Annotated in this window: 39 protein-coding genes and 1 rRNA gene (1 of these 40 cut by a window edge); 29 read left to right on the top strand and 11 right to left on the bottom strand. The window is 60.0% G+C overall.

All coding sequences use genetic code 11. The features are described from left to right. The first annotated feature begins 223 nt into the window (after positions 1-223). The 7 genes from rrf (at position 224) to CAF80_RS05545 (ending at position 12,196) form a co-directional block, all read left to right on the top strand. Positions 224-339: ribosomal RNA gene (gene rrf / locus CAF80_RS05575) — 5S ribosomal RNA — on the top strand. A 154-nt stretch (positions 340-493) separates the two neighbouring features. Beyond that, positions 494-3,946, top strand: coding sequence for an exodeoxyribonuclease V subunit gamma (recC, locus tag CAF80_RS05570; protein WP_085666956.1), 3,453 nt, complete (start codon positions 494-496; stop codon positions 3,944-3,946). Next, a complete protein-coding gene (gene recB, locus CAF80_RS05565; protein WP_085666955.1) occupies positions 3,943-7,632 on the top strand; it encodes an exodeoxyribonuclease V subunit beta in 3,690 nt (1,229 codons plus the stop codon). The genes recC and recB overlap by 4 nt, the downstream gene beginning before the upstream one ends. Further along, positions 7,629-9,737 (top strand): exodeoxyribonuclease V subunit alpha, encoded by a 2,109-nt coding sequence (gene recD, locus CAF80_RS05560; protein WP_085666954.1) that lies wholly within the window; start codon positions 7,629-7,631, stop codon positions 9,735-9,737. The genes recB and recD overlap by 4 nt, the downstream gene beginning before the upstream one ends. 118 nt (positions 9,738-9,855) lie before the next feature. Continuing rightward, positions 9,856-10,431, top strand: coding sequence for a YfiR family protein (locus CAF80_RS05555; protein WP_039772939.1), 576 nt, complete (start codon positions 9,856-9,858; stop codon positions 10,429-10,431). Further along, positions 10,428-11,696 carry a diguanylate cyclase domain-containing protein gene (locus tag CAF80_RS05550; protein WP_085666953.1) on the top strand — a complete coding sequence of 423 codons (1,269 nt, stop codon included), beginning with the start codon at positions 10,428-10,430 and terminating at the stop codon, positions 11,694-11,696. Before CAF80_RS05555 ends, CAF80_RS05550 begins: the two co-directional genes overlap by 4 nt. After that, complete coding sequence (locus tag CAF80_RS05545) at positions 11,696-12,196, top strand: OmpA family protein (RefSeq protein ID WP_170844893.1); 501 nt, start codon at positions 11,696-11,698, stop codon at positions 12,194-12,196. Before CAF80_RS05550 ends, CAF80_RS05545 begins: the two co-directional genes overlap by 1 nt. On the opposite strand, the gene CAF80_RS05540 is transcribed toward CAF80_RS05545, so the two are convergent. Next, positions 12,193-13,140 (bottom strand): LysR family transcriptional regulator, encoded by a 948-nt coding sequence (locus CAF80_RS05540; RefSeq protein ID WP_085666952.1) that lies wholly within the window; start codon positions 13,138-13,140, stop codon positions 12,193-12,195. The genes CAF80_RS05545 and CAF80_RS05540 overlap by 4 nt on opposite strands. Positions 13,141-13,289: 149 nt before the next feature. On the opposite strand from CAF80_RS05540, the gene CAF80_RS05535 reads away from it, so the two are divergent. Together CAF80_RS05535 and mmsB are read left to right on the top strand one after the other, a co-directional pair. Next, a complete protein-coding gene (locus CAF80_RS05535) occupies positions 13,290-14,816 on the top strand; it encodes a CoA-acylating methylmalonate-semialdehyde dehydrogenase (protein WP_039772936.1) in 1,527 nt (508 codons plus the stop codon). Between the two features lie 9 nt (positions 14,817-14,825). Continuing rightward, positions 14,826-15,713: a 3-hydroxyisobutyrate dehydrogenase gene (mmsB, locus tag CAF80_RS05530; protein ID WP_039772935.1), complete on the top strand. Its 888-nt coding sequence runs from the start codon at positions 14,826-14,828 to the stop codon at positions 15,711-15,713. 94 nt (positions 15,714-15,807) lie between these two features. Here mmsB and CAF80_RS05525 read toward each other — a convergent pair whose 3' ends face one another. Further along, a complete protein-coding gene (locus CAF80_RS05525; RefSeq protein WP_007953863.1) occupies positions 15,808-16,152 on the bottom strand; it encodes a cupin domain-containing protein in 345 nt (114 codons plus the stop codon). A 640-nt stretch (positions 16,153-16,792) separates the two neighbouring features. Between CAF80_RS05525 and CAF80_RS05520 the strand changes: the two genes are divergently transcribed. From CAF80_RS05520 to rfbA, 5 genes are read left to right on the top strand one after another with little or no spacing between them, the layout of a single operon-like run. After that, positions 16,793-17,692 carry a DapH/DapD/GlmU-related protein gene (locus tag CAF80_RS05520; RefSeq protein WP_235375929.1) on the top strand — a complete coding sequence of 300 codons (900 nt, stop codon included), beginning with the start codon at positions 16,793-16,795 and terminating at the stop codon, positions 17,690-17,692. Beyond that, complete coding sequence (locus CAF80_RS05515; RefSeq protein WP_085666951.1) at positions 17,689-18,939, top strand: hypothetical protein; 1,251 nt, start codon at positions 17,689-17,691, stop codon at positions 18,937-18,939. The genes CAF80_RS05520 and CAF80_RS05515 overlap by 4 nt, the downstream gene beginning before the upstream one ends. Positions 18,940-18,961: 22 nt before the next feature. After that, positions 18,962-21,139 carry a prenyltransferase/squalene oxidase repeat-containing protein gene (locus tag CAF80_RS05510; RefSeq protein ID WP_085666950.1) on the top strand — a complete coding sequence of 726 codons (2,178 nt, stop codon included), beginning with the start codon at positions 18,962-18,964 and terminating at the stop codon, positions 21,137-21,139. Between the two features lie 54 nt (positions 21,140-21,193). Further along, entirely contained in the window at positions 21,194-22,276 is a 1,083-nt protein-coding gene (gene rfbB, locus CAF80_RS05505; RefSeq protein ID WP_085666949.1) for a dTDP-glucose 4,6-dehydratase, read from the top strand. A 42-nt stretch (positions 22,277-22,318) separates the two neighbouring features. Beyond that, positions 22,319-23,242 carry a glucose-1-phosphate thymidylyltransferase RfbA gene (rfbA, locus tag CAF80_RS05500; RefSeq protein WP_011332341.1) on the top strand — a complete coding sequence of 308 codons (924 nt, stop codon included), beginning with the start codon at positions 22,319-22,321 and terminating at the stop codon, positions 23,240-23,242. A 36-nt stretch (positions 23,243-23,278) separates the two neighbouring features. On the opposite strand, the gene CAF80_RS05495 is transcribed toward rfbA, so the two are convergent. Then, positions 23,279-24,415 carry an LLM class flavin-dependent oxidoreductase gene (locus tag CAF80_RS05495; RefSeq protein ID WP_085666948.1) on the bottom strand — a complete coding sequence of 379 codons (1,137 nt, stop codon included), beginning with the start codon at positions 24,413-24,415 and terminating at the stop codon, positions 23,279-23,281. A 125-nt stretch (positions 24,416-24,540) separates the two neighbouring features. Between CAF80_RS05495 and CAF80_RS05490 the strand changes: the two genes are divergently transcribed. The 7 genes from CAF80_RS05490 (at position 24,541) to CAF80_RS05460 (ending at position 33,733) form a co-directional block, all read left to right on the top strand. Further along, positions 24,541-25,446, top strand: a complete 906-nt coding sequence (locus CAF80_RS05490; RefSeq protein ID WP_256578099.1) for an NAD(P)-dependent oxidoreductase — start codon at positions 24,541-24,543, stop codon at positions 25,444-25,446. Positions 25,447-25,676: 230 nt separating this feature from the next. Then, the gene (locus CAF80_RS05485; protein WP_085666946.1) at positions 25,677-26,834 is read left to right on the top strand and encodes an oxidoreductase; all 1,158 of its coding nucleotides are present in this window, start codon (positions 25,677-25,679) and stop codon (positions 26,832-26,834) included. Positions 26,835-26,969: 135 nt separating this feature from the next. Beyond that, positions 26,970-28,070 (top strand): efflux RND transporter periplasmic adaptor subunit, encoded by a 1,101-nt coding sequence (locus tag CAF80_RS05480; RefSeq protein WP_085666945.1) that lies wholly within the window; start codon positions 26,970-26,972, stop codon positions 28,068-28,070. Then, entirely contained in the window at positions 28,067-31,144 is a 3,078-nt protein-coding gene (locus CAF80_RS05475) for a MexW/MexI family multidrug efflux RND transporter permease subunit (RefSeq protein ID WP_085666944.1), read from the top strand. The genes CAF80_RS05480 and CAF80_RS05475 overlap by 4 nt, the downstream gene beginning before the upstream one ends. Positions 31,145-31,153: 9 nt before the next feature. Further along, a complete protein-coding gene (locus CAF80_RS05470; protein ID WP_085666943.1) occupies positions 31,154-32,605 on the top strand; it encodes an efflux transporter outer membrane subunit in 1,452 nt (483 codons plus the stop codon). A 130-nt stretch (positions 32,606-32,735) separates the two neighbouring features. After that, positions 32,736-33,101, top strand: a complete 366-nt coding sequence (locus tag CAF80_RS05465) for a helix-turn-helix transcriptional regulator (RefSeq protein WP_074691998.1) — start codon at positions 32,736-32,738, stop codon at positions 33,099-33,101. A 74-nt stretch (positions 33,102-33,175) separates the two neighbouring features. Next, positions 33,176-33,733 (top strand): chorismate lyase, encoded by a 558-nt coding sequence (locus tag CAF80_RS05460; RefSeq protein ID WP_074691995.1) that lies wholly within the window; start codon positions 33,176-33,178, stop codon positions 33,731-33,733. 52 nt (positions 33,734-33,785) lie between these two features. Here CAF80_RS05460 and CAF80_RS05455 read toward each other — a convergent pair whose 3' ends face one another. The 3 genes from CAF80_RS05455 to CAF80_RS05445 all read right to left on the bottom strand — a co-directional run bounded on the left by CAF80_RS05455 (position 33,786) and on the right by CAF80_RS05445 (position 35,683). After that, positions 33,786-34,061: a LysR family transcriptional regulator gene (locus CAF80_RS05455; RefSeq protein ID WP_074691992.1), complete on the bottom strand. Its 276-nt coding sequence runs from the start codon at positions 34,059-34,061 to the stop codon at positions 33,786-33,788. A gap of 59 nt (positions 34,062-34,120) precedes the next feature. After that, positions 34,121-34,630 carry a flavin reductase gene (locus CAF80_RS05450; RefSeq protein WP_007953834.1) on the bottom strand — a complete coding sequence of 170 codons (510 nt, stop codon included), beginning with the start codon at positions 34,628-34,630 and terminating at the stop codon, positions 34,121-34,123. A 171-nt stretch (positions 34,631-34,801) separates the two neighbouring features. Then, positions 34,802-35,683, bottom strand: coding sequence for a LysR family transcriptional regulator (locus tag CAF80_RS05445; RefSeq protein WP_085666942.1), 882 nt, complete (start codon positions 35,681-35,683; stop codon positions 34,802-34,804). Between the two features lie 141 nt (positions 35,684-35,824). Here CAF80_RS05445 and CAF80_RS05440 point away from each other — a divergent pair, with 141 nt between their 5' ends. Then, positions 35,825-36,589: a sulfite exporter TauE/SafE family protein gene (locus CAF80_RS05440; protein ID WP_085666966.1), complete on the top strand. Its 765-nt coding sequence runs from the start codon at positions 35,825-35,827 to the stop codon at positions 36,587-36,589. Here the strand turns inward: CAF80_RS05440 and CAF80_RS05435 are convergent. Further along, on the bottom strand, positions 36,579-36,893 hold the full coding sequence (locus CAF80_RS05435) for a putative quinol monooxygenase (RefSeq protein WP_085666941.1): 315 nt from the start codon (positions 36,891-36,893) through the stop codon (positions 36,579-36,581). The genes CAF80_RS05440 and CAF80_RS05435 overlap by 11 nt on opposite strands. 204 nt (positions 36,894-37,097) lie before the next feature. Here CAF80_RS05435 and CAF80_RS05430 point away from each other — a divergent pair, with 204 nt between their 5' ends. From CAF80_RS05430 to CAF80_RS05400, 7 genes are all read left to right on the top strand, one after another. Continuing rightward, complete coding sequence (locus CAF80_RS05430) at positions 37,098-37,688, top strand: NAD(P)H-dependent oxidoreductase (protein WP_039772912.1); 591 nt, start codon at positions 37,098-37,100, stop codon at positions 37,686-37,688. Between the two features lie 60 nt (positions 37,689-37,748). Next, complete coding sequence (locus CAF80_RS05425; RefSeq protein WP_074691984.1) at positions 37,749-38,660, top strand: LysR family transcriptional regulator; 912 nt, start codon at positions 37,749-37,751, stop codon at positions 38,658-38,660. A gap of 103 nt (positions 38,661-38,763) precedes the next feature. Further along, entirely contained in the window at positions 38,764-39,657 is an 894-nt protein-coding gene (locus CAF80_RS05420; protein ID WP_074691981.1) for an NAD-dependent epimerase/dehydratase family protein, read from the top strand. Between the two features lie 249 nt (positions 39,658-39,906). Continuing rightward, positions 39,907-41,256, top strand: coding sequence for a GntP family permease (locus CAF80_RS05415; protein WP_064384140.1), 1,350 nt, complete (start codon positions 39,907-39,909; stop codon positions 41,254-41,256). Positions 41,257-41,271: 15 nt separating this feature from the next. Beyond that, positions 41,272-42,132: a MurR/RpiR family transcriptional regulator gene (locus CAF80_RS05410; RefSeq protein ID WP_039769047.1), complete on the top strand. Its 861-nt coding sequence runs from the start codon at positions 41,272-41,274 to the stop codon at positions 42,130-42,132. Between the two features lies 1 nt (position 42,133). Next, on the top strand, positions 42,134-43,591 hold the full coding sequence (locus CAF80_RS05405; protein WP_074691978.1) for an amidohydrolase family protein: 1,458 nt from the start codon (positions 42,134-42,136) through the stop codon (positions 43,589-43,591). Between the two features lie 117 nt (positions 43,592-43,708). Further along, positions 43,709-44,077, top strand: a complete 369-nt coding sequence (locus tag CAF80_RS05400) for a glyoxalase superfamily protein (RefSeq protein WP_039769049.1) — start codon at positions 43,709-43,711, stop codon at positions 44,075-44,077. On the opposite strand, the gene CAF80_RS05395 is transcribed toward CAF80_RS05400, so the two are convergent. The 4 genes from CAF80_RS05395 to CAF80_RS05380 all read right to left on the bottom strand — a co-directional run. Then, the gene (locus CAF80_RS05395; RefSeq protein WP_074691975.1) at positions 44,074-45,102 is read right to left on the bottom strand and encodes an AraC family transcriptional regulator; all 1,029 of its coding nucleotides are present in this window, start codon (positions 45,100-45,102) and stop codon (positions 44,074-44,076) included. The genes CAF80_RS05400 and CAF80_RS05395 overlap by 4 nt on opposite strands. A 237-nt stretch (positions 45,103-45,339) precedes the next feature. Next, positions 45,340-48,162 (bottom strand): RHS repeat domain-containing protein, encoded by a 2,823-nt coding sequence (locus CAF80_RS05390; protein ID WP_074691972.1) that lies wholly within the window; start codon positions 48,160-48,162, stop codon positions 45,340-45,342. Continuing rightward, complete coding sequence (locus tag CAF80_RS05385; RefSeq protein WP_074691970.1) at positions 48,159-52,688, bottom strand: SpvB/TcaC N-terminal domain-containing protein; 4,530 nt, start codon at positions 52,686-52,688, stop codon at positions 48,159-48,161. The genes CAF80_RS05390 and CAF80_RS05385 overlap by 4 nt, the downstream gene beginning before the upstream one ends. Then, positions 52,685-53,264, bottom strand: the final stretch of a protein-coding gene (locus CAF80_RS05380; RefSeq protein WP_085666940.1) for a neuraminidase-like domain-containing protein. Its footprint extends 3,269 nt past the window's final position; 580 of the gene's 3,849 nt are visible here — the last part of the coding sequence; its start codon lies beyond the right edge, outside the window — the gene reads right to left on this strand; its stop codon occupies positions 52,685-52,687. The genes CAF80_RS05385 and CAF80_RS05380 overlap by 4 nt, the downstream gene beginning before the upstream one ends.

Raw genomic sequence — 53,264 nt, 5'->3', positions numbered from 1 at the left:
GTTGGGTGTGTAAGCGCTGTGAGGCGTTGAGCTAACCAATACTAATTGCCCGTGAGGCTTGACCATATAACACCCAAGCAATCTGTAGACTCGAAAGAGCATCAGATTGCGGTGTGTGAAGACGCAATGAACCGAAAGTTCGACGCTCACAAAACACCGACAGCTGTCACATACCCAATTTGCTGAAGCGAGACCATCCGGTCACGAGTCAGTACCCGAATTTCTTGACGACCATAGAGCGTTGGAACCACCTGATCCCATCCCGAACTCAGAAGTGAAACGATGCATCGCCGATGGTAGTGTGGGGTTTCCCCATGTGAGAGTAGGTCATCGTCAAGATTAAATTCCGAAACCCCAATTGCGAAAGCAGTTGGGGTTTTGTTTTGCCTGCAGGAAAGTTCGTACAGCATTGTCGGACGCCTTGCGGCTGTCCTCGCCGGCCGACAATGCTAAGGTTCAGCCCTAGCTTTTGTACTTTTCCAAGGAAGCCTTCATGCCGGACACCCAGTCCCTCAACGCTGCATTCATGGTCGTTCAGAGCAATAGCCTGGATGAACTGCGCAGCCTTGTGATCAGCATCATGCGGCGTTATCCACTGGCTCCCTTGGAGAACGAAATTGCACTCGTACAGAGCAACGGCATCGCTCAATGGCTCAAGCTGGCACTGGCTGAGGATCCTGAAGCAGACGACTTGGGCGGCTGTGGTATCGCCGCCGCAATTGATGTGCAACTGCCGGGCAGTTTCATGTGGCAGCTTTACCGGATGGTGTTGGGCCGAGAGGAAATTCCGGCAAAGTCGCTGCTCGACAAGGCACCGTTGACATGGCGTCTGATGCGCCTGTTGCCACAGGTTATCAACCTTCCGCATTTCGAACCGCTGCAACGCTTCCTCACCCATGACACCGATCTGCGCAAGCGTTACCAGTTGTCCGAACGCTTGGCTGACCTCTTTGACCAATATCAGGTTTACCGCGCTGATTGGCTTGAGGATTGGGCAGAGGGGCATCATCAGCTACGCAATGTGAGGGGTGAAGCGAAGCCGCTTCCTCCGACCAGTTGCTGGCAGGCAGAGTTGTGGCGCGCCCTGCTGGACGACGTGGGCGAGCAAGGCATGGCCCAAAGTCGGGCAGGCGTGCACCAGCGATTCATGGAACGCATCAACAGTCTTGAAAGCGCACCGAGCGGACTTCCCCGGCGAGTAATCGTTTTTGGAATTTCCTCGTTGCCCGCACAAGTACTGGAAGCGTTGGCCGGGCTTTCCCGTTTCAGCCAGGTTTTGTTGTGCGTCCATAACCCCTGTCGTTATCACTGGGCCGATATCGTTGCCGACAAGGATCTACTACGTCATCAGTACAAGCGACAAGCCCGCAAAAACGGCATGCCTGTGGTGCTGGACTCGGAATCACTCCACCAACATGCTCACCCGCTCCTCGCTGCATGGGGTAAGCAAGGTCGTGATTACATCAACCTTCTCGACAGCTACGACGAGCCGGACAGCTATCGCGCAGCATTTCGTAACGGGCGTATCGATCTGTTCAGCGAAACCCAGCCGGAGAACATGCTCAATCAGTTACAGGACGATATTCTGGAACTGCGGCCACTCAGCGAGACTCGAGCGCGCTGGCCGGCAGTCGATCTGACTCAAGACGATTCGATCCGCTTTCACATAGCTCATAGCGCCCAGCGCGAAGTGGAGATTCTCCACGACCAACTCCTGGCCCGTTTCAGTGCCAACCCTCAATTACGCCCTCGCGATGTGATCGTGATGGTGCCTGACATCGATAGTTATGCGCCGCATATCCGCGCCGTATTTGGCCAACTGGATCGTCAGGATCCACGCTTCATTCCTTTCACCATGGCCGATCAGGGGCAGCGCGGACGGGATCCATTACTGATCGCTGTCGAGCATCTGCTCAAGCTGCCGGACAGTCGTTTCCCCGTCAGTGAAATTCTCGACCTGCTCGACGTTCCTGCGTTACGCGCCAGGTTTGGTGTGCAGGAGCGAGACTTGCCGACCCTGCATCGCTGGATCGAGGGGGCCGGGGTGCGTTGGGGCATCGATGCCGGGCAACGTGTCGAGCTGGGATTGCCCGACGAGCTGGAGCAAAACAGTTGGCGCTTTGGCTTGCGCCGGATGCTGCTCGGTTATGCCGTCGGCAGTTCCGGCGCCTGTGGGGATATCGAGCCGTACGACGAAATCGGTGGTCTCGATGCCGCGCTGATCGGCCCGTTGGTAGCATTGCTGGATGCACTGGAACTCTCGCATCAGCAACTGATGAAGCCCGCGCAGCCACAGGAATGGGGGTATCGGCTTCAGGCGTTGATGCAGCTTTTTTTCAAACCCGAAGACGAGCATGACGACTACCTGCTGGCTCAACTCGAGGAGTTGCGCGAAACCTGGCTGGAAACCTGCGAAGCCGTCGATCTGCTGGACGAGCTGCCACTGACCGTCGTCCGTGAGGCCTGGCTGGCAGGGCTGGATCAGGGGCGTCTGTCGCAGCGCTTTCTGGCCGGAGCCGTTAACTTTTGCACGCTGATGCCGATGCGCGCGATTCCGTTCAGACTGGTTTGTCTGTTGGGCATGAACGATGGCGATTATCCACGCGCTCAACCACCGTTGGACTTCGATCTCATGGGCAGCGACTACCGGCCGGGAGATCGTTCCCGTCGTGAGGATGATCGTTATCTTCTGCTAGAGGCACTCTTGTCCGCTCGTCATCAGCTCTACATCAGTTGGGTCGGTCGCAGCATTCGCGATAACAGTGAGCGGCCAGCCTCTGTGTTGATCGGCCAGTTACGCGATCATCTCGCCAATGGGTGGCGATCGGCCGACGACAACGAGGACCTCCTGATTGCCATGACTCAGGAGCATCCGTTGCAGCCATTCAGTTCGCGCTACTTCCATGAGGAAGACAAGCTTTTCAGCTACGCCAGCGAATGGCAGGTGCTGCATCAACCTCACGAACAGAACGACGTCGCCACAATGCTTGCCCCCCATGTCCAGGAAGAACCGTTGAGTCTGGAACTGCTGCAGGACTTCCTGCGCAGTCCGGTCCGACACTTTTTCACTCAGCGACTCAAGGTTTACTTCGAAGCGGCGCAGGTACCTCAGGCTGACGAGGAACCCTTTGTACTGGATGCGTTGCAGCGATACATGCTCAGCGACAGCTTGCTCGGGGCAGCCTTGAGACACCCGGACAATGTTGATCAGGCGCTCGAGTCTCAAGCCCGACGCCTGCAGAACAGCGGACTGCTGCCCATGGCCGGGTTCGGTGAATGCCTTCAACGAGAGCTGATCGAGCCTTTGCCAGACTTGTTGCAACGATATCAACAGCTGTTGGCGTTATGGCCAACACCGCTAACCAACGCGCTACCGATCAATTTTGAATGGCAGGAACTGCGCCTTGAAGGATGGCTGGGCGGTTTGCACAGGCGCGCCGATGGCGGCGTACTGTCGGTCACGACAATCCCCAACAGCATAGGCTCGATCAAGAGCCGCAAATGGCATCGCCTGACCAAGCCCTGGGTCAGCCACCTTGTCGCCTGTGCCAGTGGACTCTCCCTCACGACCGCACTGGTGGCCAGTGATGACACGCTCCTTCTTGAACCTCTGGAACAGACTCGAGCGGGGCGAATTCTCGAGGATCTGCTGCTCGCCTGGCAGACGGGAATGCGCCAGCCACTTCCTGTCGCGGTAAAAACGGCTTTTGCATGGCTGGCCCAGACCGATCCGGTCAAGGCTGAAGCGGCTGCCCGTAAGACCTATGAGGGTGATGGTCAGAACAACGAAGGCGAGCGTCGCGAAAGCCCGGCTCTTGCCCGACAGTTCCCCGACTACGATGCACTGCAGGCGGATGAAACCTTCTCCGGTTGGTGTGATGCGATTTATCGCCCGTTGCTCGAGGCACCTTGGCGCTCATGGGCCCACGAGGAGGCAGGCGCATGAGTAACCAGCCACCACTCGCCCTGGCATTCCCGTTAAAGGGCAGCCAACTGATCGAAGCCAGCGCGGGCACTGGCAAGACATTTACCATTTCAGCGTTGTATCTGCGGTTGATCCTCGGTCACGGAGGCGAGGTAAACGGTTTCGGTCGTGAGCTGTTGCCCCCGCAGATTCTAGTGGTGACCTTTACCGACGCGGCGACCAAAGAGCTGCGCGAGCGCATACGCACACGTCTGGCCGAGGCCGCCCGTTTCTTTCGTGACGAGACGCCTGCCCCTGATGCGCTGATCGATGAACTGCGTGAAGAGTTCGATCCGCAACAATGGCCCGGTTGCGCCAACCGCCTGGACATCGCTGCGCAATGGATGGACGAAGCCGCGGTTTCGACTATCCACAGTTGGTGTCAGCGAATGCTGCGCGAGCATGCGTTCGACAGCGGCAGTCTGTTCACCCAGACCCTGGAAACTGATCACAGCGACTTGCTCGGCGAAGTGCTGCGCGATTATTGGCGGCTGTTCTGCTATCCGATGCAGGGCGATGCATTGAGCTGGGTTCGCAGTCACTGGGGAGGTCCGGCGGCCTTGTTGCCGCGTGTGCGTGGGCTGTTTGGCACCGAGCGCGAAGGGAACTCAGACCAGACGCCATCCGAACTGATCGAAGAATGCCTGCAGGAACGCCGTGCGGCATTGGTGGAGTTGAAGGGACCATGGCGGCAGTGGTCCGATGAGTTGCTCGCTATCTGCCATCAGGGTATCGCCAACAAAACGGTGGATGGGCGCAAGATGCAGGCCCGCTATTTCGAACCCTGGTTTGAAAAGCTCAAGGCCTGGGCTGAGGACGAGACGCTCGAACAATTGGATATCGGCACCGGGTTCGCCCGGCTCACACCGGAGGGCATGGCTGAAGCCTGGAAAGGCGAGCCGCCGAGTCACCCGGGCCTGGATGCCATGCCTGTGCTCAAGTCTAGTCTCGACAATTTGCCGACGCCCGATGCGGCCGTGCTGCAGCATGCTGCCAAATGGGTTGGTGCTCGCTTTGAAGATGAGAAGCGCCGTCGAGCCGAAATGGGTTTCGACGACATGCTGCTGCGTCTGGATGCGGCCTTGCAGTCCGACGGCGGGGAGCGTCTCGCCACGCTCATTCGCGAGCAGTTCCCCGTAGCTTTGATCGATGAATTCCAGGACACGGATCCGGTGCAGTACCGGATTTTCGAAAGCATCTATCGCATTGAAGAGAATAACCCCGAGACCGGGCTGTTCCTGATTGGCGACCCCAAGCAGGCAATCTATGCCTTCCGGGGCGCGGATATCTACACCTATCTGCGAGCCCGGCAGGCCACAACCGGGCGACTGCATACCCTGGGCACTAACTTCCGTTCCAGTCACGGGATGGTCAGTGCGGTCAACCATGTTTTCGAACGTGCCGAGTCCCGTGAGCAAGGGCGCGGAGCGTTTCTGTTTCGAGAGAAAAACGGCGATAACCCGGTGCCGTTCCAGCCTGTGGAGGCGCAGGGACGCAAAGAACATTTGCAGGTAGCCGGGCTGGACGTACCGGCGCTGAACATCTGGCATCTATCTACCGACAAGCCACTGTCCGGGGCAGTTTATCGCCAGCAGTTGGCGGCAGCCTGCGCCAGTGAGATCACAGCCCTGCTCAATGGCGGGCAGACCGGTCGCGTCGGGTTTGCGCAGGAGGGCAAGGATTGGCGTGGACTGCGGCCAGCGGACATTGCGATCCTGGTGCGCGACGGTAAAGAGGCGCAGGCGGTACGCGGTGAGCTCGCAGCGCGCGGAGTCCGCAGCGTTTATCTGTCGGACAAGGACTCGGTCTTTGCCGCACAGGAAGCCCATGATCTGCTTTCGTGGCTCAAGGCGTGCGCGGAGCCGGATGTCGAGCGTTCCCTGAAAGCGGCGTTGGCGTGCATCACGCTGAATCTGCCACTGGCTGAGCTGGAGCGTCTGAATCAGGACGAACTGGTCTGGGAAACCCGGGTCATGCAGTTCCGCGGTTATCGTGAGCTGTGGCGCAAGCAAGGGGTGCTGCCGATGCTGCGGCGCCTGCTGCACGACTTTCAACTGCCGCAGATGCTCATTGCCCGCAGTGATGGTGAGCGGGTGCTGACCAACCTGTTGCACCTGTCGGAGTTGTTGCAACAGGCCGCGTCGGAACTCGATGGTGAGCAGGCACTGATCCGCCATCTGGCCGAGCATCTGTCGCTGTCTGGGCAGGCAGGTGAAGAGCAGATCCTGCGTCTTGAAAGCGACGAACAACTGGTCAAGGTCGTGACCATTCACAAATCCAAGGGGCTCGAGTACCCGTTGGTGTTCCTGCCTTTCATCTGCTCGGCTAAACCGGTAGATGGCAGTCGATTGCCGCTGCACTACCACGATGAATCCGGCAAGGCTCGCATCAGCCTGAAGCCCGACGCGGAACTGATCGCTGTGGCGGACACCGAACGCCTGGCAGAGGATCTGCGTTTGCTCTACGTCGCGCTGACCCGCGCACAACACGCTTGCTGGCTTGGGGTGACGGATCTCAAGCGCGGCAACCACAGTAGCTCGGTGCTGCATCTTTCTGCGCTGGGCTATCTGTTGGGCGGCGGCGTAACGTTGAATGAATCCAGCGGATTGGCCCGCTGGCTGGACGATCTGCAACAGGATTGTTCGGCGCTGAGCGTTGTTGAAATGCCACAAGCCACCAGCGAGGTTTACCAGCCTCCGCGTAACGAAGCTACGCTGCGTGCCACCCTTTTACCGAGCCGCAGGGCCAGCGAGAACTGGTGGATCGCTTCGTACAGTGCCTTGCGCATCAGTGACGTGCTGAGCGCTGGCAACGACGAAGCCCCCGACAGTCCGCAAGCGCAAAAGCTGTTCGACGACGAACGCCTCGATCCTGAAGCACCGCGCGAGATCATCGCCGGCGGAGCTGATATTCACCGTTTCCCTCGTGGACCGAATCCGGGAACGTTTCTTCACGGTTTGCTCGAGTGGGCGGGTGAGGAGGGCTTCGCGGTCACCCGCGAGTCGCTCGACGATGCGATCGCCCGGCGTTGCAATCGACGGGGCTGGGAGGGCTGGATCACCACCCTCGGCGACTGGTTGCAACACTTGCTCAAACTGCCACTGCCTGCGGGCCTCGACCAACCGCCAGTGGTGCTTGAGCAATTGAAGCAATATCGGGTCGAGATGGAGTTCTGGTTCGCCAGCCACAAGGTCGACGTGCTCAAGCTCGACGAACAGGTGCGTCAATTCACTCACAACGGTGTGGCCCGGGTCGGCGCCGAAGCGGTGCAACTCAATGGTATGTTCAAAGGCTTTATCGACCTGACGTTCGAGCACGAGGGCCGGTACTACGTGGCCGATTACAAATCCAACTGGCTGGGCGTCGATGACGCCGCGTACACCGAACGGGCCATGGAGCAGTCAATTCTCGACAACCGTTACGACCTGCAATACGTGCTGTACCTGTTAGCACTGCATCGTCAGCTCAAGGCGCGGCTCGCCGATTACGACTACGACCGGCATATCGGCGGCGCGTTGTATGTGTTTCTGCGTGGAACTCGGGCGCCTGGTGGTGGCGTTTACTTCGCACGCCCACCACGGGAGCTGATCGAGCGTCTGGACATCATGTTCCAGGGTAAACCGCAACCCAGGGCCGAGCCCGCGTGGGTGCAGGGAGAATTGCTATGAATCGGACGTTCGCCGACCTGCTGCCCACGCCGCTGACCGCCGACAGCCTCGCGCAGCTGACACCTCTCACCTGTGCCGATGATCTGCTGCTATTGCTCACCCGCTGGGTCGAGCGCGGATGGCTGCGGGCACTGGACAAGGCATTCGTGGCTTTTCTTCATGAATTGGCACCCGATGTCGATCCGCTGGTGTTGCTCGCCGCCGCATTGACCAGTCACCAGCTCGGCCATGGACATGTGTGCCTGGATCTGTTTGAAACCCTCAAGGCGCCGGATTTTGCACTTTCCCTGCCGCCGGAGGGGGATGCGCAACCCGGCGTGTTGCTGCTGCCATCGCAACTGCTCGAAACCCTCGACGGAGCGAACTGGTGCAAGGTGCTGGCCGGCAGTTCGCTGGTGGCACTGGCCGCCGACGAAGGTGCGTCGGCGCAGGAGCGCCCGCTGGTGTTGTCCGGCAAGCGTTTGTACTTGCGACGCTATTGGGCCTACGAGCGGCGTATCGACAGCGCATTGCGCCAGCGGCTCGCGGAGCAGGAAGCGACACCGTCCGATCTTGCACGGCGGCTGGACGAGCTGTTCGATCCAGCGCAGCGCGCGGATGTCATCGACTGGCAGAAACTGGCCTGCGCCCTGGCCACCCGAAGTGCCTTCAGCATCATCACGGGCGGCCCGGGCACTGGCAAAACGACAACGGTGGTACGTCTGCTGGCGTTGCTCCAGGCACCTGCGGTCGAGGCGCATCAACCACTGCGCATTCGACTCGCGGCGCCTACCGGTAAAGCGGCGGCGCGGCTGACCGAGTCCATCAGTCAGCAGGTGCAGTCGCTGAAGGTCGCTGAAGGCGTCCGGGAAAAAATTCCGACCGAGGTGACCACGGTGCATCGCCTGCTCGGCAGCCGACCTGGCACGCGGCATTTTCGCCACCATGCCGGTAACCGCCTGCCACTGGATGTACTGGTGGTCGATGAAGCATCCATGATCGACCTGGAAATGATGGCCAATCTGCTCGATGCCTTGCCGCCTCATGCTCGACTGGTGTTGCTGGGCGATAAGGATCAACTGGCCTCGGTGGAGGCTGGCGCGGTGCTGGGCGATTTGTGCCGTGATGCCGAAGCGGGTTGGTACAGTCCGCAGACTCGCCAGTGGCTGGAAGCGGTGAGCGGCGAATCCCTGCAAGACGGCGGTTTGCAAGAAGGCAGTGACAGCTCGCACCCGCTGGCCCAGCAAGTGGTGATGTTGCGTCACTCACGGCGTTTCGGCGAGGGCAGCGGCATCGGTCAACTGGCGCGACGGGTGAATCAGCAACTCTCGGACGAGGCTCGCCAGTTGCTGGATGCCAAAACCCATGGCGATGTGTTTTCGTTGCCACTTCAGAACGAGCACGACCGGAAACTTGAGCACCTGGTGCTCGACGGACATGGCGAAGGCCCCCACGGTTATCGACACTATCTGAGCATTTTGCGCGATCGACGTCCGGTGAGCGGAACGCCGCTCGAGAATCCGGGCTGGGTCGATTGGGCGCGTGACGTCCTGCGGGCCTTCGATACCTTCCAATTGTTGTGCGCAGTGCGCAAAGGGCCGTGGGGTGTTGAGGGGCTTAATCAGCGCATCACCGATGCATTGCTCAAGGCGCGGCTGATCGAGAGCGACCAGCAATGGTACGAAGGCCGGCCGGTGTTGATGACTCGAAACGACTATGGCCTCGGGTTGATGAACGGTGACATCGGTATCGCCCTGAAACTGCCCGAGCACGATGGGCCGGATGCCGGCAAGTCCGTGTTGCGAGTGGCGTTCCCGCGTAACGACGGGCGCGGCGGGGTGCGTTTCGTGTTGCCGAGCCGGCTCAATGATGTCGAGACCGTGTACGCCATGACCGTGCACAAGTCACAGGGTTCGGAGTTTGCCCATACCGCGCTGATCCTGCCGGACGCCCTGAACCCCGTGTTGACCAAGGAACTGATCTACACCGGAATTACCCGGGCCAAGGACTGGTTCACTTTGATCGAACCCCGCAGTGGCGTATTTGAAGAGGCAGTACAACGCAAGGTGAAGCGCTTGAGCGGACTGATGCTGGAACTGGAAGAAGGAACGGCGCCTCGAGGATGAAGGTGCCTGGATGACCGGCGCTTATTGACCGACCGGTCAGAGGTCGCTGTATCGCTGGCGTTCCAACGCTGTGCTATCGTTGCGGCATCATTTCGTAACGATCCAAGAGAATCCCTGCATGAAGGTGGCTGTCTGGGCGACAGAGCGCGTAGTTGGCTGCAAGCGGACGTTGCTTGCCGGTGTGCTCTGTTTGCTCACGGGTGTGGCCGCTGCCCAGACTCAAACCCCGGTGGGCATGGCCGAACAGCGGGCCAAATCCGTCACCCAAGTTGTTCTCGGTATCCTCAGTTACGCGCGCTGGCCGGTAGAGCCTGCGCAGTTGCGCCTGTGTATCGTTGGCCCGACCGAATACACCGATGACCTGGTCAAGGGCACGACCCAGGCCACGGGCCGTCCGGTTATCGTTCGCCGACTGTTGGCCGACAATCCAGCCATCGTCAGCGAGTGCGACGCGGTCTATATCGGCAAGCTCACCACAGACGAACGCAGCCGGCTGTTCGCGTCCCTGATCGGCCATCCGGTGCTGAGCATCAGCGAAGGCGGCGATCAATGCACGGTCGGCAGTCTGTTCTGCCTGCGAGTTGGTGATGAACAAGTGTCGTTCGAGGTCAATCTCGACTCCGTCGCCCGCAGCGGTGTGCGCATTCACCCCAGCGTGCTGCAGTTGTCGCGCCGCAAACCGGCGGTGCCATGAGACGCGACAAATCCACAGGGCGCCCGACCCTCGGCTCGGTCATCGGCCGTGGCAACCTGATTGTGGCGCTGGTCGCCGTGGCAATGGCCAGCGTGTCGCTGACGCTGCTCGGGGTGCTGGCGCTGCGGGTCTATGCCGATCACAACCTGCACTTGATCGCCCGCTCGATCAGTTACACCGTGGAAGCCGCCGTGGTGTTCAACGACAAGGCCGCCGCGACCGAAGCGCTGGCGTTGATCGCCTCGACCGAAGAAGTGGCCGATGCCCAGGTGCTGGACGCTCAGGGCCAATTGCTCGCACGCTGGCAGCGTCCGGAGAACGGCCTGATTTCCGAGCTGGAGATGCAGGTCGCGCGAGTCATTCTGGAAAAACCCATCAACCTGCCGATCCAGCATCAGGATCGCGAGATCGGGCGGATCTTGCTGATCGGCCACGGTGGCAGCCTGATGCGTTTTCTGTTGAGCGGTCTGGCGGGGATCATTCTCTGCACGGCGATCAGCGCCTGGGTCGCGCTGTACCTGGCGCAGCGTCAGTTGCGCAGGATCATCGGCCCGTTGCACAGCCTGGCGGCGGTGGCGCATGCGGCCCGCAGCGAGCGGGCACTGGATCGACGGGTGCCACGGGCAAAAATTGCCGAACTGGACAACCTCGGCACTGACTTCAATGCCCTGCTCGATGAACTCGAATCCTGGCAAACCCACTTGCAGAGCGAGAACGAAACCCTCGCCCATCAGGCCAGCCACGACAGCCTCACCGGGTTGCCGAACCGGGCCTTTTTCGAAGGCCGCCTGATCCGTGCTCTGCGCAGTGCCCACAAGTTGAATGAGCAAGTGGCGGTGCTGTTTCTCGACAGCGACCGATTCAAGGACATCAACGACAACTTCGGTCATGCCGCCGGCGACGCGGTGCTGGTGGCGGTGGCGAATCGGGTGCGGGCGCAGTTGCGTGAAGAGGATCTGGTGGCGCGTCTGGGTGGTGACGAGTTCGCCGTTCTGCTGACGCCCCTGCACAAGACCGAAGACGCCGAACGCATTGCCGACAAGATCCTCGCCAGCATGGACACCCCGATTGCGCTGCCGGGCGACAGCAGTGTCGTGACGTCGCTCAGTATCGGCATCGCGGTTTACCCCGATCATGGCGTCACGCCCGGCACCTTGCTCGACGCGGCCGATGCCGCGATGTATCAAGCCAAGCGTTTGTCGCGCGGCGCCCAATTCACGGCCGGGACGGAGTACCCGGTCGATTCCGTTCAAACCAGGAGCTGATGCCCGTGTTCTCACTTTCCTTTCGACTGTTTTCCACCCTGTTGCTGACGGCCATGCTGGCCCTGACCGGTTGCCAGACCGCCCCGCAAAAAGGCCTGACGCCGGCCCAGGTCGCGGTTCTCAAGCAGCAAGGCTTCGAGCTGACCGATGACGGTTGGGAGTTCGGCCTGTCGGGCAAAGTGTTGTTTGGCAGCGATGTCGAAAGCCTGAACCAGCAAAGTACCGAAATCGTCGAGCGTATCGGTAAAGCCTTGCTGGGTGTCGGTATCGAACGGGTACGAGTGGATGGCCACACCGACGCTTCGGGCAAGGAAACCTATAACCAGCAGCTGTCACTGCGTCGCGCGAAAAGCGTCGGCAAAGTGCTGACCTCGGTCGGCATGAAAGAAGAGAACATCCAGTTGCAAGGCCTCGGCAGCCGCGAACCGGTCGCCTCCAACGATACCGCCGCCGGCCGCACCGAAAACCGCCGGGTGTCGATCGTGGTCAGCGCCGATTAGTCGGTGAACTGCATCTCTCGAGTTTCACCCATCAACAGCGCCTGATTGCACTCGGTCACCTCGCGGATGTAATCCCACAACAGGGTGATCCGCTTGAGCTTACGCAGGTCTTCCCGGCAGTACATCCAGAACTGCCGGGTGATATCGATTTCCTCCGGCAGCACCGGCAACAGGCGCGGATCCTGAGCCGCGAGAAAGCACGGCAGAATCGCCAATGAGCGCCCCTGCTGCGCCGCCACGAACTGCGCAATCACGCTGGTGCTGCGTAAATTGGCGCTGGCACCGGGCAACACGTTCGCCAGATACAGCAGCTCCGAGCTGAACGCCAGGTCATCCACGTAACTGATGAATTGATGCTTGCCCAGGTCGGCGGGGCGGCGGATCGGCGGATGTTTGTCCAGGTATTCCTGGGTCGCGTAGAGCTGCAAGCGGTAGTCGCAGAGTTTGCAGCACACGTACGGCCCGTGTTCCGGGCGCTCGAGGGCGATGACGATGTCGGCCTCGCGTTTGGACAGGCTGATGAAGTGTGGCAGCGGCAGGATGTCCACCGAGATCGCCGGGTAGGCGTCGACGAAGTGGCTCAGTTGCGGGGTGATGAAGAAGCTGCCGAAACCTTCGGTGCAGCCCATCCGCACATGCCCGGACAGTGCGACGCCGGAGCCTGACACCTGCTCGCAGGCCATGTGCAGCGTGCTTTCGATCGACTCGGCATAACTCAGCAGGCGTTGGCCTTCGGCAGTCAGCACAAAACCGCTGGTGCGCGACTTTTCGAACAGCAAGGTACCGAGCGCCGCTTCCAGCGAACTGATCCGCCGCGAAACGGTGGTGTAGTCCACCGCCAGGCGTTTGGCCGCCGTGCTGGCCTTGCGGGTACGGGCGACTTCGAGGAAAAACTTCAGATCGTCCCAATTCAGCGAGCCTAGAGAGGTGATGTTTTTTTGCATGATGGACGGGCTTATATGTGCGTTCTTATTAGAAGTTTGCACATCTATACTCCAAAAACAGTCCGACAACCAATTCGTGACACACGCCTCATCTCAAGGCGAACCTTTCGCCTTGGCTCCTACGATAAAAACAAGTTCTGGAGACCAGCATGAACGCATCGCTTACGCCCAACGAAACCACGATCCAGAAGGTCAAGCTGCTGATCGACGGCGAGTGGGTCGAGTCGCAGACCACCGAGTGGCACGACATCGTCAACCCGGCGACCCAGCAAGTGCTGGCCAAAGTCCCGTTCGCCACCGCCGCTGAAGTCGACGCTGCTGTCAGCGCCGCCCAGCGCGCCTTCCAGACCTGGAAGCTGACCCCGATTGGCGCGCGCATGCGCATCATGCTCAAGCTGCAGGCGTTGATCCGCGAACATTCCAAACGCATCGCCGTGGTGCTGAGCGCCGAGCAGGGCAAGACCATTGCCGATGCCGAGGGCGATATTTTCCGTGGCCTGGAAGTGGTCGAGCACGCCTGCTCCATCGGCAGCCTGCAGATGGGCGAGTTCGCCGAGAACGTCGCCGGCGGCGTCGACACCTACACCCTGCGCCAACCGATCGGCGTCTGCGCCGGCATTACCCCGTTCAACTTCCCGGCAATGATTCCGCTGTGGATGTTCCCGATGGCCATCGCCTGCGGCAACACCTTCGTCCTCAAGCCATCGGAGCAGGATCCGCTGTCGACCATGTTGCTGGTGGAGCTGGCCATCGAAGCCGGCATCCCGGCTGGCGTGCTTAACGTCGTCCATGGTGGCAAGGATGTGGTCGATGGACTGTGCACCCACAAGGACATCAAGGCGGTTTCGTTCGTCGGTTCGACCGCCGTCGGCACTCACGTTTATGACCTGGCCGGTAAACACGGCAAGCGCGTGCAATCGATGATGGGCGCGAAGAACCACGCCGTAGTGCTGCCGGACGCCAATCGCGAGCAGGCGCTCAATGCGCTGGTCGGTGCCGGTTTCGGTGCGGCGGGTCAACGTTGCATGGCCACTTCGGTGGTGGTGCTGGTGGGCGCGGCCAAACAGTGGCTGCCGGATCTGAAAGCGCTGGCGCAGAAACTCAAGGTCAACGCCGGCAACGAGCCGGGCACCGACGTCGGCCCGGTGATTTCGAAAAAGGCCAAGGCGCGGATTCTCGATCTGATCGAAAGCGGCATCAAGGAAGGCGCGAAACTTGAGCTGGACGGTCGCGACATCAGCGTGCCGGGCTACGAGAACGGCAACTTCGTCGGTCCGACCCTGTTCTCCGGGGTCACCACTGACATGCAGATCTACACCCAGGAAATCTTCGGCCCGGTGCTGGTGGCGCTGGAAGTCGACACCCTTGATCAGGCCATCGCGCTGGTCAACGCCAACCCGTTCGGCAACGGCACGGGTCTGTTCACCCAGAGCGGTGCGGCGGCGCGTAAATTCCAGACTGAAATCGACGTCGGCCAGGTCGGCATCAACATCCCGATTCCGGTGCCGGTGCCGTTCTTCAGCTTCACCGGTTCGCGCGGTTCGAAACTCGGCGACCTCGGCCCGTACGGCAAGCAAGTGGTGCAGTTCTACACCCAGACCAAAACGGTCACGGCGCGCTGGTTCGACGACGACAGCGTCAACGACGGCGTGAACACCACCATCAACCTGCGCTGAGGAACGGCCATGAAAATCGCATTTATCGGGCTGGGCAACATGGGCGCGCCGATGGCGCGCAACCTGATCAAGGCCGGGCATTCGCTGAACCTGGTGGACCTGAACAAGACCGTGCTGGCGGAACTTGAGCAACTGGGCGGCACCATCCGCGCTTCGGCTCGCGAAGCTGCTGAAGATGCTGAACTGGTGATCACCATGTTGCCGGCTGCGGTGCATGTACGCAGCGTCTGGCTCGGTGAAGACGGCGTGCTGGCCGGGATCGGCAAAGGCGTGCCGGCAGTGGATTGCAGCACCATCGATCCGCAGACGGCGCGCGATGTGGCGGCGGCGGCTGCCAAACAAGGCGTGGCCATGGCCGATGCGCCCGTGTCCGGCGGCACTGGCGGCGCCACGGCCGGGACGCTGACCTTCATGGTCGGCGCCACCCCGGAACTGTTCGCCACTCTGCAACCGGTGCTGGCGCAGATGGGCCGCAACATCGTGCATTGCGGTGAGGTCGGCACCGGCCAGATCGCCAAGATCTGCAACAACCTGTTGCTCGCCATTTCGATGGTTGGCGTCAGCGAGGCGATGGCGCTGGGTGATGCGCTGGGGATCGACACCACGGTGCTCGCCGGGATCATCAACAGCTCTACCGGCCGTTGCTGGAGTTCGGAAATGTACAACCCATGGCCAGGCATCGTCGAAACGGCGCCGGCCTCACGCGGCTACACGGGTGGCTTCGGCGCCGAGCTGATGCTCAAGGATCTGGGGCTGGCTACTGAAGCGGCGCGTCAGGCCCATCAGCCAGTGGTGCTGGGCGCGGTGGCGCAGCAGTTGTATCAGGCGATGAGTCAGCGCGGGGAAGGGGGCAAGGACTTCTCGGCGATCATCAACAGCTATCGCAAGCCGCAGTAATCGTCGTCAGGCCTGTGCTCGTCACAGGTCTGCAATTCAGATGCAGTAGGTGTTGCCGGGAAATCACGTCGGGTGGTTTCCCGGCTTTTTTGTATCAGGCGAACACGAAATATTTGCGCACGGTCTCGACCACTTCCCAGGTGCCCTTCATGCCTGGCTCGACCACGAAGATGTCGCCGGCGCGCAGGTGGATCGGCTCCATGCCGTCCGGGGTAATCACACAGTAGCCTTCCTGGAAATGGCAGTACTCCCACTTCACATAGTCCACCCGCCACTTGCCCGGCGTGCAGATCCAGGTGCCCATGATCTTGCTGCCGTCTTCGCTGGTGTAGGCGTTGAGGTTGACGGTGTGCGGGTCGCCCTCGAGCTTTTCCCATTTGCAGGCGTCGAGTACGGGCAGGGGATGGGTGTCGCGCAGAACGGTGATAGGTGCGGGCATGACGGCTCCAGGCCAGAGGGAAATAGAGCCGTCACCGTAGCGTTCGTGGGGGCTGTCGAAGTGTCTGGGGTCGACCTCCAGATGTCTGTAAGCGCTGGAGCAAATCTGCACTCCTCCCTGATTTGCACCAACGCTGTGCATATAAAACGGTTTTGGTACAAGCGTGCACCATAAAAGTTCAATCAATTTTTAGACTAAAACGAGATAACCATTCTGACACCTATTGCAAAACAAAATCGTCTGTACTATAACATTCGTACTAAAGAACTATTCCTCAAAACGGAGCTTCATCTGAGTCACGGACAGACTTGAATCGGCTTTTTCTCATCTCGACAACTGACTTGGCCTTTGGCTCAAGTGTGAACTTCTATCTGTTGTTAATGAATAATGACAGTTGAATGAACCGGACAGTTAATAAGTGGCGCGGACGCAATGTCTCGCGTGCTTTGAGTTGAAGCCTTAAATGAACAGTTAATTAATTATTTGTGCACTGGCGGATTTATATCTGCGGGATACGCACGCCTCTCGGAATGTTATGTGCCCGGCATCAATGGAATGAGGCTTTATTGTGGACGACATAAACGTAATTGAAGTTTCGACGACTGTTGATAGTTCAAGTGAGCTTGGCCGGCACGTCTGGGTGCGTGCCGGCAGTCGCCTGACAAACGTGCAGATCGGCGATGAATGCTTCATCGGTTTCAGATGCGATTTGCAGCACGCGTTGGTCGGCAAGTCCAGCATGTTCGCCACCGGTGCGCAGTGCCTGGGGACGGCGCAGTCGCCGGTTCGGATTGCCGAAAACGTCTGGGTGGGCGCCAAGGCCACCGTGACTGCGGGTGTTTCCATCGGTGCCGGGGCCGTGGTGGCGGCTGGCGCGTTGGTGACCGCCGATGTGCCGCCGGACGCAATCGTCGTCGGTCGCCCGGCGCGGGTCATTGCCCAGCGCACTGTGGTCGAGGACGGCCGGCCGAGCCCGGAACCGGTGCTGGTCAAAGTCCGGGACCGGGCGCGTCAGGGCTTGCCGTCGATGCTCGATCGGTCCACGCAGTCGGTCGCACGGCTCAAGTCGCTGAACCTTGACACCCTGACCTGGGACATCAGCGACGACGCCTTGATCGATGCCGAATTGCGCGGCGGGGCGTCGGTGGAAATCGCCCGGGACTGCATCCTGATCGGGCGCAGCAGCCGCCAGGGCGGCATGTCGCAATTGGGCGGTATCGAATTGGGCACCGGCGTGCGACTGGCGACCGGTGTGGTTATCGAAGCAGCCGGCGGCGTATCCGTCGGTGCCTTCAGCGAGTTGTCCGAGGGGGTCACGATCGTGGCCTCCACCCATGATCATTCTTTCCGCTCACTGCCTTGGGAGGAGGCACCGGTGCGCATTGGAAGTCGTTGCGTTATTGGCGAGGGCGCCATCTTGGTAGGTCCACTGAATATTGGTGACGGTGCCGTTATCAAACCGTACTCGGTGGTTATAAGGGATGTATTGGAAAACACTGTGGTTCATGGCGTTGTTCAACTAATGGAGATTCAAGAATGATTTTATTTGCCCCCAATCCAACCGGTTCCGGTCACAACATGCGCGCGCTGTCCATCGCTCAGGCGATTAAAAAGCAGCGCCCGGACATGCCATTGACCGTGGCACTGGCTTCCTTGCAGCCGACCTTCACGCCGATGTTCGAAAAGTCTGGCGTTGAAGTAGTGGATATTGCCGGCCGTTTGGTCGATTACTCGAAAAAGAGCAACTTGTCGAAAGAACTCGACTGGAATAATTACATCGGCGGATATATCGCCAATACCTTCTTGTCCGGCGAGCGAATTCTGTCTTACCTGGCCCTGATCGCCGAATACAAGCCCACCGCTCTGGTGTCGGACTACAACATGGCCGCCTGCCTGGCCGCGATTTTCAGCGGTACGCCGCTGGTGTTCGTCACCGAGCGCTACGACTTCACCCTGTGCCAGCTCGAAGACCATGATCTGGCCGACGGCGGTTTCGAAGTCAACGCGCTGGAAATGGCCCGGGCCCGCACCGCGCTGCACAGCCAGTTCAACTGGATGATCAATCAGAGCCAACTGGTGCTGACCGACAAACCGTACGTGGCTTCCCTCGATCAGGGCACGCCGGTGGCCGAAGCGCTGGTCAGCGGCAAGGCGCATTTTGTCGGCCCGATGATCCGCGACATCAATGTGCAGACCGGATTGAATGTGCGCGAGCAACTGAACCTCGGCGACTCGCCGTTCATTGTGGCTTCGATCAGCGGCACTACGATGTTTGCGCAAAACAAGGACGCGCTGCTCGCTGCGTATCTGGACAGCTTCAAGATCCTGCGCGAGCGCAATCCGGAACTGAAACTGGTGCTGCTGGGCCGTCAGGATATCCAGGCTCAGGACGGCGTCGTCTGCGTGCCGTACTACCCGGACTGGATGGGTCTGCTGCGTGAAGCCTGCCTGCTGATTTCGGCGCCGGGCTGGATCACCGTAACGGAAATCGCCGCACTGCAGATTCCGACGCTGTTCGTGCTGCCGTCCAAGTCCGAGTACCACGAACTCGAGGCGCTGCGCCGTCTGGAGCTGCTGGGTTTCCCAACGCATCTGGGCCACGACCGCGATGCGATCGTCGAACTGATCCAGGGCGAACTGGAAAAAGACACCGACGCTTCGACCTATTACGCACCGCATCAGCAAGTCGCCGCGCCGGATGGCGAAGGTGCCGCCCGCGCCGCGACGCGCATCATCGAGTTGTGCCAGGGCAGCGTTGTGTCGCTGACCGAAAGCAAAGCCGCTTAACCTCAAGGAAGAGGGATTCACCATGTCACTGCATCCGCAGTTTCTATTTGATCAAGGCCTCAAGGACATCGAGCACGGCGGCTTTTTCGCCGTGACCGATGCCAGTGGCGAGGTTGCGATTTCCAGCGACAAGCAGTTGCAGGATCAGGTCGCCGCGACGTTCTATCAGGCCGAGCACGGCGACGATGTCGAACTGCGTTTTGCCCATGACGGGCTGATGCGTTTGCATGATGCGGCGAATGGCGGTTTCCACGAACTGGCCGACCGCTACTGGACGCCGCACGGCTCCGGACGCTGCCGTACGCTGGCGCTGCAACTGGACGCGCTGGCGGCATTGATTGCCTATCAGCGCCGGGTGCCGCAGGACACGGCGAACAATGCCGCGATCCACGGCCTGCTGGAAAAGGTCGAAGCGCTCTACGCCCGTTCCTCCGTCGCCGGCCTGTATAGCAGCGACTGGTTGACGCCGCTGGAGCTGGCGACCTCGATCAATCTCGACATCAGCGCCACGGCGTTGCTGGCGCGTATCGACAATCAGCCGTTGGGGCTGGGGTTGGTCGGGCACTTGCAGATTCATGCAGAGAACCTGATCGGCTGGGTGGCCGGCAGCGACAGCCAATCCTGTGTCGATGTGGCGCTGACCCGTTGCGGTGTGCGTGCGCAGGTCAGCCTGGTGCTGGCGCAACTGGCTGATGCGCGCGACGACAATGCGCTGTCGAATCTGGCCCGTTCGTTCCTGCTGCAAACCCTGGCACTGTTCCGCGATCCGGCGTACGGCGGGTATTGGGATCGGGTCGGGATCAACGGCAAAGTGCGTTGCGACTGGCACACCTCGTACAAAAATCACGAGTCGCCATTCCCGATCAAGACCGCCTACGACGTGGCGTTGCTGTTGCAGGCGATTCAGGCCTTGCCGTCCGGCGCGAGCGAAGCGGATCGGGCTTCGGTGACGGCGGCGTTGCTGGAGTTTCATGACGCGCGCAATGGCGGTCTGTTCATGGGCAAGGGCTACTTCTGGTCGACCCCGGATGACCCGACCGTGCCGTTCATTCGCCAGTTCTGGGCGCCGCCGCGTCAGCCGGGGATCTTCAGCATCGGCAACCTGACGTACCTGCCGCTGCACCTGAAAAGCCTGAAAACCCAGCTCGCCGCTGCCCACGCTTTGCAGTCCATCGAGCCGGTCGCTGCCGTCACTCATCATGACGATGCGGCGCTGGTAAACCGTGAGCTGCAAGTGATCGATGGCGGTGGTGATGTGCAGCGCATTCACCCGAATGGCGTGCCGACCATCAATGTTGATCTGCAGCGTTATCTGGCGTGGCTGGCCAAGGCCCGGGCGTCGAATGAAACGCCTTACGGGCTGACCGCCGAAACCGCGCCGCTGGGTTTCCGTGCCGACAAGACCTGGCAGGTGTTCTCCGGGCTGCATGTGATTTCGGACTTGCATGCCTTGGGTCTGCAAATCGAAAACAAGGCCAGCCTGATCGATTGCATCAGGGCTTCGCAAAACACCGACGGTGGATTTGCCGAGCAACCGGGTCACCTGAGTGATGTGTTCGCCACCTACTGCGCAGTGTTGTCGCTGCGAGTGCTGGGCGCGTTGCCGAACGATATCGGTGGTTGCGTGCGTTACCTGCAAGCGTGCCAGAACCCCGATGGCGGGTTCGGCGATGTGCCGGGTTTCGGCTCGGACATCTGGCACACCAACCTGGCGGTGCTGTCGCTGCATGCCCTTGAAGCCAAGGCGCCGGACGAGCAGGGTGTGATGGCGTTTGCCTTGCGCTGCCGCTCGGTCGATGGCGGTTTCGCCAACAAGCCGGGTTATCCGCCGGACGCGTTTTCGGTGTACCGCGTGGTGTCGACGCTGTTCATTCTCAACCGCCGCATCGTCGATGCCGAGCAAACCGTCGCCTGGCTGCAAAAGCTGCAACTGGCCAACGGCTCGTTCCATTACCGGCCGGGCAAAGCGGTCAGCCTGGTGGGCACTTACATGGCTATCGCAGCAATGTATCTGCTCGACGCGCAGCCGACGTATTTGCAGGAATCGAAAGACTGGATCGCTGCCCATCAGAAGCAGGACGGTGGTTTCGGCCCGCTCAACGCAACCTCGGCAACCACTGACGAAAGCTTCGTCTGCATCCAGACACTGCTGATTCTCGAACAAGGACTGTCGCCATACTGGGTCGCGTTGTTGAACTGACCCGCACACAGCATCGAAGGACGTTAAGTCATCATTTTGCCAGGGGAGGCGCTGATGAAAATTTTAGTGACAGGGGGCGCGGGCTTCATTGGCTCGGCCGTGGTGCGGTTTCTGATTGAAGAGACCGAATGTGAAGTGATCAACGTCGACAAACTGACCTACGCCGGCAACCTGGAATCGCTGGCCGATGTATCCGATTCGCCGCGTTACCGTTTCTGCCAGGTCGACATCTGCGACAAGCCGGCGCTGGACGAACTGTTCGCACGCCTGCAACCGGATGCGGTGATGCATCTGGCCGCCGAGTCCCACGTGGACCGCTCGATCGATGGCCCGCAAGCCTTCATCGAAACCAACATCGTCGGCACCTACACCCTGCTCGAAGCCGCGCGTGGTTACTGGAACCGACTGGACGCGGCGCGTCAGGCGGCGTTCCGTTTCCATCATATTTCTACCGACGAAGTTTACGGCGACCTGGAGCCTGAAGATCCGGCGTTCACCGAGCGTACGGCGTATGCGCCAAGTTCGCCGTACTCGGCAACCAAGGCCGGTTCCGATCATCTGGTCCGCGCCTGGCATCGCACTTTCGGCCTGCCGGTGGTGATGAGCAATTGCTCGAACAATTACGGGCCGTATCACTTCCCGGAAAAACTGATTCCTCACGTCATTCTCAATGCGCTGCAAGGCAAGCCGTTGCCGGTGTACGGCGATGGCGCGCAGATCCGCGACTGGCTGTTCGTCGAGGATCACGCCCGGGCCCTGTATGCGGTGGTCACGCGCGGTGAGGTCGGGCAGACCTACAACATCGGCGGCCACAACGAGAAGACCAACCTGGAAGTGGTGCACACCTTGTGCGATCTGCTTGAAGCGCGCGGTGCGGAAAAACCGGCGGGCGTTGCGCACTTCCGCGACCTGATCACCTTCGTCAAGGATCGTCCGGGCCACGACAAACGCTACGCCGTCGATGCCGGAAAAATCCACGCGACGCTCGGCTGGACGCCGCAGGAAACCTTCGAAAGCGGCATGCAGAAAACCGTCGACTGGTATCTGGACAACCGCGCCTGGTGGGTGCGGGTGATGTCCGGTGCCTACGCACTGGAGCGCCTCGGCGAGCAACGCGACGAAGCCCTCGTGGCCTGAACATTCAGTCATTCAAATCTCACTGCTTGAAAGGAAAAAAGCATGGCCAAGTACAAAGGAATACTGCTGGCGGGCGGCGCCGGTTCGCGTCTGCATCCGATCACCCTGGGCGTCTCGAAACAGTCGCTGCCGGTGTATGACAAACCGATGATCTACTACCCGCTGTCGGTGCTGATGCTGGCGGAAATCCGCGAGATCCTGATCATCTCCACCCCGGAAGATCTGCCGGGCTTTCAGCGCATGCTCGGCGACGGCAGCCAGTTGGGCCTGAGCCTGAGCTACGCGGTGCAACCGAGCCCGGACGGTCTCGCTCAAGCGTTCATCATCGGTCGCGAATTCGTCGGTGAAGACAACGTCTGCCTGGTGCTCGGCGACAATATTTTCTACGGCGCCGGTTTCGGTGAAACCCTGCTGCAAGCGGCGGCGCGTGATGAAGGCGCGACGGTGTTCGGCTACTACGTGGCCGATCCCGAGCGCTTTGGCGTGGTGGAATTCGATGCTGCCGGCAAGGCCCTGAGCATCTGCGAAAAACCGAGCGATCCAAAGTCCAACTACGCCGTCACCGGCCTGTATTTCTACGACAACGAAGTGCTGCAGATTGCCGCTGACATCAAGCCGTCGCCGCGCGGCGAGCTGGAGATCACTGACGTCAACAACGTCTATCTGCAACGCGGCAAATTGAACGTGTCAGTGATGGGCCGTGGCATGGCCTGGCTCGACACCGGCACCCACGACGCGTTGATGGAAGCGGGCAATTTCGTCCAGGCCATCGAGAAACGCCAGGGCCTGAAAATCGCCTGCCTCGAAGAAATCGCCTACCACAAGGGCTGGATCGACGACGCGCAGTTGCTGGTGCATGCGGGCAGCATGAGCAAGACCGGTTATGGTCAGTATCTGGCCCGTTTGATCCACGATGACGTGGTGGTGGCGATGGATGCGCAGCGCCCGTTGAAAGGCGCTGCCTGATCAAGTGTGGGAGCGAGCCTGCTCGCTCCCTCAGGGTCAGTGGCCGGTCACGCTGTCGAGTTGGGCAGCTTTGACCGTGGCGCGTGGATCGGCCGACGGAGTTTGCAAACGGGCCAGGCGATTGGCATGCGTCGGCGCTTCGGCCGCCAGCGGCGAGCGGCGTTTGCGGGTTTCTTCACGCAGCACCGGCAACACTTCCTTGCCGAACATGTCGAGTTGTTCCAGCACGGTTTTCAGCGGAATGCCGCCATGGTCGAACAGGAACAGCTGGCGCTGATAGTCGCCGAAGTACTCGCGGAAGGTCAGGGTCTTGTCGATGATTTCCTGAGGGCTGCCGACGGCCAGCGGGGTCATTTCCATGAACTCTTCCAGGGATGGACCGTGGCCATACACCGGGGCGTTGTCGAAGTAGGGACGGAATTCACGGCGTGCATCCTGCGAGTTGCGACGCATGAAAATATGCCCGCCGAGACCGACGATCGCCTGCTCCGGCGTGCCGTGACCGTAATGGGCAAACCGCGCGCGGTAGAACTCGACCAGCGCCATGAAATGCTCACGGGGCCAGAGGATGTGGCTGGCGAAAAAACCGTCGCCGTAATACGCGGCCTGCTCGGCGATTTCCGGGGTGCGGATCGAGCCGTGCCAGACGAAGGGCGGCAGGTCATCGAGGGGCCTCGGGATTGAGGTGAAGTTTTTCAGCGGAGTGCGAAAGCGTCCGCTCCAGTTGAGGTCTGCTTCGCGCCAGAGCCGGTGCAGCAGGCGATAGTTTTCCATCGCCAGTGGCAGACCGTCGGCGATGCTCTTGCCGAACCAGGGATAGACCGGTGCGGTGTTGCCCCGGCCGAGCATCAGGTCCATGCGCCCGCCACAGAGGTTTTGCAGCAGCGAATACTCTTCGGCCAGGCGAACCGGATCGTTGGTGCTGATCAGGGTGGTGGAGGTCGAGAGAATGATGCGATGGGTCTTGGCGGCGATGTAGGCCAGCAGTGTGGTGGGAGAGGAGGTGATGAACGGAGGATTGTGGTGCTCGCCGGTGGCGAACACGTCCAGTCCGATGTCTTCGGCCTTCTGCGCAATTTGCAGGGTGGCCTGGATGCGCTCGGATTCGCTGGGGGTACGGGCGTTGGTAGGGTCTTGTGTGACGTCGCCAACGGTGTAGATCCCGAATTGCATAAAGCCTCCTTGCCTTGGGTAAAGGTGTGTTTGAAACCCTTGCCGCGAAGAATGAATCGTCGCGGCACTTGAAATGTACGCCTGTACACGTACAATCGCAATTCTGCATCATCGTCTGAACGGCTTTGAACACCTCATCGAGAGAGGAGCGCGACATGGAACTGGGATTTATCGGTCTGGGCACGATGGGCGCACCGATGGTGCTGAACCTGCTGAAAGCCGGGCATCGGGTCCGCGTGTGGAATCGTTCGACGGCACCGCTGGAAGCACTGGCCAAGGCCGGCGCCGAAGCTGTCGAGACACCGGCGCTGGCGGCCCAGGCCGAGGTGCTGATTTCCATGCTCGGCGATGACACGGCAATCCGCTCGGTGTTCTTCGACGCCAAGGCGCTGGACGGTCTGCAGGCCGGCAGCGTGCACGTCAACATGTCCACGGTGTCCGTGGCGCTGGCCAGGGAACTGGCGGCCGTGCATGAAGCACGCGGCGTCGGTTACGTGTCGGCACCGGTGCTGGGGCGGGTCGATGTGGCGGCTGCCGGCAATCTGAACATTCTCGCCTCCGGGCCCGTCGAAGCACTGGCTCGGGTACAACCGCTGTTCGATGTGCTGGGGCGCAAGACCTGGACGTTAGGCGACACGGCTGAAGTTGCCTGCGCTGCCAAACTGTCGGCCAACCTGATGATCGCTTCGGCGATCGAATCCATGGCTGAAGCCTCGACCCTGGCCGGCGGTTACGGCATCAGTCGCGAGGCGTTCATCGAAATGATCACCTCGACCCTGTTCGCCGTGCCGGTCTATCAGGGATACGGCAAGCTGATGGTCGATGAAACATTCGAGCCGGCCGGTTTCAAGTTGTCGCTGGGCCTCAAGGATGTTCGCCTGGCGCTGGAAGCCGGGGAGGCTGCCCAAGTGCCGCTGCCGTTTGCCAGCGTGTTGAAGGACAACCTGCTGGACGGCATGGCCCATGGTCAGGCCGATCAGGACTGGGCCTCACTGTCGAAAGTCAGTGACCGGCGCGCCGGCGTGAAGTAATCAAAAGATTCTAGCGACGTAACTTGTTCGCAAGTTACGTTGGTCTCTTGCGCCTTGCGTAATTGTCGGACAGTGATTGCTCTTTTATTGGGAAATGAAAGAAGTCTGATAATAGTGCTTGTCAAATGTACGACTGTAGACGTACATTTTTATCGGGGTTTAACAACAATAAAAAGTTCTGTCTGTTTTTTCGTCTGCTGATCGTAAATAAATAATAGCTAGGAGCCGTTATGAAAAATCTAATGCAATGGAACAGCCTTCCCTCCGAATCCAATGAATGGCTCGAGAAGGTGCGTGCACTGAATCCGCTGATTATTCAGCACCGCGATTACAGCGAGCAGACCAATGCGACGCACAAGGATGTGATGTCCCGATTCTTCAAGGACGGTTTTGGCCGGACCTCGGTGTCCAAGGCGTTCGGCGGATCCCAGGTCGATATCCAGACCACCTCGGCCCTGCTGCTGGAATTCGCCCGGTTTGACGCTTCGCTGTCCTGGCAGCTGGCGGTGCAAGTGGCGATGGGGCGCCTGTCGGATTACCTGCCGGAAGCCACCTCCGAAGCGATCTACAACCACTGCGACGGTTTCGTGATCGGCGCCATCCACTCCGGTGGCGAAGCGCTGCCGATGGGCGACGAGTACCTGCTGAGCGGCAAATGGGCGTTCGCCAGCGGCTCGGCCCACGCCGACTGGCTGGTCTGCACCGCCACCGTCAAAGGCACCGAAAACAACACTAATCCGGAAGTGCGGATGTTCTTCGTGCCCGCCAGCCAATGCACCATCCTGCCGACCTGGGACACCCTGGGCATGCGCGGCACCGGCAGCCATCACTTCCAGTGCTCCAACGTGATCGTCCACAAGTCATTCTCGCTGGATGTCGAAACCCTCAAGCAATCCCCCGAAGCGCGCAGCTCCCGGGCCTACGCCACCGGTTACTACGAGTTCGGCACCCTGGCGGCGATGTCCACCGTGCTCGGCGTGGCCCGGGCTGCGGTCGATCACTTCCGCAATGACCGCGCCGTGAACACCGACCCGGGCCTGGAAGGGGTGATCTTCGAGAAGACCGGTCGCGCCATCTCCTCGGTGCATACCGCGCAACTGCTGCTGGAAGATGCGATCCATCAGGTGATCAACCGGGGTGAAACCATCGGCGAACCGGTCAGTGCCCGCGTCGGCCTGGCAGCCTCGGTGCTGACCGAGAACTCGGTCAATGCGGTCAACCAGATCTACTCGATGGCCGGTTCCAAAGCCGTCTACAAGTCGCACTTCCTGGAGCGTTGCTTCCGCGATATTCACACCGGCTCGAAGCACTTCACGTTGTCGCCTTTGAACTTGCACGGTATCGGCAAGTACTACCTGGATAAAACCAACGTACTGGCCGCGGCGTAACAGCGGATTAATAAAGCGGGCGCGTTTACAAGTGAAAGTTCACAGGGATCGATAACGCGCCCGTCTTTAGTTGCACCTTTATTTTCTTAAAACTCAAACTTTTGTGCTCGCAGCAAAGAGTCAAGGGAGTGCCACATGCTTGCTCGAAACATTATCAAGTCGCTGATCTTTATTGTTCTTGTGGTGGTGTTGTCCGCAGCACTGGGCTGGCGTTTCTGGTCGCCGCCACCGGCGGCGGCCGAGCAACGGATCCCCAGCACCCGGGTCGGTCTGGCCGTGGTCAAAAAGCAGCCTTACACCTACTACCTCGAGGCCATCGGCAAACTCGAAGCCCAGCGTCAGGTGCTGGTGTCGGCTGAAGTCAGCGGCAAAGTGGTGGATATCGATTTCGAGTCCGGCGATGAAGTGAAGGCGGGGCAAGTGCTGCTCAAGCTCAACGACGCGCCGGAGCAAGGCGAACTGGTGCGCCTGAAAGGCGAGTACGAATCGGCCAAGGCCCAGTTCGCACGGGTTCAGGAACTGGCCAAGACCGGCGCCGAAAGCCGTCGCTCCTTCGACAGTGCCCGCGCTCAATACGACGCGGCCAAGGGCGACATGGAGCGTATGCAGGCGCAGATCGCTCAACGCCACATTCGTGCGCCGTTCGCCGGCACCCTAGGCATTCGCCAGGCGCACCTGGGCCAATACCTTCAGGCCGGCAGCGCGGTGGCAACCCTGACCGATCCGGGCGTGCTGCGCGTCAACTTCACCCTCGCCGAGCGCGATGGCTCGCAAGTGCAACTGGGCCAGACCGTGCAGGCCAAGGTCGATGCCTGGGGTGATGTGACCTTCGCCGGCAAGATCGTCGCGGTCGATCCGCAGATCAACCAGTCCCACACCATCAACGTGCAAGCGGTCATCACCGACACGCAAAAACGCCTGCGTCCCGGCATGTATGCACGCGTCTCGGTGACCCTGCCGCAGACCGCCGAGCTGCTGATTCCGGAAACTGCGATCACCTACAACGCCTACGGCGAAAGCGTGTTCTCGGTCTACACCGACGAGGCCGGCGTGCAGAAGGTCAAGCGCGAAAGCATCAAGGTCGGCGAGCGCCGCGATGGCTGGGCGGTGGTCGACAAGGGCCTGACCGAAGGCGTGCAAGTGGTGACGTCCGGCCAGCTCAAACTCCACGACGGCGTGGCGGTGGAAGGTGTCCCGGACACGATTGCTCTTAAACTCAGTGGGCTGGAAAAATGAATTTCACCGACCTCTTTCTTCGCCGCCCGGTGCTGGCCGTGGTGGTCAGCACGCTGATCCTGCTGTTCGGGGTGCGTGCGCTGATGAACCTGCCGATCCGCCAGTACCCGATGCTGGAAACGTCGACCATCACGGTCACGACCCAATATCCCGGCGCCTCTTCGGAGCTGATGCAGGGCTTCGTCACGCAACCGATCAGCCAGGCCGTGGCCTCGGTCGAAGGCATCGACTATCTGTCGTCGGCCTCGACCCAGGGCCGCAGCCAGGTGACGATCCGCATGGCACTCAACAGTGACTCCATCGCGGCGCTGACCGAGGTCATGGCCAAGGTCAACCAGATCAAATACCGCCTGCCGAAGGACGCCTACGACCCGGTGGTGGAGCGCACTTCCGGCGGTTTCACCAGCGTGGCCTACGTCGCGTTTGCCAGTTCCAACCTGACCATTCCGGAGATGTCGGATTACATCTCCCGCGTCGTCGAACCGATGTTCGCCGGCATCGAAGGCGTGGCCAAGATCAACATCATGGGCGAGCAGAAATTGTCCATGCGCCTGTGGCTCGATCCGCAGCGTCTGGCCGGTTACGGCATGACCGGGCAGGACGTGTCGGCGGCGATCGAGGGCAACAACTTTCAGGCTGCTCCGGGTCAGGTCAAAGGCCTGTACGTGGTCAGCAACCTGCGGGTCAACACTGACCTAAACAGCGTCGAAGACTTCCGCGACATGGTGCTGCGCAACGACAACGGCCACATCATCCGTGTGCGTGACGTCGGCACCGTGGAGCTGAACGCCGCCTCCACCGACACCAGTGGCGCGATGAGCGATGTGCCGGCGCTGTTCCTCGGCCTGGACGCGGCGCCGACCGGCAACCCGCTGGTGATCGTCAAACGTGTGCGCGAATTGCTGCCGCAGATCCAGGAAACCCTGCCACCGGGCGTGACCGTGCAGATCCCGTTCGAAGTGGCGCACTTCATTCAGTCGTCGATCGACGAGGTGAGCTACACCCTGCTCGAAGCGCTGGTGATCGTGGTGCTGGTGATCTACCTGTGCCTGGGCACGTTCCGCACTGTGCTGATTCCGCTGGTGACCATCCCGCTGTCGATGCTCGGCGCGGCGATGCTGATGCAGATGTTTGGCTTCAGCCTCAACCTGCTGACCTTGCTGGCGATGGTTTTGGCCATCGGGCTGGTGGTTGACGACGCCATCGTCGTGGTGGAGAACGTCCACCGTCACATCGAAGAGGGCAAGAGCCCGTTCGAAGCGGCGCTGATCGGCGCGCGCGAAGTGGCGGGTCCGGTGGTGGCGATGACCTTCACCCTGGCGGCGGTGTACGCGCCAATTGGTTTGATGGGCGGCCTCACCGGCACGCTGTTCAAGGAGTTCGCGCTGACCCTGGCCGGCGCCGTGGTGATTTCCGGCATCGTCGCGCTGACCCTGTCGCCGATCATGAGTACCCGTCTGCTGGACGCGAAAACCAGCGAAGGCTTCATGGCGGTCAAGGCCGACCGTTTCTTCCAGTACCTGTCCCGTCGTTATGGCGCGCTGCTCGGCGGTTCGCTGGCGCGGCGCTGGATCAGTCTGAGCGTGGCGCTGGTGATCTTCTTCAGCTTGCCGTTCCTCTATCGCTCGGCGCAGACCGAACTGGCGCCGCTGGAAGACCAGAACATCCTGCTGACCGCGATCAAGGCGCCGCAGCACGCCAACCTGAATTACCTCGAGGCCTACGCCCACGAGTTGTACAAGACCTTCAACGAAATCCCCGAGGGTTACAGCAACTGGGTGGCGAACGGTTCCGACGGTCTGTCCAACAGCGTCGGCGGGATCAACCTGGTGGACTGGGAAAAGCGCGGCCGCGATGCCAACACCATCCAGCCTGACTTGCAGGCGCGGGTGAACCAGATCGAAGGCACGAGCATTTTCGTGTTCCAGATGCCGCCGTTGCCGGGCTCTACCGGTGGTCTGCCGGTGCAGATGGTGATCCGCAGCGATCAGGAATACCTGGCGCTGTACAACGTGATGGATCAGCTCAAGCAGGCGGCGCAGGCCAGCGGTCTGTTCGCGGTGGTCGACAGTGATCTGGACTTCAACAACCCGGTGGTGGAAATCCAGGTTGACCGGGCCAAGGCCAACGCCCTGGGCATCCGCATGCAGGACATCGGCGAAACGCTGAACAGCCTGATCGGCGAGAAATACGTCAACCGGTTCTCGTTCCACGGTCGTTCCTATGACGTGATTCCGCAATCGGTGTCGGCGGATCGCCTGACCCCGGAAACCCTGAAGCTGTATTACGTGAAGGATCAGAAGGGCAATCCGGTGCCGCTGTCGACGCTGGCCACTCTCAGCGTCAAGGTCGAGCCGAATCGCCTGACCCAGTTCAACCAGCAGAACTCCGCCACGTTCCAGGCCATTCCGGCGCCGGGCGTGACGTTGGGTGATGCAGTGGGCTTCCTGAAAAAACAATCGGAAGGCTTCCCGGCCGGCTTCAGTTTCGACTGGCAGTCCGACGCCCGCCAATACGTGCAGGAAGGCAACAGCCTGGCGTTCACCTTCGGCCTGGCCCTGGTGATCATCTATCTGGTTCTGAGCGTGCAGTACGAGAGCTTCCGCGACCCGTTCATCATTCTGATCAGCGTGCCGCTGTCGATCTGCGGGGCCCTGGTGCCGCTGGCGCTGGGCATGACGTCGATGAACATCTACACCCAGATCGGCCTGATCACGCTGATCGGTCTGATCAGTAAGCACGGGATTCTTATGGTTGCGTTCGCCAACGAGTTGCAGCGCCAGCAAGGCATGGACCGCGTGCAAGCCATTCAGCATGCCGCGCAGGTGCGTCTGCGGCCGATCCTGATGACCACCGCAGCGATGGTGGTCGGCCTCGCGCCGCTGTTGTTCGCCAGCGGTGCCGGCGCCAACAGCCGCTTCGGCCTGGGCCTGGTGATTGTGGTGGGGATGCTGATCGGCACCTTGTTCACCCTGTTCATTCTGCCGTCGGTGTACACGCTGCTCAGTTCGATCAAGCAACCGAGCCACGCACCCGAAGCCGAACCGGCCGGTGTGCCGCAACCCATCCTGTGAGGACGTGACATGCATTCGATTACACGTTTGATGCTGGCGCCGCTGGCGGCGTCCATCCTGTTGGCGGCGGGTTGTGTGAACTACGCCGGGATCGATCATCAGGGCAAATTGCTGGCGGTCGGCGATGCGCCGTCCGACAGCCTGAAAGACAAACTGCCGCCGGCCCAATGGCCGCGTGCGGACTGGTGGACATCGCTGGGTGACCCACGTCTGGGTGCGCTGATCGAAGAGGCGTATGCCAGCAACCCGGACTTGCAGGAAGTCGCTGCGCGGGTGGCCAAGGCCAACGCATTTCTTGACCGGCGCGACGCCGAACGCTATCCCGAAATGGACGCGTCGGCGGGTGTCACGCGCGGTCGGCTGTCGCGCTTCGAGGACTACAGCGGCGAGGGCCACAAGTACTTCACCGCACGCAATCTGGCGGTCAATTTCGGCTATACCTTCGACCTCTGGGGCGGCCAGCGTGCCGCCTGGGAATCGGCGCTCAACAGCGCACGAGCGGCGGAAGTCGATCTGCAATCGTCGCGGCTGATTCTGGCGGTCAACGTGGTCAAGGCTTACAACCAGTTGGCGTATGCGTGGCAGGTCTCGGAGCTCAATCAACGGGATCTCGAGCGCCTGAGCAAACTGGTGGACCTGACGGATTCACGTTACGGCTCGGGCCTCGACAACCTGTCGCAACTCAAGCAGGTGCAGAGCCTCAAGGCGCGTTCGGAATCGACGTTGATCGGCGCCAACGAAGACATCGAAATCGCCCGTCTTCAACTGTCGGCGCTGATCGGCAAGGGCGTTGACCGTGCGCACACGCTTGATCGGCCATCGAATCTGCAAGCCAGTGTGGTGGCCTTGCCGGCGCAGTTGCCAGCCCAGTTGTTGGGCCGTCGTCCGGACATCGTCGCCGCACGCTGGCGCGTGGAGGCCGAGACTAAAAACGTCGAGGCGGTGAAGACCACGTTCTACCCGAACATCAATCTGGTGGCAGCGGCCGGGTCCCATGCATTGACCGGTGATGCGCTGTTCGCCGGGGTCAGCAAGTTCTGGAATGTGGCGCCGACGGTGTCGCTGCCGATCTTCGATGCCGGGCGCCTGCGCTCGGATCTCAAGGCCGGCAATGCCGAACTCGACAGCTCCATCGCGCAGTACAACCGGGTGCTGAATTCGGCCCTGCACGAGGTGGCGATTTCGGTGACGCAGTTGCGTTCGTTCGAGCAGCAGATCGTCGTGCAGCGCGATGCCTGTGCGATTGCCCAGTCGTCTTACGATCTGTCGCAGTCGCGCTACAAGGCCGGGGAGGACACGTTCCTCGATGCGCTTAACATCGAGCAACAATTGATTCAGGACGAAATGCGTCTGGCCTTCCTCAACAGCAAGCACATCGACAGCTCGGTTTCGTTGATGGCAGCGCTGGGCGGCGGGTTCCAGGCGCCTGCGCTGGAGACCGCGCAGAGCAGCAATTTGTAGTTGTTTTGCGGGACGCCGCCTCCGGGGCGGCTGTCGCGGGGGAAAAACATCTTGTGTATAGTCTTACTGTTCTCGTATAGACGAATACAAGACGGATTTTTCCCGCCTATATCATCAAGGGTACCTACCTATGAACGTCCCGAATCATCCCAATCAGGATCAGATCCTTCTGGAAAATGTGCTGTCCGCATTGGGAAGCCCGCTGCGCCTGACCGTGTTGAAAGTATTGGCCGATGGCCAGGAACATCCGTGCGGCCGGATCCTCAAGGGTGCATCGAAGTCGACCATGACCCACCACTGGCGGGTTCTGCGTGACAGCGGTCTGATTTGGCAGCGCCCTTACGGTCGGGAAAACCTGCTGTCCCTGCGTCGTGAAGACATGGACGTGCGTTTTCCGGGCCTGCTCGACTCGCTGCTGTCGGCGGTCAAGACCGATGAACAGACCATCAGCGTCATCAGCAAACACGAAGTGACCGAAGAAAACGGAGCCGAGTGACAGACACCGCCGGTGAAGGGTTGGCCTTCCACGGCAACCAACAATTCACCATCACCAGGAAGGTGTGAGCGGGTATGGATACAAGTCATTACTGGTCATCGCGACCGCTGTCGGAATTGACCGGCTCCGAGCATCACTGGCTGTTTTTGCCCGGGGCACTGACCCCACGTCTGAAAGCCATGGGCGATTATTCAATCGAAGTCGTCGAGCAGTCCCATGGCCCGGTCAATCCTGAAGAAGCGCAAGCGCTGAACGTGCCGCCAAACACCATTGGCTGGGTGCGTGAGGTGGTGATGAAACTCGATGGCGAGGCATGTGTCACCGCGCGCAGCCTGACCAGCGTGTCGGCGCTGAATGGCGACTGGGCGGAGCTGAACGGCTACGGCCGTCGACCGCTGGCCGAGATTCTCTACACCTCGGAGCAGACCCTGCGCGAACCCTTCCAATGTGCCTTGCTGCCGCCCGGTGCGCCGTTGGCCGCGCTGTCCTATCGCTTCGCGCCACAGGCCAAACGTCTGCTGGCACGGCGTTCGCGCTTCACCCGCAATGGCTCGGCGCTGCTGGTCAGCGAGTGCTTTCTGCCAGCGTTCTGGGCCCGGGTCGAGTACGCTCAGGCGCTCAAGTCGGCCTGAAAAAATGAAACCTGCGGGAGTGAACTTCCGCAGGTTTTTTTTCGCCGGTTTTTCAGAGCCGGATCACCGCTTCGATCTGCTTGATGGCCGGTGTCAGTGCCTGCGCCAGTTCCTCGGCCTTCGAGGTCGGGCGCATGGTTCGCGACGAGCGCAGAAACAACGGATCGTCGAACCGCTTGCGCAGCCGTGCCAGCGATCCGCTGATGGCGGGTTGTTTGACGCGTAGGCGCTCGGCCGTGCGGGACACGCTGCGTTCGCGGAACAGCACCAGGAAAATGATGATCAGGTTCAGGTCGATATCCGCGAAGTTGTCTTCATTGAATAGCATGGTTACATCCCTGTCATGACCCGCCGGCAGGCTTCAGCCGAAGCCGGCGGGTGTCTGGATCACTGCTCGGGTGCCAGGCGCAGTTCGTCGTTCAGACGGTAGTAACTGCGGTTGAAATAGACCAGGCCTTCCGTGGCCTCGCTGTGTTGCTGCAGCTCGAGAATTTCACAGTAGAAGATGCTGTGAGTGCCGACCTCGTCGACTTTGCTGACCCGGCAATCGAGGCTGACCAGCGCCTCCTCGATCACCGGCGAACCGGTCTTGAGGGTCTGGCAGTTCACGCTGGAAAAACGCTCCTGCATGCTCAACTGCCGATTGGCGAATGCGCCGGAGGTCGACTGGTGGTCGCCAGTCAGCACGTTCACGCACAGCACGCCATTGGTCTTGAAATGCTCGTGATTGGACGACGAGCGATTGACGCACACCAGCAGCGTCGGCGGTGAATCCGTCACGCTGCACACCGCCGAGGCGGTAAAGCCGAAACGCCCCGCAGGGCCATCGGTCGTGACGATGGTGACGGCACTCCCCAGCATCGCCATTGCATTACGAAACTCCGTTGAATCAACCATCGCGTCACCTCATTCCATGTAGGTTTAATGGAGCCGATCCGTTCTTCCTTGTCCGTTGTCGTTGTGCGAAAACGGGTATCGGGCAACACGTTCGCTCTGGCGATATAGTACGTATGTATACGTACCTTGCAAGCTATTCCTTGTGCTTAATTTGCCGAAAAAAAAACATGTTTACGGGAGTGCCAAGGCTTGCAACAAGGCTGTGGCATAGGGCGGCAACGCGGCGATGTCGCGGGCACACAGCAACAGTTTGCGCCTGGCCCAGCCTTCATTCATCGGCAGGGTCTTGAAGGCTTGCGGCGCGGCGCGCTGAACCGCCGCCAGCGGCACGATGCCCAGGCCGGCACCTCGGGCCACCATGCGCATTACCCCGTCAAAGCCATCGGCACGGATGCGGATCTGCATCCACGAGCCGCTGTGCAGCGCCTGCTCTTCCAGGTAAATCGCCAAAGCGCTGTCGGCCTGCAGCCCGACAAAGTCATGGCGCAGAGCGTCGCTGAAACTGACTTCAGTTGCGTCAGACAGTGGATGTTCCAAAGGCAGAATCAGCACCAGCGGATCATCGCGAAAGGCGCGGGTCTGCAAGTCGGTGGTGTCGATCGCGTCGGACACAATGCCCAGATCCGCCGCGCCCTGACGCAAGGCATGGGTGATGCGGGCGCTGGGCAGTTCCTGCAGATCGATGTCGAGGTTGGGATGCTCCCGCAGAAAATCCGCCAGCACCTCCGGCAGGTATTCACTGAGCGCCGTGGTGTTACACAGCAGGCGCACCTGACCTTTGACGCCGCGCGCGTACTCGGCCAGATCCTGTTGCAGACGTTCGGCCTGTTGCAGCATCACCCGCGCATGTTGCGACAGGGCCTTGCCGGCCGGCGTCGGCGTGACCCCACGGCGCCCGCGCTCAAGGAACTCGGTGCCCAGCGAAGCTTCCATCGCCCGGATCCGCGCACTGGCCGCCGCCAGCGACAGATGACTGCGCGCGGCGCCGGCGGTGATGTTGCCGCTGTCGAGAATGTGCAGGAAAAGGCGCAGGTCGGTGAGGTCGAAGTGCATGGGGCAGCCTCAATATCAGTGGTGTCAGTCCCGACGAAGAGGCCAGTGGCCGCAAAAAATCTACTAGCCTCAGGCAGAGCGAGAGGCAGCCTCAGTGTATGACAGATTTTCAGTTCACTCGCGCAGGCGCAAAGTATGGCCATGAACGCACTCGCCGATTTCTATCAAAACCTCGGTCTGGCCGTGTCGTTGCTGGTGATCGCGACTTTCGTCGTCGCCGGCATGATCAAGGGCGTGATCGGTCTTGGCCTGCCTACCGTCGCCATGGGGCTGCTCGGTCTGGCTATGGCACCGTCGCAGGCTGCGGCGTTGCTGATCATTCCGGCAACCCTCACCAACGTCTGGCAACTGGCGTTCGGCGGACATTTGCAGGGGCTGGTGAAACGCTTGTGGCCGATGCTGCTGGCGATCTTCCTCGGTACGGCCGTAGGCACCTTGTGGATCGGCATGGCCGGCGGGCATTGGGTGGTGCGCGGGCTCGGCGCGGCGCTGCTGCTCTATGCGTTGAGCGGATTGTTCCTGCCGACGCTGAGTGTCAGTCGCCGCCATGAACCATGGCTCGGCCCGCTGTGTGGCGTGATCACCGGCGTCATCACTTCGGCGACGGGGGTGTTCGTGATTCCCGCCGTCCCGTACATGCAGGCCCTTGGCTTGAGCCGCGATGAACTGGTCCAGGCGCTGGGCCTGTCCTTCACCGTATCGACCCTGGCATTGGCCGGCGGATTGCTTTGGCGCGGGTCGCTCGGCGGCGCGGAACTGAGTGCTTCGCTGCTGGCCCTGATCCCCGCTGTCCTCGGCATGTGGCTCGGCCAATGGCTGCGCCAGCGCATCAGTGCCGTGCTGTTCAGACGGGTGTTTTTTATCGGTCTGGGCGCGCTCGGCGCCCATCTGCTGCTCAGCGGTTAGCGGACGAATCGCTGAGCATTTCAATCGGGCGGATATCGAAATCCCGCTCCAGGTATTCCATGCGCTGGGCCAGGAACTGCTGCATGTGCGGCAGGTTCGAGTGCACGTCCAGATGCGCCTGGCTTTCCCAGATCTCGTAGAAGATGAACAGGCTCGGGTCTTCCTTGTCGCGCAGCATGTGGTACTCGATGCAGCCGGGTTCGGCGCGGCTCGGTTCGACGTAGGCGCGGAAAAACGCTTCGAAGGCTTCGGCTTTTTCCGGGCGGGTCTTGGCGTGCAGGATGAAACCCTGGCGTTCGCACATCGCAAAAAACTCCATTCAGATTCAGATGGCGGCCAATCCTACGGCAACAATCGGCAATCGATTCGTGCGTTTTACTCAAATGATTTTTGCGCCATCGGTGCTTATTCCGCGCGAGGCGGATCGCTAATCTGCCCGCCATTCCATTTTTCCACTTCTCCATCCAGCGCTCTGCGCTGCGCATCGGAATCCGATCGAGGCTCTCCCATGAAAAAAGTGCTGTTGCTCAATGGCGGTAAAAAATTCGCCCACTCCGACGGTCGCTACAACACCACCCTGCACGAAGCGGCGTTGAGCGTGCTGGATCGCGGCGGTCTCGACGTCAAGACCACCTTCATCGACGAGGGTTACGACGTCGCCGAAGAAGTGGCCAAATTCCTCTGGGCCGACGTGATCATTTATCAGATGCCGGGTTGGTGGATGGGCGCACCGTGGACCGTGAAAAAGTACATCGACGAAGTCTTCACCGAAGGCCACGGCAGCCTCTACGCCAGCGACGGTCGCACCCGTTCGGATTCTTCGCAGAAGTACGGCAGCGGCGGTCTGATCCACGGCAAGCAATACATGCTGTCGCTGACCTGGAACGCACCGCAGCAGGCGTTCGATGACCCGACCGACTTCTTCGAAGCCAAAGGCGTGGACGCGGTGTACTTCCCGTTCCACAAAGCCAACCAGTTCCTCGGCATGACCGGCCTGCCGACCTTCCTCTGCGTGGACGTGATGAAACGCCCGAACATCGAAGCGGATGTGGCGCGTTACGAGCAGCATCTGAGCGAGGTGTTTGGCCTCAAGGCCTGACGCTCGGCTACTATCGAAGGCCTGAGCTTGCGCAGCAGGCCTTTCGATTCGAGGACACCCGTGAAAGCCAGATCCGATGAGTTGCAGATTTTCGTCTGCGTGATCGAATGCGGTTCGATCTCCGCCGCCGCCGAGCAGGTCGGACAGACGCCGTCGGCCGTCAGCCGCACGCTGTCGCGGCTGGAAGCCAAGCTCGATACCACGCTGATCAACCGCACCACACGGCGCATGGACCTGACCGAGGAGGGCAAGTACTTCTTCGAACAGGCCAAGCTGATCCTCGACCAGATGGACCAGCTCGAAGAGCGCCTGTCTTCGCGCCAGCAGACGCCATCAGGACGACTGCGGATCAACGCCGCGTCGCCGTTCATGCTCCACGCCGTCGTGCCGTACATCGACGAATTCCGCCGGCTGTACCCGGACATCCAGCTCGAACTCAACAGCAATGACCTGATCATTGACCTGCTGGAACAAAGCACCGACGTTGCCATCCGCATCGGCACCCTCGCCGATTCGACGTTGCATGCTCGTTCGCTGGGTTGCAGTCCGCTGCTGATCGTCGCCAGTCCAGCGTATGTGGAAAAACACGGTGCGCCGCTGGAAGTGGCCGATCTGAGCGAGCACACCTTGCTTGGCTTCACCCAAAACGAAGGCCTCAACCAGTGGCCGCTGCGTTACGTGCACGGCGACCGCTGGCCGATCACTCCGGCGATCAGCGCCTCCAGCGGCGAGACGGTTCGCCATCTGGCGCTGGAGGGGCAGGGCATTGCCTGCCTCTCGCATTTCATGACCATCGACGACATTCGTGCCGGGCGCCTCAAGGTGTTGCTGGCGGAATTCAACAGCGGTTATCGCCAGCCGATCAACGCGGTGTACTACCGTAACTCGCAGTTGGCGCTGCGCATCCAGTGCTTCCTGGACTTCATCCAGAGCAAACTGGCGGCTTACGCCAGCGCTGATTTCAAGGGCTGATTCGTGATCCCTGCGCAACAGTGATTTGGTTTTGGGCGGGTTTTTCCACAGGACTCGCCGGTCGATACTCGCTCCATCACTTACTCACGCAGGGAGTTTCTCCATGAACGTATTCGTCACCGGCGCTGCCGGTTTTATCGGCGGTTCCATCGCCACCGGTCTGATCCAGGCCGGCCACACCGTCACCGGTCTGGTGCGCAGCGCCGAACAGGCCAATGAGCTGAAAGCACTGGGCATCACCCCGGTGATCGGCACCCTCGACGACAACGCGCTACTGGCCGAACAAGCCCGCGCCGCCGATGCCGTGATCAACGCCGCCAGCAGCGACCATCGCGGCGCGGTCGAAGCCTTGCTCGATGCCCTGCGCGGCTCGAACAAAGTATTCCTGCACACCAGCGGTTCGAGCATCGTCGGCGATGCGTCCGGCGGCAAATCCAGCGACGTCATCTACTTCGAAGACAACCTGCCGGAGCCGACCGTCGACAAGGCCGCACGGGTGGCCATCGACAACCTGATCCTCGCCGCAGCGCAGGACGGCGTGAACTCGGCCGTCATCTGCAATACCCTGATTTACGGCCACAGCCTGGGCGTCAATCGCGACAGCGTGCAACTGCCGCGCCTGCTGAAACAGGCGCGCAAAAGCGGCGTGGTGCGTCACGTCGGCACCGGCCAGAACATCTGGTCCAACGTGCACATCGAAGACGTGGTGGCGCTGTACCTGCTGGCCCTGACCAAAAACGTCCCGGGCACCTTCTACTTCGTCGAAAGCGGCGAAGCGTCGTTCATCGACATGACCACCGCCATGGCCCAGGCCCTGAACCTCGGCCAGCCACAAGACTGGCCACTGAAAGATGCCGAAGCCGAGTGGGGCTACGAAATGGCCAACTACGGCCTCGGCTCCAACAGCCGCGTACGCGGCAAACACGCCCGCGAACTGCTCGGCTGGACGCCGAAGCGCACGTCGGTGGTTGAATGGATTCGTAACGAAATGGTGTGAGTCCACGCTGAAAAGGTGACGTTCCCGAGACCGGTGGAAGCAAGCTTGCTTGTTTTCACCGGTTTTTTTGTGCCCGAGGATTATGAAAATCCCACCCCGCGATTTTCATTATTCGCGACAAGACATATCCAAAAACGACAACCCTTATCCCTCCACGAAAATTACTTTCACTTGGTTTGAAAACTCGATCTCGAAATGATTTATGAGTTTCACAACCCATTCGAACGTGACCCTTTCGAGGAGTACCGCATGACACCGTCCTTCGGCTATTGGCTGCTGGTGTACGCCGCCGTTGCCATCATCGCCCTGATCGTTCTGATCGCCCGTTACCGGCTCAATCCGTTCATTGTCATCACCCTGATTTCCATCGGCCTGGCGTTGGTGGCGGGGATGCCGCCGTCCGGGGTGGTGGGGGCGTATGAGGCCGGGGTGGGCAAGACGCTGGGGCACATTGCGCTGGTGGTGGCGCTGGGGACGATGCTCGGCAAGATGATGGCCGAGTCCGGCGGGGCCGAGCAGATGGCGCGCACGTTGATCGAGCGCTTTGGCGAGAAGAACGCTCACTGGGCGATGGTGTGCATTGCGTTTCTGGTGGGGCTGCCGCTGTTTTTCGAAGTCGGTTTCGTGTTGCTGGTGCCGATTGCATTTACGGTGGCGCGGCGGGTTGGCGTGTCGATTCTGATGGTCGGTTTGCCGATGGTCGCCGGGCTGTCGGTGGTGCATGCGCTGGTGCCGCCGCACCCGGCGGCGATGCTTGCGGTGCAGGCGTATCAGGCGTCGGTCGGGCAGACCTTGCTGTACGCGATTGCCATCGGCATTCCGACGGCGATCATTGCCGGCCCCCTGTACGCCAGATTCATCGTGCCGCGCATTCAGTTGCCGGCGGATAACCCGCTGGAAAAACAATTTCTCGAACGCGAACCCCGCGACAGCCTGCCGGGTTTCGGCATCACCATGGCGACCATTCTGCTGCCGGTGGTACTGATGCTGATCGGCGGCTGGGCCAACCTGATTTCCACGCCCGGCAGCGGCTTCAATCAATTCCTGTTGTTCATCGGCAACTCGGTGATCGCGCTGTTGCTGGCGACGCTGTTGAGCTTCTGGACGCTCGGCATTGCCCAGGGTTTCAACCGCGAATCAATCCTCAAATTCACCAACGAATGCCTGGCACCGACCGCCAGCATCACCTTGCTGGTGGGCGCTGGTGGCGGTCTGAACCGGATTCTGGTGGACGCCGGCGTCACCGATCAGATCGTCGGCCTCGCTCACGAATTTCACCTGTCGCCGCTGATCATGGGCTGGCTGTTCGCCGCGTTGATGCGCATCGCCACCGGTTCGGCCACCGTCGCCATGACCACGGCGTCCGGTGTGGTGGCGCCAGTGGCCATCGGTCTGGGTTATCCCCACCCGGAACTGCTGGTGCTGGCGACCGGCGCGGGCTCGGTTATCTTTTCCCACGTCAACGACGGCGGCTTCTGGTTGATCAAGGAATACTTCAACATGACCGTGGCCCAGACGTTCAAGACCTGGACGGTGCTGGAAACCCTGATCTCGATTGTCGCTTTCGCCCTGACCGTCGGTCTTTCTTACCTGCTGTAGTCGGAGTTATCCGCCATGGACATCCTTTATCAGATCCGCGCCCGTCAGGATTCCTTCAGCGCCGGTGAAGGACGCATCGCCCGTCTGATGCTCGACGACGTAGGATTTGCCGCCTCCGCCAGCCTCGAAGACCTGGCGCAGCGGGCCGAAGTCAGCACCGCCACGCTGTCGCGCTTCGCCCGCACCGTCGGTTGCCGCGACCTGCGCGATCTGCGCCTGCAACTGGCCCAGGCCAGCGGCGTCGGCAGCCGTTTCCTCGACCCGGCGGGCACGCCCGAGCAGTCGGCGTTTTACGGGCAGATCGTCGGCGATATCGAAACCACCCTGCGTCAGCATCTGGCGGCGTTCGATGAATCGCGCTTCGCCGATGCGGTGAAACTGCTGGGCCAGGCGCGGATGATCCACGCCTTCGGCATCGGCGGTTGCTCGACCCTGTGCAGCGATGAGTTGCAAGTGCGACTGGTGCGCCTCGGCTACCCGATTGCGGTGTGCCACGACGCGGTGATGATGCGCGTCACCGCCGCCAGCCTCAGCGCCGAGCAGGTGGTGATCGTCTGTTCGCTGACCGGCATCACCCCGGAATTGCTGGAGACCGTGGCGCTGGCGCGCAACTACGGCGCACGGATTCTCGCCATCACCCGCGCCGACTCGCCGCTGGCGGAACTGGCCGACATCGTCCTGCCGCTGCAAGGCGCCGAGACCTCGTTCATCTACAAACCGACGGCGGCACGCTACGGCATGCTGCTCGCCATCGACGTGCTGGCCACCGAGCTTGCGCTGGCCAATCCTGAAGACAATCAAGAACGTCTGCGGCGGATCAAACTCGCCCTCGACGAATACCGTGGCGGCGATGATCACCTGCCGCTGGGAGACTGACATGCTGTACGACACCCTGATTCGCAACGCCCTGGTCATCGACGGCAGCAACAGCCCCGGTTACGCCGCCGACGTGGCGATCCTCGATGGCCGCATCGCGCGCATTGGCGACTTGCGCGACGCCAACGCCACCGATGAAATCGACGCCGCTGGCCGTGTGCTGGCGCCGGGTTTCATCGACGTGCACACCCACGACGATACCGTGGTGATCCGTCAGCCGCAGATGTTGCCCAAGCTCAGCCAGGGTGTGACCACGGTGATTGTCGGCAACTGCGGGATCAGTGCGGCGCCGGTCAGCTTGCGCGGCGATCCGCCGGATCCGATGAACCTGCTCGGCTCGGCGGCAGCGTTCGTCTATCCACGTTTCAGCGACTACCGCGCAGCGGTGGAAGCGGCCAATCCCACGTTGAACGTGGCGGCGCTGGTCGGGCATACGGCGCTGCGCAGCAATCATCTGGATGATCTGTTTCGCACCGCGACCGACGATGAAATCAGCGCCATGCGCGAGCAGTTGCGTGAAAGTCTGGAGGCGGGCGCCCTTGGGTTATCCACAGGGCTGGCGTATGCGAGTGCGTTCTCGGCATCCACCGATGAAGTCATGCAATTGACCGAAGAATTGAATGCGTTCGGCGCGGTGTACACCACCCACCTGCGCAGTGAATTCGAACCGGTGCTGGAGGCGATGGACGAGGCCTTCCGCATCGGCCGCCACGCCCGATCGCCGGTGATCATTTCCCACCTCAAATGTGCCGGCGCCGGTAACTGGGGCCGCAGTCCGCAGTTGCTCGCCTCGCTGGAAGCCGCGGCGAAAACTCACCCGGTCGGCTGCGATTGCTACCCGTATGCGGCGAGTTCTTCGACCCTGGATCTGAAGCAGGTCACCGACGCCCACCGCATCACCATCACCTGGTCGACGCCGCATCCGGAAATGGGCGGTCGCGACCTGATGGACATCGCTGCCGAATGGAACCTGTCGTTGCTCGACGCCGCCAAACGCCTGCAACCGGCGGGCGCGGTGTATTACGGCATGGACGAGAACGACGTGCGCCGGATCCTCGCTCATCCGCTGTCGATGGTCGGCTCCGATGGTCTGCCGGAAGACCCGTTCCCGCACCCGCGTTTGTGGGGTGCTTTCCCAAGGGTGCTCGGACATTTCAGTCGTGATGTCGGCCTGTTTCCGCTGCACACCGCCGTGCACAAGATGACCGGTCTGTCGGCCGCGCGATTCGGCCTGAAGGAAAGGGGCGAGATTCGTGAAGGACACTGGGCAGATCTGGTGTTGTTCGACCCGGCGACCGTGCGTGACGTGGCGGACTTCAACGACCCGCAACGTGCCGCGCAAGGCATCGACGGGGTGTGGATCAATGGTGTGTTGAGTTATCGCGACGGCCGGGCCAACGGGCAAACAGCAGGGCGGTTCCTGGCGCGCCAGGGCGATCTGCGCGACGGCTTTCGTTGAATTTTGCTGACTGCGTCACGGTGATGGCACATTGCAATTAAAGAAAGCCATCACCAAGCCGAATTGCTGACATCCACCCCGGCTACACTCTGGGGCCAATCAGTCAGGGAGCAACCCATGAGCTTCGGCAAAACCACCCCGATCCTGCGGATTTTCGATGAAGCCAAAGCCGTGGAGTTCTACGTCGACTTCCTCGGCTTCAAGATCGACTGGCAGCACCGTTTCGAACCCGGTTTCCCGTTGTACCTGCAAGTCTCGCGCGGCGAGTGCGTGCTGCATTTGTCCGAACACCACGGCGATGCAACACCGGGTTCGGCCCTGCGGATCGAGACCGATGAGCTGGAGGCGTTTCAGCAGCAGTTGCTGGCCAAGGAATACAAGTTTTCGCATCCACAGATTCAGGCCATGCCCTGGGGCAGCCAGGACATGACCATCGCCGATCCGTTCGGCAATCGTCTGGTGTTCACCAACGCGATCAGCATCTAGCCGTCGTTCGACACCCGGTGAATCTGCCGAAACTCACCGGGCGGCATCCCGCGTCGGCTCTTGAAGGCGCGGTGAAAGGAGCGTGATTCGCTGAAGCCCAGATACTGGGCGATGTCCTGAATCGGCAGGGTGCTGTTGAGCAGGTAATGCTCGGCCAGTTCCTGGCGCAGTTCATCGAGAATCTGCTGATACGAGGTGCCGGCCTGATGCAACTGACGTTGCAGCGTGCGTACCGACACGGTGAGATGTTCGGCCACTTGTTCCTTGCGCGGCAGGCCTTCCTTGAGCAACTGGCGCAGGATGCTTTTGACCCGCTGCTCCAGCGACGCATCCTCCAGGGTCGCCATCAAACTCTGCGCGTGCTCTTCCAGGGTGCGCAGCAAATGTGCATCGGCCTGGCGCAACGGCAACTGCAAATACGGCAACGGCACGATCAGCGCTGAATACGCCTGATCGAACAGTACCGGGCATTCAAAAAACTGTTCGTACTGCGCCAGCGTCGTGCCCGCCGGGAGTGAGTGTTCCAGCCACACTGCGGCGGGCGACAGTCGGGTATCGGCGATCCAGCGTGCGTATTGCAGCCAGGAGCCAAGCACGTTTTCCACCAGATGCCGGCGAATCCGCGGGCGCTCAAAGCGACAGCTCCAGATCAGGTGTACGTGGCTGTCGTGTACCTCGGCGCGGCTGACACCCATGTCGCCCACCAGTTTTTCGAACGGCATGATGCGGCTCATGGCATCGCCCAATGTCGCGCAATTCATGGTGATGTAACCCAGCACGCTCCACGAGTTGGGCAGGACGAAATTCGCCGCGTTGAGGCCGAACAGCGGATCGCCCGAGTGTTCGCAAAAGTAATCGAGCAACCGCTCATGGGTTTCACCCGGCAGGCGCAGGCTGTTGTCGCTCAACTGCTGCGCCTGCAACCCCGCCGCCGCCAATGCAGGCTCGATGGCCATGCCCAGATGTTCGGCATGGCGCAGGTACTTGAGCAGTGGTGGGACGGAGGTGAAGCCGAGCGATTGCATGACCGAATCCTCTTGATCGAGGCCGCCGTGGGCGGATGAGCGCTCTGAAAGGTAATTTGAATCCGCGAATAAAGTAAATGGCTGACGCTTGCGCGACGTTGGGGGGTGAGGTGATCAGCCCTTGGAGAATTTGAGCGAGACAAGCCTTAAGTCTGTCTAGTCCTGAAATAGGTGTAAACCTTATTCAGGACGGGACACCCAGCCAAAAAGAAGGGCAGCCAAAAAGCTGCCCTTCTTTCAGAACCGCCTGAAATAGCCAGTCGGGAACAGATTTCTGAAATCCTCGGTAAATTGGGTTTCATTGGCAATCTGAAGATAGTGACCTTGTGGGACATGGGCGAAGTTGAAGAACTGCCCATTTTCCACGAAGTTGACATCGGCAGACTGTTGGCTGGACGTCATTTGACTCCACACCCACGTGCTTGGGGCGCCAGTCGTAAGGGCATCATTCAGCATGTCGATAATCAATGGTGTATTCGGTAGTACCGTTTGCATATACACAGGTAAAAGCGCATTGACATCGGCTGTGCGGATTTCATAAGTGGGATCCTGAGGCATGCGCGGGGTTACGTTGTAGTAGAAGGGCGTTGCGGGGTATCGGCTTTCCGAGAGCAGATGTGGCAATGGATAAGTCACCCATGGATCTATGACCAGTGGATCCTGATTCGGATCGCCCAGCACCGTGAATGTATGACCGGGGATCACGGCGATGTTTACAGGGTGTATTGCAGAATTGCGGGCGGACGATGAAAGCAGGCTTGAACTGACGGCCGCGTATTCGTCGCAGTAGCCAGTGCCTGCAGCAACAGCGTGTTGTGCCCGGGATGGTGTGGTTGCGGGCGATCCGATATTGAAGCGAAGACGACCGACAAGTGCCGGTGCCCAGCCAGTGCTGTTTACAATGCTGCCGATCTGGTTGCCGGCGCCTGTGTGAAGCAGTGAGCGAGTGGTCCAGATCGTGTCATAAGCCAGCCTGTAGTGCTCCAGATCGTTTGCGTCCAGAAAAGCGCTGGAAGAGTCATGCTGTACGGCCGCACGAGTCGACGCCGGGGCCGGGACGCCGGGATGGGAGCTGTAGGCGCCGATCTCATACTTTGTGAGTCCCGCATGATCCTTGTATCTTTGAGGGTTGTTGGAAACGAAGCGGTACAGATTCAACCCGTCGACAAATCCCGCCGGATCCGCACTGATCCAGCGTTGCAGCCAGGGCGCGTAATACCTCGATCCGTAATAGTACAGCCCACTGGCATCGCACTCTTTGCCCGAGTAGCGGATGGTTCTGTAATTTGCTTCCACGTGGTTAGGGGCCGCTCTCCACGCTGTGCCACCAAAGGGGTAATAGCCTTCTTCGCTGAGCAGATTCCCCTCAGCGTTCAATTCGATCGTGTTGGCGCCCAGGTGATCATTGAAGGTGTAGCGCAAGGCGTCATTCGTGATCTTTGCGGGCGTGGTTTCATCGCGCCAGTGCAGGCAACGCACGTTGCAACCTCCTGCCTGCACGGTGATGACGTCCAGTCGTTTACCGTTTTTCTCACGGATTTCCAGGCCTGGTAGATAGATGACGGCGTCGATGTGGGTGAGTGCACGAGACTGGGTGGCGCGTTGCTTGCGTATACGTTGACCATTGCCATCGTAGACGTAACTTTCCGTATCCCCCTCTTGCTGTGCGCGTTCGACCAGAGTCACGCGTTGTAGCTGGTTACGTGCATCCCACTCCAGGGGAATCCCGGCTTGCAGCAACTGCAGATTGCCGTTGGCGTCGAAACCCTCTGCAAAGTCGGGTGAGGGATCGCCGGTCTTCCAGGCCAGCGCGCGATTGCTTGCAAGGGCGGTGCGCATTTCACGGGTGTAGTTGTTTCCCTCCCGTTGGTGTTGCAATCGAATCAGATTTCCGCGTGCATCATAGGTATATTTCTGAACGAAGTTGAGCAACCTGCTCCTATCACCGGAGCGCGAGGACCACTCTGGCAGCGATCTTTGAATGCAGGATCCCTGTTCCTCACGACCAGAAGCCTGAACCAACTGATAAAGGCTGTCGTAGACATAGGTATTGATCGGTCTGATCTGTTGATTGTTGTTGTGCTGCACAGGCTTTGAATGGTCCTCGACGTTCAAGACGTTGCCGACGGCGTCATAGGCATAATGCATTTCCTGAAGTACACCTCCGTCTGTGAGCGAAATTTTCATTTTTTTCATTCGCCCGTTTTCAGAGGCGTATTCGGCAGTGTGGTTGATCTTTTCACCCAGGACCTGCGACTCGATCTGACCCTGAGCGTTGTATCGGGTCCGGTCGAGAATCAGCCGCTGTTCGGTTCTGCCATGGAGCTGCAAAGCAACTTTCTTGAGCTGCCCGGCTACATCGAACCAGAAGTGTTGCGTATTCCCTCTGGCATCTTTCTGTCTGAGGGTTTCTCCGGTTGGCGCGTACCACCAGGTGGTGGTGTAGCCGGCACCTGTTTCGAGTTGTTTGTCGCGCTCGTCGAGATCCTCCGGCCAGTCAGGCGTTTGTTGGTTTTTCAACAAATGTCGGGTTTCGCTGAGCAACTTTCCCTTCAGGTCGTACCCGGAAAAAAGGCGTTTTCCCGCTGGATCGTCATGGCGAATCAATTGACCGCACCGATTCGTGTTGGCGTAGCCGTCCGAGCTGTCTGCATAAGTAAAACGCTCGATTGCCCTGCGCGGTTCATTCTTGGGCTTTTCGTAAACCGCCACTGGGCGTAACTGACTGTCATAACGGGTCTGCCAGTGAGTACCGCGAGAGTCCCATTTCTCCAGTGCTTTTCCCGCCCCGGCGAAGAATTCCAGGCGCCAGCCGGCATCATTGCTTTCGGTCAGTAACGCCACACCCGACAGGCTGCAGACTTGCCGCAGGTCAGCTGTTTCCATCTGGTGCGAATAGTGCGCAATGTCCTGACCCTGGATGTCATGTCGGGAGCGAGTGATACGGGGTTGTGGTTCTTTGAGGGAGTCATTGAGCAGGTACGTGACCTCACGGACCTGCAGGCCACGGCCGTCGATGACGCTCAGGGTCGGAGTGTTGCGGTGAGTGTTCGCGCTCATTGCTTGACTCCTGTCTGAGAGGCTTGCTCAGGCTGGGTGTCATTTTCGTCTTCTGTGATGGAGTACCAGGGGTGATAGGTGTACCGACGCTCGTCACCTTTGGCATTGATGACGCGGACAGAGCGGCCCAGCGGGTCGTGGAAATGCTGATCGCACAGTCCTGATTGACGCAGGGACTCATCGTTGATGTACCGATGACGATCACTGAAGTAGGGGCGGTAGGCGCGAATCACCAAGCCTTTGCTGTCGTATTCAGTCCTTTCGCTGACGCGCCAGCGATGGCTGGTTTCGTGCGATTGCGGTTTGTTCCCGACTTGCCTTAACGCGCCATCCGTGTCGACGACCCACGCTGTCCCCGGGTCGACCTTCTGTTTTCGTTGCAATGGTCGACCGAAACCGTCCCAGCAAGCGATCGTGATTCGGAACTGACTATCGACGTCGGTGGAATACCGGTCCGCTTGGATCGTCGCGCAGTGAACCGGCTCGCGTTGAGTGTTTTCAATCCGCTTCTGGAGTTCTTGCTCGTAGGATGTCTTGGTACCGAGGCTGCTCAGACGAATCCGGGCACTGGCGCGGACATGGCCGCCAGGCAACAGATCGCCAAGCTCGACGGCCTGGTTGCGCCATTCCATTTCGGCCGGGGTCGTGGCTGCAATACGACCCATCCAGCTGAGCGTATCGTAGAAGCAGGCGCTGGCGACATCCTGTATTCCTCTTGCCGGTTGCTCGATGGCAATGTCGGGTCGACCATCGTAACGCCGGATATAGCTGGCAATCGGTTTGAAGCCGGTTACCCCGTCAGCATTGCTTTTATGATAAGTGGTGGCCTGCACTTGTCCGAAGGCATCGTACAGTGCTTCCTGGACATTGCCGTTGGGGTCGGTGATCTGTTTGGGCTGGAGTGTCCGGTAGTCAATACCAGAGACCGTGGTGGTGCAGTTGTCCGGCAGCTTGACGGCGCTGATCAGGCAGCAATAAGAGTCGTGGGTGATTGTGGTCGGATCGTGCTGCTGGCTTTCACGGAAACTCTGAATCCTGAAAAAGCCATCCGGTTTTGCGTAAGTGGTGAAGTTGCGCCTGACCGACCAAAGTCTGCCTTGCTTGTCCCCCTCGCTGTCGGGGGGTAATGCGAGGGGCATTTTCCGGTAACCGCCGTTCTGCAGCTTCGTTGTCATTTCAATGGGCGTATTGCCCGGCTGATGGTTGAGTTTGTTGTAGGCACTGAGTGCCAGATCATTGAGTTCGGCAGTTTCCAGATGATCAGCCAGGGCTTCGTTGCTGGCCTGGCCATCTTTAAAGGTGCCACTTGCATCCGGTTTGCGGTAACGCTGTAAAGACAGGCCTGTCATGGCCCGCCTGGCCTTCCAGGCTGCTGAATCGCAAAGTTTGAGCAGATTTTCATAGCTGATGGAGCGCAGCTCCAGGCCGGCGTCCAACGGAGCTTTCGGCAACTTCAGAGCATTGCTGCGTTGCAGGTAACGCAGGCCCAGGTGTCTGGCTTGTTGCGTGCGTACATGGATGAATTCAGATCGTGTTTCGTTCACGTAGTAATACTGCTGATCCTCATCATGGGCATCTTTCCACCACTTGGCTTGCCAGGTGTCCGTGAACGGAGGCTTATCAGTGGCTGTTTTGCGGCGTGCATAACTGATCTTCAGGCTATGGGTGAGATAACCGTATGGGTCCCATTGCAGATTGACTGTGTGGTCGCAGCGAGGGTCATCGTGAGTGCGCTCGTAATGATAGTGAATGGACTCCACGAGCAAGGGCTGCATGATCGAGTAAGGGCTGTTTTCACCCATCCCTTTGAGTTCACGTACCAGGTATCGATGTTGTAGTACCGAGTACGGAAGTTTTGCTTTCGTGTCGTTGTCCAGGCCAAATGTTTCCACCCGCAAGATGTGACCACTGAGTGCCCGAGCAAGCTCGCGCCGGCGAGCTTCGACAAAAGTCCTGTGCGGGGCATGGATGGGTGTGCGTGGGCTCCAGCTCTCACCGTAGTTCTGAATTGTCGTTCCGAGGGCGATGGCTGCCGTATCGCTGCGGTCGTAATCGACGTTGACCGGGTCTATCGTATTTCCGGTATGGAACCAGCTTTTGGTCAACGTTGGAGAGCTTTCGGGACCCGTTCGGATGCTGTTCCGGTTGCTGGGGCTATCGGTTGTCAGTAAAAGGCCGAACCCACGGAACTTTCGTTCGGCGCTATCGTAGAAACCGCGTCGATACTTGAAACTCTGAGTCAGCTTGTTGCCGGTGATTTCATCGCACTGGACCTGTTTCTTGACCAGAAACACTGGAAATGGCAAACGTGAAACAGGGTCTTTTTGGTTTTTGAGCAACTGTCTCTTTTCGTCCAGCCACTCTTGCGCAGAACTACGGTAGTGGATACTGCCGCTCGCTCCCATATTGTTGTTGGTCGCCGTGAGCAGGTACGGCTTGATGTCAACGAAGTCGTAGCGCCAATAGCGACGTAATTCACCGGGCTGGCAGAAAACCAGGCTGGAGCAGCCGGTCCCTTGCAGATCCGAAGCACTGACCTGGCAGAAACGGTCATAGTGCAGGCCGTCGGGCCATGGCAAATCGATTGCATCACTCAGTCCATTCCCGCACCGGTTCATGAAAATACGCGCGCAGGTGGATTGCAGATAAACAAGATCGACAGCCCCCGATCCGTCCAGATCGGCCAGCAAGATGTTTGAGGCATCGAATGTCTCATGGGAGAAATCCAGCGTTGCGATCACCCGGCCTTTGCCGAAGTGTCCATGGCCGAGGTTGGGCCAGCACTTCACTTCATTGTGGCGGATACGGATCAAGTGTTGTTGACCACTTCCCAGTACATCACTGAAAGCCACCAATTCGCCGGGCGAGTTTCCAGGCTTAGGGAAATCGTCTTCATCGATCGGCCGAGGTACCTCGGTTGCGGGGGCGAAGTCTCCGTTAGGTTGTCTGGCATAGAGGCGCACACTGCGCGGTCCAATCATGGCCAGGTCTGGAAGCCCGGAGCCCGCCAGGTTGGCCAGTCGCCCTTGAGGGTGAAAGAACTCTGTCGGCACCGCGCCAAGAGGGGTGAAATTCGACCATTCGCCTTTTGGGTCCAGGGTGAAAAAACCGTTCAGTCCAGCTTGCGCGACCAGCCAGGCGGGGAGCCCGCTGTCGTCGATACCGTGGAGAAACTGGCGAGTGGGTGCGCGGCTGTCCGCCAAAGGAATAAGTGGAAGCTCGCGCCATTGCGAGTACGTGACCCTGTCCCCTCCCTTTTCATCCCGCAGGGGCTGGCTATAGCGCCAGTTCTTGTCTGTTCGGTTCAGGATGCCTGGCAGTCCCTCTCCGAACAGATCGACAAACTGAAATTGCTGTTGGTGGTTGAGCCGGGAAAGGGCCTCGAACGGTTTGTAACGCCGAGGGTCGGGCTCCAGGGTAAAGTCGGTATAGGTGAGTTCAATGGGTGGATGGTATTGGCTGGTACTTTCGCCGAAGCCCTGGGTCAATGCTGCGGTCAGCAGGTTGTAGGTCAAAGAGGTGGTCTGATACTGGAGCAAGAGACGCTGAACCAGTACCTGTTTACTCCCCATCGATGGTTCTTCGGGGAAGTAATGAAACATCAGAACCTGTCGGCACAAATGCTGAGTGCCCAATTCAAAGCCGTAGGCGAAGTCGGAGAATGGATCGCTGCGTATCGGCCACGGGTGCTCCGCCCGATAGGCTGGTTGAACCCTGAGCGATACCTCTCGTTCGCCGTAGTCGAAGACCATTTCGAAATGCCATTTCACAGCCGTGAGTCCATCAGTCCTGCAGTGGTACAACTGTGAATCGGCGTTGAAGTTGCCATAGCGCACGTGGCTCAGGTAGCGCTGGGCACGATAGTCGGCAGAAGCCCTCGCGGGTGGGGACGTGTCGGATTTGTACTCGTAGAGAATATGTTCCCCGTGAGCGTTCATGCTTTCTTCGAGCAACCACTCTCCGACGCGTAACGGCGTGTCGGGGTCTGCGCGACGTGCCGAGAGGGTTTTTCCGAAAAGATGCTTGCTGCCATCGGCGCTATGCATCAGCCAGAAGCCGGCTTTGTCCGTTGTGCTGGACCAGTGTTCGAGCAGATCGAAGCGGGTTTCGACCCGAGGTCGGTAACGCACGACAGTATGCTTCAGTTGCTGTTTACCGTCGCTGCACATCTTTTGGCTGGATTGGATGGTCCCCGTCGTTCTATTGCGCTCAGGCATCCAGACCTCTCCATCGGGGCCAATGTACAAATCATCGTCGGCGTACTTTGGGACACCAAGTCTGGTTCGTCTTGCAACGGCGGGCAGGGACAACCTCCAGCCGAGACCGAAAATCCCGTTGCCTTGATCACTGCTGTATTGCAGTGCAAGGGGCGGGGCATACCCGCGCCCGGGTGACACGGGGAGTGGAATTTCGCAGGAGGCCGAACCGGTGACTCCGACAGAGCCTATTGCGTTTCCGATACTTTTGATCGCACCACCGCCCTTGGGCAGAGCTGGAAGGTAGGTCGCCAGGGATTGTTCACTCATTGCACACCTCCATTTACCCTGGCGGTGTACCGTACATGAACGATGATATCGGTGAGCGATTCGAGCATTGCCTTCTGCGCGTCATGATTGGGAAACGACAGTATCCACTTTGATACTGCGCCGGTGTATTCAAACGGCAGGTAGCGCTCGTCCTGGAAGTTCAGCGTGAACAGACCGTGATCGTTGACGCCGGTGGAGAGGGCTATTTGCTGATTGCTGCGCAGACTTTTCATGACGCTCTTGCCATCACCGGGCATGACGACTTCGCTGTCGGTCTGGGTCAGCGTGGCGCGGATGTCTTCGTATGGGCCGAGGATGGCGGGCAGAGAGATACTGATGCTTTTGATTCGGCGCAGACAGTGCCCCGGGTAGTCATTTTCAAAAAGGGACTGGGTCAGTTCGAACGCGCACGAGCCGGTTTTCACAAGGTCGGACTTGATCCCGTCAACCTTCTCCGTGCCGCCTGCCTGGAGCGGCGAGTCCTCCCAGTTCTTATTGATCGATATCTTATTGTCGTTCTTGTTGTTGTCTTTCGCCTTGAGCTGACGCAACGACACGGTTTTACTGATTTCCAGC

The sequence above is a fragment of the Pseudomonas sp. B34(2017) genome, from assembly GCF_002112915.1.
Taxonomy (GTDB): Bacteria; Pseudomonadota; Gammaproteobacteria; order Pseudomonadales; family Pseudomonadaceae; genus Aquipseudomonas; species Aquipseudomonas pharyngis.
The sequence above is the reverse complement of the archived record's forward strand: the minus strand, read 5'-3'. Positions and strand labels throughout refer to the sequence as shown.

What these genes read in the sequence shown, in the direction of transcription:
- recC (WP_085666956.1), top strand. Translation starts at nt 494, where the DNA reads ATGCCGGACACCCAGTCCCTCAACGCTGCATTCATGGTCGTTCAGAGC.
- recB (WP_085666955.1), top strand. Translation starts at nt 3,943, where the DNA reads ATGAGTAACCAGCCACCACTCGCCCTGGCATTCCCGTTAAAGGGCAGC.
- recD (WP_085666954.1), top strand. Translation starts at nt 7,629, where the DNA reads ATGAATCGGACGTTCGCCGACCTGCTGCCCACGCCGCTGACCGCCGAC.
- CAF80_RS05555 (WP_039772939.1), top strand. Translation starts at nt 9,856, where the DNA reads ATGAAGGTGGCTGTCTGGGCGACAGAGCGCGTAGTTGGCTGCAAGCGG.
- CAF80_RS05550 (WP_085666953.1), top strand. Translation starts at nt 10,428, where the DNA reads ATGAGACGCGACAAATCCACAGGGCGCCCGACCCTCGGCTCGGTCATC.
- CAF80_RS05545 (WP_170844893.1), top strand. Translation starts at nt 11,696, where the DNA reads ATGCCCGTGTTCTCACTTTCCTTTCGACTGTTTTCCACCCTGTTGCTG.
- CAF80_RS05540 (WP_085666952.1), bottom strand. Translation starts at nt 13,140, where the DNA reads ATGCAAAAAAACATCACCTCTCTAGGCTCGCTGAATTGGGACGATCTG.
- CAF80_RS05535 (WP_039772936.1), top strand. Translation starts at nt 13,290, where the DNA reads ATGAACGCATCGCTTACGCCCAACGAAACCACGATCCAGAAGGTCAAG.
- mmsB (WP_039772935.1), top strand. Translation starts at nt 14,826, where the DNA reads ATGAAAATCGCATTTATCGGGCTGGGCAACATGGGCGCGCCGATGGCG.
- CAF80_RS05525 (WP_007953863.1), bottom strand. Translation starts at nt 16,152, where the DNA reads ATGCCCGCACCTATCACCGTTCTGCGCGACACCCATCCCCTGCCCGTA.
- CAF80_RS05515 (WP_085666951.1), top strand. Translation starts at nt 17,689, where the DNA reads ATGATTTTATTTGCCCCCAATCCAACCGGTTCCGGTCACAACATGCGC.
- CAF80_RS05510 (WP_085666950.1), top strand. Translation starts at nt 18,962, where the DNA reads ATGTCACTGCATCCGCAGTTTCTATTTGATCAAGGCCTCAAGGACATC.
- rfbB (WP_085666949.1), top strand. Translation starts at nt 21,194, where the DNA reads ATGAAAATTTTAGTGACAGGGGGCGCGGGCTTCATTGGCTCGGCCGTG.
- rfbA (WP_011332341.1), top strand. Translation starts at nt 22,319, where the DNA reads ATGGCCAAGTACAAAGGAATACTGCTGGCGGGCGGCGCCGGTTCGCGT.
- CAF80_RS05495 (WP_085666948.1), bottom strand. Translation starts at nt 24,415, where the DNA reads ATGCAATTCGGGATCTACACCGTTGGCGACGTCACACAAGACCCTACC.
- CAF80_RS05485 (WP_085666946.1), top strand. Translation starts at nt 25,677, where the DNA reads ATGAAAAATCTAATGCAATGGAACAGCCTTCCCTCCGAATCCAATGAA.
- CAF80_RS05480 (WP_085666945.1), top strand. Translation starts at nt 26,970, where the DNA reads ATGCTTGCTCGAAACATTATCAAGTCGCTGATCTTTATTGTTCTTGTG.
- CAF80_RS05475 (WP_085666944.1), top strand. Translation starts at nt 28,067, where the DNA reads ATGAATTTCACCGACCTCTTTCTTCGCCGCCCGGTGCTGGCCGTGGTG.
- CAF80_RS05470 (WP_085666943.1), top strand. Translation starts at nt 31,154, where the DNA reads ATGCATTCGATTACACGTTTGATGCTGGCGCCGCTGGCGGCGTCCATC.
- CAF80_RS05465 (WP_074691998.1), top strand. Translation starts at nt 32,736, where the DNA reads ATGAACGTCCCGAATCATCCCAATCAGGATCAGATCCTTCTGGAAAAT.
- CAF80_RS05460 (WP_074691995.1), top strand. Translation starts at nt 33,176, where the DNA reads ATGGATACAAGTCATTACTGGTCATCGCGACCGCTGTCGGAATTGACC.
- CAF80_RS05455 (WP_074691992.1), bottom strand. Translation starts at nt 34,061, where the DNA reads ATGCTATTCAATGAAGACAACTTCGCGGATATCGACCTGAACCTGATC.
- CAF80_RS05450 (WP_007953834.1), bottom strand. Translation starts at nt 34,630, where the DNA reads ATGGTTGATTCAACGGAGTTTCGTAATGCAATGGCGATGCTGGGGAGT.
- CAF80_RS05445 (WP_085666942.1), bottom strand. Translation starts at nt 35,683, where the DNA reads ATGCACTTCGACCTCACCGACCTGCGCCTTTTCCTGCACATTCTCGAC.
- CAF80_RS05440 (WP_085666966.1), top strand. Translation starts at nt 35,825, where the DNA reads ATGAACGCACTCGCCGATTTCTATCAAAACCTCGGTCTGGCCGTGTCG.
- CAF80_RS05435 (WP_085666941.1), bottom strand. Translation starts at nt 36,893, where the DNA reads ATGTGCGAACGCCAGGGTTTCATCCTGCACGCCAAGACCCGCCCGGAA.
- CAF80_RS05430 (WP_039772912.1), top strand. Translation starts at nt 37,098, where the DNA reads ATGAAAAAAGTGCTGTTGCTCAATGGCGGTAAAAAATTCGCCCACTCC.
- CAF80_RS05420 (WP_074691981.1), top strand. Translation starts at nt 38,764, where the DNA reads ATGAACGTATTCGTCACCGGCGCTGCCGGTTTTATCGGCGGTTCCATC.
- CAF80_RS05415 (WP_064384140.1), top strand. Translation starts at nt 39,907, where the DNA reads ATGACACCGTCCTTCGGCTATTGGCTGCTGGTGTACGCCGCCGTTGCC.
- CAF80_RS05410 (WP_039769047.1), top strand. Translation starts at nt 41,272, where the DNA reads ATGGACATCCTTTATCAGATCCGCGCCCGTCAGGATTCCTTCAGCGCC.
- CAF80_RS05405 (WP_074691978.1), top strand. Translation starts at nt 42,134, where the DNA reads ATGCTGTACGACACCCTGATTCGCAACGCCCTGGTCATCGACGGCAGC.
- CAF80_RS05400 (WP_039769049.1), top strand. Translation starts at nt 43,709, where the DNA reads ATGAGCTTCGGCAAAACCACCCCGATCCTGCGGATTTTCGATGAAGCC.
- CAF80_RS05395 (WP_074691975.1), bottom strand. Translation starts at nt 45,102, where the DNA reads ATGCAATCGCTCGGCTTCACCTCCGTCCCACCACTGCTCAAGTACCTG.
- CAF80_RS05390 (WP_074691972.1), bottom strand. Translation starts at nt 48,162, where the DNA reads ATGAGCGCGAACACTCACCGCAACACTCCGACCCTGAGCGTCATCGAC.
- CAF80_RS05385 (WP_074691970.1), bottom strand. Translation starts at nt 52,688, where the DNA reads ATGAGTGAACAATCCCTGGCGACCTACCTTCCAGCTCTGCCCAAGGGC.